The organism is Gemella taiwanensis (genome assembly GCF_054054385.1).
In genome coordinates this window covers 115343-173013 of the sequence record NZ_JBSMTL010000001.1, presented here as the reverse complement: position 1 = coordinate 173013, position 57671 = coordinate 115343, and the positions used below count along the sequence as shown (strand labels likewise).

Annotated in this window: 72 protein-coding genes, 2 tRNA genes, 1 other RNA gene and 4 pseudogenes (2 of these 79 running past the window's edge); 3 read left to right on the top strand and 76 right to left on the bottom strand. The window is 30.7% G+C overall.

The genetic code is table 11. The features are described from left to right. Both ACWOA3_RS00865 and ACWOA3_RS00860 read left to right on the top strand, forming a co-directional pair. Window positions 1–151, top strand: the 3' portion of a protein-coding gene (locus ACWOA3_RS00865; RefSeq protein WP_456883791.1) for a hypothetical protein. It extends 149 nt beyond the left edge of the window; only the last 151 of its 300 coding nucleotides appear in the window; its start codon lies off the left edge, out of view; it ends in the stop codon at window positions 149–151. Beyond that, window positions 144–434 carry a DUF5960 family protein gene (locus ACWOA3_RS00860; RefSeq protein WP_048803475.1) on the top strand — a complete coding sequence of 97 codons (291 nt, stop codon included), beginning with the start codon at window positions 144–146 and terminating at the stop codon, window positions 432–434. The genes ACWOA3_RS00865 and ACWOA3_RS00860 overlap by 8 nt, the downstream gene beginning before the upstream one ends. Before the next feature lie 69 nt (window positions 435–503). Here the strand turns inward: ACWOA3_RS00860 and ACWOA3_RS00855 are convergent, their stop codons facing one another. From ACWOA3_RS00855 to ACWOA3_RS00585, 55 genes and pseudogenes are all read right to left on the bottom strand, one after another. Beyond that, the gene (locus ACWOA3_RS00855; protein ID WP_456883790.1) at window positions 504–2075 is read right to left on the bottom strand and encodes a YSIRK-type signal peptide-containing protein; all 1572 of its coding nucleotides are present in this window, start codon (window positions 2073–2075) and stop codon (window positions 504–506) included. Between the two features lie 195 nt (window positions 2076–2270). Beyond that, complete coding sequence (locus tag ACWOA3_RS00850; protein ID WP_003146552.1) at window positions 2271–2582, bottom strand: hypothetical protein; 312 nt, start codon at window positions 2580–2582, stop codon at window positions 2271–2273. A gap of 237 nt (window positions 2583–2819) precedes the next feature. After that, window positions 2820–3104, bottom strand: a complete 285-nt coding sequence (locus ACWOA3_RS00845; protein ID WP_003146553.1) for a hypothetical protein — start codon at window positions 3102–3104, stop codon at window positions 2820–2822. 81 nt (window positions 3105–3185) lie between these two features. After that, the gene (locus tag ACWOA3_RS00840; RefSeq protein WP_269208036.1) at window positions 3186–3488 is read right to left on the bottom strand and encodes an Imm59 family immunity protein; all 303 of its coding nucleotides are present in this window, start codon (window positions 3486–3488) and stop codon (window positions 3186–3188) included. Window positions 3489–3531: 43 nt separating this feature from the next. Further along, window positions 3532–3786: a hypothetical protein gene (locus ACWOA3_RS00835; protein ID WP_456883789.1), complete on the bottom strand. Its 255-nt coding sequence runs from the start codon at window positions 3784–3786 to the stop codon at window positions 3532–3534. Between the two features lie 12 nt (window positions 3787–3798). Next, window positions 3799–4185 (bottom strand): hypothetical protein, encoded by a 387-nt coding sequence (locus ACWOA3_RS00830; protein WP_442565929.1) that lies wholly within the window; start codon window positions 4183–4185, stop codon window positions 3799–3801. After that, the gene (locus tag ACWOA3_RS00825; protein ID WP_442565930.1) at window positions 4167–4631 is read right to left on the bottom strand and encodes a hypothetical protein; all 465 of its coding nucleotides are present in this window, start codon (window positions 4629–4631) and stop codon (window positions 4167–4169) included. The genes ACWOA3_RS00830 and ACWOA3_RS00825 overlap by 19 nt, the downstream gene beginning before the upstream one ends. Window positions 4632–4633: 2 nt before the next feature. Next, window positions 4634–5098: a hypothetical protein gene (locus tag ACWOA3_RS00820; RefSeq protein WP_003146561.1), complete on the bottom strand. Its 465-nt coding sequence runs from the start codon at window positions 5096–5098 to the stop codon at window positions 4634–4636. 56 nt (window positions 5099–5154) lie between these two features. Next, window positions 5155–5544, bottom strand: coding sequence for a hypothetical protein (locus tag ACWOA3_RS00815; protein ID WP_442565931.1), 390 nt, complete (start codon window positions 5542–5544; stop codon window positions 5155–5157). Then, complete coding sequence (locus ACWOA3_RS00810; protein WP_003146564.1) at window positions 5541–5771, bottom strand: hypothetical protein; 231 nt, start codon at window positions 5769–5771, stop codon at window positions 5541–5543. Before ACWOA3_RS00810 ends, ACWOA3_RS00815 begins: the two co-directional genes overlap by 4 nt. A gap of 40 nt (window positions 5772–5811) precedes the next feature. Further along, window positions 5812–5952 carry a hypothetical protein gene (locus ACWOA3_RS00805; RefSeq protein ID WP_155801192.1) on the bottom strand — a complete coding sequence of 47 codons (141 nt, stop codon included), beginning with the start codon at window positions 5950–5952 and terminating at the stop codon, window positions 5812–5814. A gap of 471 nt (window positions 5953–6423) precedes the next feature. Next, window positions 6424–6879, bottom strand: coding sequence for an SMI1/KNR4 family protein (locus ACWOA3_RS00800; protein ID WP_003146567.1), 456 nt, complete (start codon window positions 6877–6879; stop codon window positions 6424–6426). A 272-nt stretch (window positions 6880–7151) separates the two neighbouring features. After that, window positions 7152–7301, bottom strand: coding sequence for a hypothetical protein (locus ACWOA3_RS00795; RefSeq protein ID WP_442565933.1), 150 nt, complete (start codon window positions 7299–7301; stop codon window positions 7152–7154). A gap of 49 nt (window positions 7302–7350) precedes the next feature. Further along, complete coding sequence (locus ACWOA3_RS00790; RefSeq protein ID WP_003146570.1) at window positions 7351–7749, bottom strand: hypothetical protein; 399 nt, start codon at window positions 7747–7749, stop codon at window positions 7351–7353. A 158-nt stretch (window positions 7750–7907) separates the two neighbouring features. After that, complete coding sequence (locus tag ACWOA3_RS00785) at window positions 7908–8471, bottom strand: suppressor of fused domain protein (RefSeq protein WP_456883788.1); 564 nt, start codon at window positions 8469–8471, stop codon at window positions 7908–7910. Between the two features lie 21 nt (window positions 8472–8492). After that, entirely contained in the window at window positions 8493–8825 is a 333-nt protein-coding gene (locus ACWOA3_RS00780; RefSeq protein WP_196792836.1) for an HNH/ENDO VII family nuclease, read from the bottom strand. Window positions 8826–9070: 245 nt separating this feature from the next. After that, a complete protein-coding gene (locus ACWOA3_RS00775) occupies window positions 9071–9571 on the bottom strand; it encodes an SMI1/KNR4 family protein (protein WP_003146576.1) in 501 nt (166 codons plus the stop codon). Between the two features lie 76 nt (window positions 9572–9647). Further along, a complete protein-coding gene (locus ACWOA3_RS00770) occupies window positions 9648–10112 on the bottom strand; it encodes an SMI1/KNR4 family protein (protein ID WP_294683251.1) in 465 nt (154 codons plus the stop codon). A gap of 157 nt (window positions 10113–10269) precedes the next feature. Next, window positions 10270–10605, bottom strand: coding sequence for a DUF2185 domain-containing protein (locus ACWOA3_RS00765; RefSeq protein ID WP_000868444.1), 336 nt, complete (start codon window positions 10603–10605; stop codon window positions 10270–10272). Continuing rightward, window positions 10592–11134: an ankyrin repeat domain-containing protein gene (locus ACWOA3_RS00760; protein ID WP_003146579.1), complete on the bottom strand. Its 543-nt coding sequence runs from the start codon at window positions 11132–11134 to the stop codon at window positions 10592–10594. The genes ACWOA3_RS00765 and ACWOA3_RS00760 overlap by 14 nt, the downstream gene beginning before the upstream one ends. Window positions 11135–11172: 38 nt before the next feature. After that, window positions 11173–11550, bottom strand: coding sequence for an immunity 22 family protein (locus ACWOA3_RS00755; protein WP_294683248.1), 378 nt, complete (start codon window positions 11548–11550; stop codon window positions 11173–11175). A 204-nt stretch (window positions 11551–11754) separates the two neighbouring features. Then, complete coding sequence (locus ACWOA3_RS00750) at window positions 11755–12111, bottom strand: hypothetical protein (protein WP_254263189.1); 357 nt, start codon at window positions 12109–12111, stop codon at window positions 11755–11757. A 156-nt stretch (window positions 12112–12267) separates the two neighbouring features. Next, complete coding sequence (locus tag ACWOA3_RS00745) at window positions 12268–12711, bottom strand: SMI1/KNR4 family protein (RefSeq protein ID WP_003146584.1); 444 nt, start codon at window positions 12709–12711, stop codon at window positions 12268–12270. 1 nt (window position 12712) lies between these two features. Then, window positions 12713–12820, bottom strand: a pseudogene (locus ACWOA3_RS00740) (HNH endonuclease); the annotation flags it as partial. A gap of 193 nt (window positions 12821–13013) precedes the next feature. Continuing rightward, window positions 13014–13340, bottom strand: coding sequence for an Imm59 family immunity protein (locus tag ACWOA3_RS00735; RefSeq protein ID WP_003146585.1), 327 nt, complete (start codon window positions 13338–13340; stop codon window positions 13014–13016). Between the two features lie 183 nt (window positions 13341–13523). Then, complete coding sequence (locus ACWOA3_RS00730; RefSeq protein WP_269795481.1) at window positions 13524–13976, bottom strand: SMI1/KNR4 family protein; 453 nt, start codon at window positions 13974–13976, stop codon at window positions 13524–13526. Between the two features lie 38 nt (window positions 13977–14014). After that, window positions 14015–14398 carry an Imm48 family immunity protein gene (imm48, locus tag ACWOA3_RS00725; protein WP_456883787.1) on the bottom strand — a complete coding sequence of 128 codons (384 nt, stop codon included), beginning with the start codon at window positions 14396–14398 and terminating at the stop codon, window positions 14015–14017. A 209-nt stretch (window positions 14399–14607) separates the two neighbouring features. Continuing rightward, a complete protein-coding gene (locus ACWOA3_RS00720) occupies window positions 14608–14874 on the bottom strand; it encodes a hypothetical protein (RefSeq protein WP_003146588.1) in 267 nt (88 codons plus the stop codon). Between the two features lie 262 nt (window positions 14875–15136). Continuing rightward, the gene (locus ACWOA3_RS00715; protein ID WP_172497812.1) at window positions 15137–15403 is read right to left on the bottom strand and encodes a disulfide bond formation protein; all 267 of its coding nucleotides are present in this window, start codon (window positions 15401–15403) and stop codon (window positions 15137–15139) included. A 345-nt stretch (window positions 15404–15748) separates the two neighbouring features. Beyond that, entirely contained in the window at window positions 15749–16303 is a 555-nt protein-coding gene (locus ACWOA3_RS00710) for a hypothetical protein (RefSeq protein WP_003146590.1), read from the bottom strand. A gap of 1 nt (window position 16304) precedes the next feature. Further along, window positions 16305–16532 (bottom strand): hypothetical protein, encoded by a 228-nt coding sequence (locus tag ACWOA3_RS00705; RefSeq protein ID WP_003146591.1) that lies wholly within the window; start codon window positions 16530–16532, stop codon window positions 16305–16307. A 378-nt stretch (window positions 16533–16910) separates the two neighbouring features. After that, window positions 16911–18593 (bottom strand): ABC transporter ATP-binding protein, encoded by a 1683-nt coding sequence (locus ACWOA3_RS00700; RefSeq protein ID WP_003146592.1) that lies wholly within the window; start codon window positions 18591–18593, stop codon window positions 16911–16913. Window positions 18594–18614: 21 nt separating this feature from the next. After that, the gene (locus ACWOA3_RS00695; RefSeq protein WP_442565941.1) at window positions 18615–19457 is read right to left on the bottom strand and encodes an ATP-binding cassette domain-containing protein; all 843 of its coding nucleotides are present in this window, start codon (window positions 19455–19457) and stop codon (window positions 18615–18617) included. 46 nt (window positions 19458–19503) lie between these two features. Continuing rightward, entirely contained in the window at window positions 19504–20244 is a 741-nt protein-coding gene (locus ACWOA3_RS00690) for an ABC transporter permease (protein WP_003146594.1), read from the bottom strand. Between the two features lie 279 nt (window positions 20245–20523). Then, on the bottom strand, window positions 20524–21159 hold the full coding sequence (locus ACWOA3_RS00685) for a TetR family transcriptional regulator (protein ID WP_442565942.1): 636 nt from the start codon (window positions 21157–21159) through the stop codon (window positions 20524–20526). Window positions 21160–21460: 301 nt separating this feature from the next. After that, window positions 21461–22225 (bottom strand): class I SAM-dependent methyltransferase, encoded by a 765-nt coding sequence (locus ACWOA3_RS00680; protein ID WP_456883786.1) that lies wholly within the window; start codon window positions 22223–22225, stop codon window positions 21461–21463. A gap of 135 nt (window positions 22226–22360) precedes the next feature. Further along, window positions 22361–22897, bottom strand: a complete 537-nt coding sequence (locus tag ACWOA3_RS00675; RefSeq protein ID WP_456883785.1) for a ClbS/DfsB family four-helix bundle protein — start codon at window positions 22895–22897, stop codon at window positions 22361–22363. Between the two features lie 181 nt (window positions 22898–23078). Beyond that, window positions 23079–23693 carry an SAP domain-containing protein gene (locus ACWOA3_RS00670; protein WP_456883917.1) on the bottom strand — a complete coding sequence of 205 codons (615 nt, stop codon included), beginning with the start codon at window positions 23691–23693 and terminating at the stop codon, window positions 23079–23081. A gap of 545 nt (window positions 23694–24238) precedes the next feature. Further along, window positions 24239–24713, bottom strand: a pseudogene (tnpA, locus tag ACWOA3_RS00665) (IS200/IS605 family transposase). Window positions 24714–25527: 814 nt separating this feature from the next. Next, window positions 25528–26007, bottom strand: coding sequence for a Csac_0668 family 2Fe-2S cluster-binding (seleno)protein (locus tag ACWOA3_RS00660; RefSeq protein ID WP_456883784.1), 480 nt, complete (start codon window positions 26005–26007; stop codon window positions 25528–25530). Between the two features lie 143 nt (window positions 26008–26150). Next, window positions 26151–28232, bottom strand: a pseudogene (locus tag ACWOA3_RS00655) (heavy metal translocating P-type ATPase). A 144-nt stretch (window positions 28233–28376) separates the two neighbouring features. Continuing rightward, window positions 28377–28745 (bottom strand): ArsR/SmtB family transcription factor, encoded by a 369-nt coding sequence (locus tag ACWOA3_RS00650; protein WP_456883783.1) that lies wholly within the window; start codon window positions 28743–28745, stop codon window positions 28377–28379. 133 nt (window positions 28746–28878) lie between these two features. Further along, window positions 28879–29010 (bottom strand): DUF1413 domain-containing protein, encoded by a 132-nt coding sequence (locus tag ACWOA3_RS00645; protein ID WP_438590710.1) that lies wholly within the window; start codon window positions 29008–29010, stop codon window positions 28879–28881. A gap of 262 nt (window positions 29011–29272) precedes the next feature. After that, window positions 29273–29706, bottom strand: a pseudogene (locus ACWOA3_RS00640) (DNA cytosine methyltransferase). Beyond that, window positions 29687–30148 carry a DNA-methyltransferase gene (locus ACWOA3_RS00635; RefSeq protein ID WP_456883782.1) on the bottom strand — a complete coding sequence of 154 codons (462 nt, stop codon included), beginning with the start codon at window positions 30146–30148 and terminating at the stop codon, window positions 29687–29689. The pseudogene ACWOA3_RS00640 and the gene ACWOA3_RS00635 overlap by 20 nt, the downstream one beginning before the upstream one ends. Before the next feature lie 8 nt (window positions 30149–30156). Then, complete coding sequence (locus tag ACWOA3_RS00630; RefSeq protein ID WP_003145474.1) at window positions 30157–30411, bottom strand: class I SAM-dependent methyltransferase; 255 nt, start codon at window positions 30409–30411, stop codon at window positions 30157–30159. Further along, window positions 30404–30610, bottom strand: a complete 207-nt coding sequence (locus ACWOA3_RS00625) for a helix-turn-helix domain-containing protein (protein WP_456883781.1) — start codon at window positions 30608–30610, stop codon at window positions 30404–30406. The genes ACWOA3_RS00630 and ACWOA3_RS00625 overlap by 8 nt, the downstream gene beginning before the upstream one ends. A gap of 761 nt (window positions 30611–31371) precedes the next feature. Next, window positions 31372–32163: a 23S rRNA (uracil(1939)-C(5))-methyltransferase RlmD gene (gene rlmD, locus ACWOA3_RS00620; protein WP_456883916.1), complete on the bottom strand. Its 792-nt coding sequence runs from the start codon at window positions 32161–32163 to the stop codon at window positions 31372–31374. Between the two features lie 74 nt (window positions 32164–32237). Then, entirely contained in the window at window positions 32238–33059 is an 822-nt protein-coding gene (locus ACWOA3_RS00615; RefSeq protein ID WP_456883780.1) for an alpha/beta fold hydrolase, read from the bottom strand. Between the two features lie 58 nt (window positions 33060–33117). After that, entirely contained in the window at window positions 33118–33261 is a 144-nt protein-coding gene (locus tag ACWOA3_RS00610) for a phospholipase D-like domain-containing protein (protein WP_196792831.1), read from the bottom strand. A gap of 302 nt (window positions 33262–33563) precedes the next feature. After that, the gene (rlmD, locus tag ACWOA3_RS00605) at window positions 33564–34904 is read right to left on the bottom strand and encodes a 23S rRNA (uracil(1939)-C(5))-methyltransferase RlmD (RefSeq protein WP_456883779.1); all 1341 of its coding nucleotides are present in this window, start codon (window positions 34902–34904) and stop codon (window positions 33564–33566) included. Window positions 34905–34995: 91 nt separating this feature from the next. Then, window positions 34996–35442, bottom strand: a complete 447-nt coding sequence (locus tag ACWOA3_RS00600; RefSeq protein ID WP_456883778.1) for an ACT domain-containing protein — start codon at window positions 35440–35442, stop codon at window positions 34996–34998. Window positions 35443–35454: 12 nt separating this feature from the next. Beyond that, window positions 35455–36759 carry a GTPase ObgE gene (obgE, locus tag ACWOA3_RS00595; protein ID WP_456883777.1) on the bottom strand — a complete coding sequence of 435 codons (1305 nt, stop codon included), beginning with the start codon at window positions 36757–36759 and terminating at the stop codon, window positions 35455–35457. Between the two features lie 179 nt (window positions 36760–36938). Continuing rightward, window positions 36939–37012 (bottom strand) — tRNA-Asn (locus tag ACWOA3_RS00590). 20 nt (window positions 37013–37032) lie between these two features. Continuing rightward, window positions 37033–37106, bottom strand: a tRNA-Gly gene (locus ACWOA3_RS00585). A 375-nt stretch (window positions 37107–37481) separates the two neighbouring features. Between ACWOA3_RS00585 and ACWOA3_RS00580 the strand changes: the two genes are divergently transcribed. Then, window positions 37482–38012: a hypothetical protein gene (locus ACWOA3_RS00580; RefSeq protein WP_003146621.1), complete on the top strand. Its 531-nt coding sequence runs from the start codon at window positions 37482–37484 to the stop codon at window positions 38010–38012. A gap of 152 nt (window positions 38013–38164) precedes the next feature. On the opposite strand, the gene ACWOA3_RS00575 is transcribed toward ACWOA3_RS00580, so the two are convergent. The 21 genes from ACWOA3_RS00575 to purR all read right to left on the bottom strand — a co-directional run. Next, window positions 38165–38503 carry a nucleotide pyrophosphohydrolase gene (locus ACWOA3_RS00575; protein ID WP_456883776.1) on the bottom strand — a complete coding sequence of 113 codons (339 nt, stop codon included), beginning with the start codon at window positions 38501–38503 and terminating at the stop codon, window positions 38165–38167. Between the two features lie 206 nt (window positions 38504–38709). Continuing rightward, window positions 38710–38859, bottom strand: a complete 150-nt coding sequence (gene rpmG, locus ACWOA3_RS00570; protein ID WP_003145675.1) for a 50S ribosomal protein L33 — start codon at window positions 38857–38859, stop codon at window positions 38710–38712. A 155-nt stretch (window positions 38860–39014) separates the two neighbouring features. After that, window positions 39015–39668: a fructose-6-phosphate aldolase gene (fsa, locus tag ACWOA3_RS00565; RefSeq protein WP_271965411.1), complete on the bottom strand. Its 654-nt coding sequence runs from the start codon at window positions 39666–39668 to the stop codon at window positions 39015–39017. A 587-nt stretch (window positions 39669–40255) separates the two neighbouring features. Continuing rightward, window positions 40256–41098 carry a DegV family protein gene (locus tag ACWOA3_RS00560; protein WP_456883775.1) on the bottom strand — a complete coding sequence of 281 codons (843 nt, stop codon included), beginning with the start codon at window positions 41096–41098 and terminating at the stop codon, window positions 40256–40258. An 18-nt stretch (window positions 41099–41116) separates the two neighbouring features. Next, window positions 41117–41545, bottom strand: a complete 429-nt coding sequence (locus ACWOA3_RS00555) for a DUF1836 domain-containing protein (RefSeq protein ID WP_442565952.1) — start codon at window positions 41543–41545, stop codon at window positions 41117–41119. 128 nt (window positions 41546–41673) lie between these two features. Then, a complete protein-coding gene (locus tag ACWOA3_RS00550) occupies window positions 41674–43035 on the bottom strand; it encodes an MATE family efflux transporter (RefSeq protein WP_456883774.1) in 1362 nt (453 codons plus the stop codon). 87 nt (window positions 43036–43122) lie between these two features. Beyond that, window positions 43123–43387, bottom strand: an RNA gene (gene ffs, locus ACWOA3_RS00545) — signal recognition particle sRNA large type. A gap of 302 nt (window positions 43388–43689) precedes the next feature. Next, complete coding sequence (locus ACWOA3_RS00540; RefSeq protein WP_456883773.1) at window positions 43690–43947, bottom strand: hypothetical protein; 258 nt, start codon at window positions 43945–43947, stop codon at window positions 43690–43692. Window positions 43948–43989: 42 nt separating this feature from the next. Beyond that, entirely contained in the window at window positions 43990–44439 is a 450-nt protein-coding gene (locus ACWOA3_RS00535) for a threonine/serine exporter family protein (protein WP_204641217.1), read from the bottom strand. A 10-nt stretch (window positions 44440–44449) separates the two neighbouring features. Further along, a complete protein-coding gene (locus ACWOA3_RS00530) occupies window positions 44450–45220 on the bottom strand; it encodes a threonine/serine exporter family protein (RefSeq protein WP_442565955.1) in 771 nt (256 codons plus the stop codon). 25 nt (window positions 45221–45245) lie between these two features. Further along, window positions 45246–45926 (bottom strand): tRNA (adenine(22)-N(1))-methyltransferase TrmK, encoded by a 681-nt coding sequence (locus tag ACWOA3_RS00525; RefSeq protein WP_442565956.1) that lies wholly within the window; start codon window positions 45924–45926, stop codon window positions 45246–45248. 15 nt (window positions 45927–45941) lie between these two features. Continuing rightward, window positions 45942–47150, bottom strand: coding sequence for a DNA polymerase IV (locus tag ACWOA3_RS00520; RefSeq protein WP_456883772.1), 1209 nt, complete (start codon window positions 47148–47150; stop codon window positions 45942–45944). 112 nt (window positions 47151–47262) lie between these two features. Beyond that, complete coding sequence (locus ACWOA3_RS00515) at window positions 47263–49122, bottom strand: RNase J family beta-CASP ribonuclease (protein WP_442565958.1); 1860 nt, start codon at window positions 49120–49122, stop codon at window positions 47263–47265. Then, window positions 49115–49891: a ribonuclease HII gene (locus ACWOA3_RS00510; RefSeq protein ID WP_442565959.1), complete on the bottom strand. Its 777-nt coding sequence runs from the start codon at window positions 49889–49891 to the stop codon at window positions 49115–49117. Before ACWOA3_RS00510 ends, ACWOA3_RS00515 begins: the two co-directional genes overlap by 8 nt. Continuing rightward, the gene (ylqF, locus tag ACWOA3_RS00505) at window positions 49881–50759 is read right to left on the bottom strand and encodes a ribosome biogenesis GTPase YlqF (RefSeq protein ID WP_456883771.1); all 879 of its coding nucleotides are present in this window, start codon (window positions 50757–50759) and stop codon (window positions 49881–49883) included. Before ylqF ends, ACWOA3_RS00510 begins: the two co-directional genes overlap by 11 nt. A gap of 226 nt (window positions 50760–50985) precedes the next feature. Further along, complete coding sequence (locus ACWOA3_RS00500) at window positions 50986–51648, bottom strand: methionine ABC transporter permease (RefSeq protein WP_003146643.1); 663 nt, start codon at window positions 51646–51648, stop codon at window positions 50986–50988. After that, window positions 51648–52661, bottom strand: coding sequence for a methionine ABC transporter ATP-binding protein (locus tag ACWOA3_RS00495; protein ID WP_003146644.1), 1014 nt, complete (start codon window positions 52659–52661; stop codon window positions 51648–51650). Before ACWOA3_RS00495 ends, ACWOA3_RS00500 begins: the two co-directional genes overlap by 1 nt. 354 nt (window positions 52662–53015) lie before the next feature. Beyond that, entirely contained in the window at window positions 53016–54008 is a 993-nt protein-coding gene (locus tag ACWOA3_RS00490; RefSeq protein WP_456883770.1) for a DHH family phosphoesterase, read from the bottom strand. A gap of 16 nt (window positions 54009–54024) precedes the next feature. Continuing rightward, on the bottom strand, window positions 54025–55332 hold the full coding sequence (locus ACWOA3_RS00485; RefSeq protein ID WP_442565962.1) for a DRTGG domain-containing protein: 1308 nt from the start codon (window positions 55330–55332) through the stop codon (window positions 54025–54027). A 270-nt stretch (window positions 55333–55602) separates the two neighbouring features. After that, on the bottom strand, window positions 55603–56985 hold the full coding sequence (glmU, locus tag ACWOA3_RS00480) for a bifunctional UDP-N-acetylglucosamine diphosphorylase/glucosamine-1-phosphate N-acetyltransferase GlmU (protein WP_003146649.1): 1383 nt from the start codon (window positions 56983–56985) through the stop codon (window positions 55603–55605). Beyond that, window positions 56978–57671, bottom strand: partial view of a pur operon repressor gene (gene purR / locus ACWOA3_RS00475; RefSeq protein WP_003146651.1) — the 3' portion only. The gene runs 161 nt beyond the window's last position; 694 of the gene's 855 nt are visible here — the last part of the coding sequence; its start codon lies off the right edge, out of view; the stop codon is at window positions 56978–56980. Before purR ends, glmU begins: the two co-directional genes overlap by 8 nt.

Genomic DNA, 57671 nt, shown 5'->3' with positions numbered 1-57671 from the left:
ATATACCCTCAATCAACGTGAACCATATCTAGGAAAAGTTATTGATTGTGGCAAAGATACTATTTATTTTTCTACTAAACAAAACATATTACAAGTTTCAATTAATGATATTCTAAAAGTTTCACTAGCAGAGGAATTAGACTATGAATAAACTTAATCAACACGAAGTCCAATTCGATTATTTTAGCAGTAACTATGATCAATTTGAAAAAGATTTCTATAAATATTCCGCATTAAATGTTCCTCTAACATTTTTAACAGATGATATTTTAAGTTTAATGATAAATAACAATAGCAATTTTTTCAGATTAACCGCTAATAAATCAAAAGATAAAAGAGACCACTACTTCTTTTTTAAAGTTCAAACTCCTTTAGAAAACAAGATGGTGAGAATCTTTCAATATACTGGACATAAATTTATAAACCAAAAATAAACTCGAAACTAGGATAAGCTCCTAATTCGAGTTTATTTTCTATATCTAAGTGTGATAATTTCTTAGATTTTATTGATTTTGTTTCCTTCTAATTGCTATTGCAGCCCCTAGAGCTAATAACGCAAAAGTGACAGTTTGTCCTGTTTCTAAACCAGTTTTCGGTAGTTGTTCATTTTCTTTTGTATTATTTTCTTTTGTATCACTATTAGTTTTATTACTATTCGTTTTATTACTATTATCAGACTCTTCTTTTTTGTTCTCAGGCTTATATTCAGCTTTTACCGGTGTCACTATTTGAACACGACTTTCTAAATCCTTAGCACCTACTCTGATTCTCTCTAGAATAGTAAATTTACTAAAATGATTTATTTTAAATTGTATAGATCCTTCACTAAAACTACTTTCAACTTTTTCTAATTCATTATTTTCCGCAATATGATATACTTCTAGTTCTGCATCATCATTTTTTACAACAGACATTTTAACTGTACGTTCTGCATCACTATCTAGCTTTTTCCCATCTTTTTCAAAATGAATTTCAAATACTTCCACAACTTTATATTCACTACCTAATTTTTCGATAATAGTTTTATTTAGATTTTCATCATTAATTGATCCTACAAAAACATTATCAGCTTTTATTTTATCTTTATCAAATAATACAGCTACATCACGTCCTGAAAGTTTCGCTGATAAAACATTGTTTTCTACCTTAGCAGTATTTGTTGGAGTTTCTTGTTTTTTATCATTAGTTGCTTCTTGTTTACTTGGAATCACTTTTGAAGTTTCTTTACTAGGAGCTTCTTTCTTGTCTCCAGGAAGAGCTTGCTCTTTAGGAGTTTCTTTTTTATCTTCTTTTACTGATTCATTCTTTTCTTTTTTATTCTCAGAAACTTTGTTTTCTTTTGGAGTTTCCTTCTTATCAGTCTCTTTTGTTACTTCTTTGTTTTCCTTTTTTTCCTCAGTAACTTTTCCTTCTTTTTCAACTGAAGGTTCATTCTTAAAAGTATTTTCTAAAATAGACTTCACTTTTTTAAGATTTTCATTATTAGGATTAACTGCTAATAATTCTTTAACTTTAACTAACCAGACAGTTTTTATTTCCTGTTCTTTATTTTTGTCTACTTTAATACCAGCAAATAGATAATTTACAAATTCTTTTTCATCAATAGTATTCCAATCTATCTTATCTTCTAAAATAGATTTAATTAATTTTTCTTCTTTGTGAACTGCTTCATCTGAAACTGGTTTTGATAACACTGTTTCTGTAGATTTTGAAGTTGTTTCAAGAGAAATTTTTTCTATTTTAGATTTCCCTAAAACAGGTTTATCTGTTACATCTACTCTATTATGTTCTATAATTTTTTCTTCATGTTTACAATCTGCGCACCCTGTAGCTGCAGTAGGTTCTATAGGTTTTGGGCTTAATTCAGGTTTAGGAATTATTTTTTCAGGTTCATCTAAAACAGGTTTGTTTCCATGTTCTAAATTAACATCGCGATTAACTTCTGCACTTACAACAACATTGTTTGTTTCTTCGTGTGCATAAGCTGTTCCAACAGAAGCTGCAGTAATACCTATAAGTACACTTGCTATACCTACTGAAACCTTTCTAATCGAATATTTTCTCGTACTAAACATAATTTTCTCCTTATCAACTTACTTAAAAATCACAATTTACTTATTTATCTATCTTTTCTATTATAGTATATCTCAGAAAAATGAGCAAGTACGAACATGCTTTAATAACTTACAATACAAAAATACCAGAATCAAAAAGTTAAATATTCTACTTTTCTTTTTGATCCTGATACATAATAATATCCATATTTTATATTATTTAATTTGATGTTTATTCATTTTCTCTTGGAAAATATCTGTAATAACTTTACGTAGTTCTTCTTTTTCTTTTTCTGGCCACTCGCCTTCTTTTTGAGCTGCAGCATAAAGTTCTGGATACTCAATAGAAATTCTCTTAACTGTACGAGTATTAGCATGTTTTCTTACAAAAAATGGAATTTTCTTCATTAATTCTTCAGGAACTAATGAAAGTATTCTTTCTGCAGTCTCTTTATCACTAATTACTGAAAAAGTAAGACCTTTCTTTATCTGTTCTTGTTCCTGCTCTGTAAAATCTTCTAACTTCATTCTTGTTCTCCTAAATTTGTATATTTCTCATTTAAAGATTATATACTAAGAATTATAAAACAACAAATATATTTTACTGATAGAGATTATCAATATTAAAAAAAAGAAATTCTATTATTAGATTTTACTAAGACGTCCAATTATTGTTACTCTGAAGAATATAAAATATGATATTATTATTTTATATTTCTGAAAAAATAGTTTAAATTCCCTCCGAAATAGAATCCCAATTCATATCTAATATTTCAATATAATTCTTATCTTTCTCAAATAATTAGATGCAATTAATGTATCTTCATATTTCATATTCATCTTAAAATCATGCGATCCATGTTTAATTATTAAAGTGAACAATTTATCCAATACCTCATCATATTTATCTTTGTCTTTTATTATCTCTGGTGACAAAATCCAAATTATATTATTAATATTCTTAATCATATTATAAATATCAATATCAGATAACTTATCTTTACGTCCAGCCTCAGTATTTATGATAATCTTGATATCCTCACTACGCATAAAGGAAGTTGATACTTGTTGATGGGAGAGCTCGATAAAATTCAAATCAAATTTCACTGCGTTGCTTTTCTAAGTTTATCATTATGGTTTGTCCCACAAAGGAGAAGGATATTCTGGTTCCTCGTTAGTCATAACTTGCAACCTGTTATATTTTACAGTTAAATCCAATATCTCAAATAAGCATTGCTCTGCTTCTTCAAAATTTCTAAATGTTCTAATCTTTCCTATAATACTTGCCCTATCTCCTAAAGAATAAACTAAGTATACTTTTTCCCCCTCATCATATTCTATTCGCGTTTGCCAATCTTCTCTCCCTTTATTCCTGCCATTAAATACGGAGACTCTTAGCGTAGTATAATTCAACTCTTCAACTTTCTGTTGAATTATTTTTTTTCATGCATCAATTTATCCATTTATTTTATCTCCTTTAATAGTCCCATTTTTTCGTACCAGCTAACAGATGTTTGTTTAATCTGCGTTCCACCACCTGCTCCAAAAACTTTTGCAATTTCACCTTTTGAAACAACTCTAGTGGCAATTCATACACCACTCGTTGTTCCGCAATACCTCCCTCATCCACGACAAGATAATATTGTTCGCCGTGTTTCCAGATATGCTGACCATAACCTGCTACTTCCTCAAACTTGATAATATCTTCCCAAGTTAATTTACTGTTTACCATATCAAATCCATATTAACTATCACTACTTGCTAGAATTTTTGACCCTTCTGGTAATAATTCTTCTAGCTCTTGACGAGTAAAATGCCTTTGTGCTGCGGCATTATTTTTTAAAACCTCAATGTGTTTTCGCCAAAAAAGCTTATTTGCTTCCTCTTGTGACATATTAGGTGGCCAAGCATCATTTTTTAGCCTAAAATGTAACTCTACTAAATTCTTTTCTCCACTCTCAATCAACTGAAACAACTCTAGTGGCAATTCATACACCACTCGTTGTTCCGCAATACCTCCTTCATCTGCGACAAGATAATACTGGCCATTATGCCTCCAAATCTGTTGACCGTAGCCTTTTATTTCCTCAAACTTGATAACTTCTTCCCATGTTAATTTACTGCGTTCCATGTGACGTCTCCTTCCTTTATACTGATACCGTCCATGACACCCTCCGGCATGTCTCCTGGATAGGTTCTTCCCCCTGGTCGCCACCAACCATTCGCACCGTCTTCCCTACCACTTGGGATTGAGATCCCTTTTTCAGAGACAACTTCCGGTGCTACATCCAAGCGATAAAGTGGATTGTCACCTAAGTACCCTTCGTCAAAGCCCAGTAAGGTTTCATAGAGGCGATTATCACCTTTGGCGACATCTTGAATAACATCCGCATGGTCTTTACTCAACCAAAAACTTGTGCCATCTTTACCTCCAATAATTCCTTCTTGATAATTAGGATCTGGCTTAAATTTTTGAAATCTAGTAGCACCATCCTCTTTATATGAAATTTTGAAGTATTCTTGAAATTCTTCTTGACTGGCAAAATTACCAAGCCATAACGATACTTTTTGTTTCATTTTTAATACCTTCTCAATCCTTCTAGTAAATTTAAAATTCCATTTTTCATTCTTTGACTTGCCCATTCATTTAATCTGTGTGCAAATTCCTCATAATCATATGACAAATCAATAATTTTTAATATCTCATTATGAGCTTTTGTAAAGCCCCGTCCTCCATATACTCCACAAGGATTTATGAACTGCACATCTTCAATTAAACTTCTCATTTCTTTGATATCATCCATGGAAACTCCCCATTTTTTAAATTGAGGAGTCCGAGAAACAAGATTCCATTCATGGTAGCCACCTGGTCTTCTTATTCTATCTTCGATTTTTTTACGTAATTTTGGGATTTCCCATAATTTCTCTAGTTCTTCTGGAGCTAAATTATCAAACCACCCATTAAATTTACCATTTTTAACTGTTGGAATAATATCATCATAGACTCGCTCCATCCTACCAGAACCACTTACTCCTCGCGTCACATCCTCCGCCAGACAAAATCTTTAATGCGTTTAGAAAAATAATAAATATCTATTCTTTAATTTCCAGATTCATCGTCCTCATCGTCTAAAATTATTTCATCTGAACTGACTAACTCCTCTTTGGTAATTTCTCCCATTTTAAATCTGCGTCTTTTGTTTAGATCAAAAATTATTTCATGCAAATCTGCAAAGTAAGAAGAAAAGTTAGCCATCGAAGACAATAACTCGCAATAGAATTGACTGTATTGCTCATCAGCTATACTTTGATCAATTATTTCTTCCTTGAATGCTGAAATACCTGACATAAGCTCTTGAAAGTCATCAGATAGATTATCATCTATCAATTCTTTAAAATCTTTTAATTTCTTATTTTCTTCTAACGAGTATCCTAGCCTCGAATTGAATCGTTTACACACCTCATAAAGTTTATAGATTTCTTCCTTCAATGTAATTTCCTTCCTTTAGCTTTTAATAACTTATCTGTGTTTAAAGTACCATCAAGATTAAGTACAGATTTCAAATTACCACGTTTATCAAAAACTTTAAAATGGTCCATATGTAAACCATCCAAACACAGGTAATCTCCTTTACGTAAATTTTTATCAACCTTCTTCATCACTTCATAAACAATCTGCCCGTCATACTTCTTCTTAGTCTTTCTAGGGCTTCCCACAATCTTTTGTCCAAATTCTGTTTCAAAAAACTTCGACATATTATTGACAACTTGTGTGACTCGCTCCGTCCTTACCAGAACCACCTACTCCTTGTACTAAATCGTCTGCGTGTTCACTTGAGAAGTGCATCACATCACGCAGAGTCTTACTCTCAACGCTGAAGGTAGGCATGGTTCCCATACCTCTCGCAAAGGCAACTGCCTCTATACGAATGCCGACTGGGATTCGGGTATCTAATAATTTCTCCCCAAATTTCCTAATGACATTATTGATCTTAGACAGGATATTGTCAACCTTTGAATCCCATTTTTCGACATTTGTGAGAATTCTTGCCTTAGTACTGTTCTTGGCTATCTGAATCATCTCAGCCGCTTAATCTCCTGCATCATAGGCATCCATATGGATAACTTTATCCTAAAGGGCTTTTCCTGTCTCTTGAGCACGATAAGCTGCCTTATCCGCTTAGCTGGCATTGGGATCCTGGCCACGCTAAGCCGCACCTGAATCCGTCAGAGCAGTGTAAATTCCTACTCCTAACTCCACAAGGCTGGACAGGTTATCTACCGTTCCTTGCAAGTCACACTTTATTCACTCGGGCATTTTCTAACCTAAAAGTATACTACAAAAAGCTATCACGCAGATAATTATTCACTAATTTTCTACCATATTTAAAAACTCACTAAATGAATTTGCCAAAAAATAAGTATTCATATCATCAGTAGACGATGCAAATTCATAGGTATCATCATAATAATAAATTCCAGCATTATCATCCTTGCTCAGCCAGAACACTATGAAGCCATGCTGAATAGTGTCCCCAATAATGATTGAGTTCGGGAACAAATCATCTTGATATTCACTTGTCCACTGTTTAATATCTCCATTTTTTACATTCGTTGAAACACCAAACATTACATCAATATTAATTTCTTCACTAACTTGAGGAATTCTTACTAAATTTTTATATCTATAAGCTGTATTTCTACCACCGTTTTCCTGCAACAAAAAACTCTTATAATCTTCCGGAAGAACCACTTCAAATTCATTTTCTAACATTAAAATTTCCCCGTTATTAGCAAATCCAAATTTATCAAGCTTTATTGTCATTTTTATTTATTACCTTTCATAATTGATATACCACCTCAATGGGCAAATTGTCTGTGTACAGCACTATCAACTGCTTATATCGTTTTCCCATCTTGATGATGATGCCAAGTATTACCTACACCTGCATCTCCTGCCTTGGCAAAATCTTTTAATCTCTCCTCAAATCCACTTTCTATTACAAATTCTTTTTTTACTTGTGGTGGAATACCATTTTTAAAATCAGGAAATCCTTCAATATATTTTATTGTGATACCCTCAGAATTTGTATATGCTCATGTTCCATCTTCAAGTATTTCAACTTTCCCTCCTTTATCCATCCATTTTTGTGGTGCGGTATCCAACTGACTCTGAGCAGTTACGACCATCTTCATATAGGCTTCTTGGGCTTTCTGAAGCTCCGCAATATCTATATAAAATCCCATTAGCCTTCCTCCTAGTGAACATAAAAAGCGAGGAATCAATATCTATTCTTCAATCTCCAAATTCATTTTCTTCGTCATCCAAGACTACTTCCCCTGAATTTTCCCATTCTTCTTTTGTGATTTCGCCACTTTGATACATGAAGTTTTTATTCAATTCAACTAAAATATCATCAAAGTCATCAAAACAATCGATTATCCCCCTAATTCCAGTTAATAAATTATAGAAAGCAATAGTGTAATCTAAATTCTCTGAAGAGGAAATTGTAGTAATGTCTATCTTGTTAAACAATCTTAATCCTTCATAAAAACGATCTTCATATTTTTTTAGAAAGATATTTATAGTATTGTCTATATCTCTGATGCTTTCTTCTCTAAGTAGCACACCTTTATTATTCTCATTAAGAATAGTCAATCGTTTCATTACATCTTTTAACTCTGAACTAATCATTTTAATCTCCTCCCAGAAGCTAAATTAAATTTTTTACTATTAGAAGTTCCATCAAGATTAAGAACATCCTTTACTTTACCTCTTTTATTGAATACCTCAAAATGATCTTTATACCGACCATCTAAGTACAAATTATCTCCTTTTTTTCAAAATATCATCTAAACCACAGGACTACGATTTAAATCATAAATATCTATTTGTTTTTTTTCAAATAACATTTCTAATTTTTGATACCCATTCTCAACAAAAAAATGGTACTCCGACTCAGAAATCGGAACTGCAAACAACCAAGTTACATATTCATGATCAAATTCCAAATCGTGCAACTCCCATAAAAATGGGATAGTCAATAACATGTGGTTCATATTAAAATCTAGATAATAATTATCTATTGCATTTAGAAATACAGTCCCTGGTATACAAGGAGATAATCCATCCATCACTTTAAAAGCACAGTCACTTATTATATTTGGAAACAAATCATTCCTACTATCTGTTGAACCAATAATTTCTGCTCTTAAAGATTTATCATCTATCTTTTTGTTCAAAGTGTACTCTGATAACCCAACAGTTGAGTAAGAAGATACGTGTTCAATTGGAGAATCATCACCACAAAATATGTCAATTTCTTTTCCAGATTCATCTTTAAATGCATATACTCTTGGAGTACCGCCAACATCATCTAAAAGCTTTCTAGCTATCTCTTTTTTATCATATTCCATAGTAAGTTCCTTTCTTCAAAATCATGAACCAAAATAAAAATCCATCTTATCTTCACCAATATGACTTCTATTAGATTCTGGTAGCTCTGGTCTATAGCTATTGGGATTATTATATTCATCTAAAAATTGTTTACGAGTTATTTTTCTATCAGCCGCACTTTGTTGGTGTTTTCTAAATCCATGTCCCAGTTTATGTCCCATATCCCAAGGCTCCTCAATATCCATTACCTTTTTAGTAATAGGATCTTTGACAACACCTTGTTCATCCTTAGTTTTATCCCAGACAGTTTCCTTTGCATTCTTCCTATAACCTGATGGACGCTTGTAAAGTTTTTTCTCTAAACAGGAGTGTATCTTTCACTCCTTGACGGTAAAATCATCTAACGCTTTATAGGATATCAAAGATAAAGTGTAGAATCTAACTTTTATTTCATCTCTATGAAGGTAGATGTAAGATTTCAATTTATTAAATAGCTCATTATAAAAAGTTTTTTCAATAAATAACTCAAGGAATTTATCACCCATAAATAGGACTCCTGCATTATATTTTGTGCATTACTCTTAACATATACTCAAAAGCATGATTCCGTAACCAAATACTAGCTATTTGCAATATCATCTTTAGAATATAGCATTCCTAAAAAGTCTTCAAATGTATCCGTGATAAAAGTTGTGGATGGATTAAGTTCATAAGAAGATTCATGATGCCATATGCACACACTAGGATTCTCCCTTCTCTGACTATAATCTAAGCAAACAAAGTCTCCGCCAAATAAAGCCGCTACAGGTAGTAATTCTACTCCTAAAATATCTTCAGAATACAGTAAGCGTTCATCTAATTGCGTTAGAATTACATCTATATCATACATACCCAAAGTATGATTTTGAGTATCATGTAAAATACATAAAAAACGTTCTATTATACGTTCCTGATCTTGAGGTAACTTTCCACTAAAGATATTCTTCTTAGGAATCAACCCACTATATTGTTTAAAAAATTCCTTAGCAGATGCTGGGAGTGAAACCCTCCATATCTTTTCTTCTTCATTCAGTAACTGTTCGTCAGGTAATGGTGTTATTATCGTATTTTTATATTCCATTATTAAACATTAAATCCTTCCTATTTATCTTATAGCGTCGGCCCAATGACCTAAAGCATGATTCCGTAACCAAATACTAGCTATTTGCAATATCATCTTCAGAATATAGCATTCCTAAAAAATCTTCAAATGTTTCTGAAATAAACTCTACACTAGGATGCCATTCGTATGAATCCTCGCGCTTCCAATAACATACCTTAGGGTTCTGGGGCCCTTCTCTATAATCTAAACATATAAAATCACCACCGAACACTGTTGCTACTGGTAATAGTTCTACACCAACAGAATCTAGATCCACACTTAAAATTTCTAGTATTGGACTCCATATAGCATCAATATCGTACATTCCTAGGGAATTCTCTTCAAAATCATCTAAAATACAAAGGAATCTTTCTATAACATACTCTTTATCATCACTGATTTTAAAAAGATTCTTTTTAGGAATTATCCCATTATATCTGATTATGAATTCCTTAAAGGAACTCGGTAAATCAATGCACCATTCTTCCTCTTTTTCCTTAACTAATTCAATACTAGGCAAAGGGAGGATTACCGTTCTAATATCTTCCACTTTCTAATTCTTTCCTTTCTTTTTATATTTAGAATGAATACCACATTCACTATATATATTAGCAGCGCTATACAAGAACTACATACACCTCATAAAAAATCAATCATGATAATACTACTATATATAACTAATCTAAAATTTCAGATATTTTCACCTCTTTTTCCTCATTTAAATCATAGAAACCAACATGAACCCCCTCCTCGTATAGCCACGCTAAATTCGTCCCATACTTCGCTTCAAAAATTTCTTCCATCACGGGTGCAATAGAAAACATGGTTTTTGCTGATACAATTTCAAAATTTTGGGGATTATTTACGTATTCCTCATCATCGGAACTAGAATAAATAGTCCATCCATTTAATTGTAACAGTCGAGATTTTTCTCTGTAAGTATACGCAATAGGTAATCCATTTTTTACATTCCTTGATAGAACAAATCCTCCATAATTATCACTTACTTTCATTTTCATACTTCTCCAAAATATTTAAAAAATCATTTCTCCAAGATAACTCTTTAGCGTAGTCTAACGCAGATTTACCCGCATCATTTTTTAGAGTATAATCTGCATTATGTTTTAACAATAATTCATAAATAGGATATGCATCTTGCGTTGTTAATTTTAAAACAGTTAAAGAATAAATTAGTGCTACTGATCCATATTTATCAATTGCATTAATATTTATACCCGCTTCAATTAACTTAGCTATTACATTTACTGCGTAATCTACATTCGGTCTCCAATTTGCTTTAAATTGAAAAAAATTATGTAGTGCTGTTCTACCATCTCTATCCTGATAGTTTATATCTATACCTCTATCAAGCAAGAAGTTAATTATCTTAATTCGGTCTTCAATTTTATCACTATTAGTGAGGACAACCGATAAAAGATTCAATTGTTCCTTATTTACCTGATTTATACTACCGATATATAAATCTTTCAGTAATTTAAAATCGCCTACCTGTGCAGCTTCAAATATTGCTTTTGATTCCATATCACCCATCTCCTTACTCATACTTTTAAATTATTGTTTTATCTATAATCTACACTTGTAATGAAATTTAAATAATCTGAGGATTTTACAGAGCCATCATAAGCATAGTTATAGATTAGTACAACTGCATTGCCTTTATTTATAGTCAGACTCTCTAATGCGTTCAATTTACACAACAACTGTTCCTCATAGGAAGCAGTGCGCAAAATAATAGATATATCGTTTGTTTCATTTGGCAAAACTGCTTTTTCAATTAAATCTTCATCTATATCATTAATGTCTATCTTAAAATCGTTGAAAAAATCAGAAACAACGATCTCTCCCTCATCATCATAAGTTAGATCAATATAATTTTCTAACTCAGTTAAATTTTTGAAATTACCTATCCAAATAGATACCGTATTGTCTGTTTCCATTTTATTAAATCCTTTCTATTAGCTATGGAATTCTTAGCCCCTTAGGTAATACTTGAACTCCTCCCTCAAGACGATAGTTAGCCCAGATATTTCATCTTCTCACAAACATATCATAATCTTTCGATGAATCAATAATTTCCAGCAATTCATTATGTGCTTTTGTAGAACCTAAACCACCATGGACTCCTTCAGTGTTAATAAACTTTACATCTGAAATTGCAGTACGTAACTCGCTATTTTTTCGAAAGTTATATCCCAATACTTGAATTGCGGAGTCCTTGAAACTAAATGCCACTCATGCATTCCACCAGGATATCTTAATTGACGTTCAATTTTCTTACGTAGTTCCTTTTTCTCCCAAATAAAGTCTAACTCTTCTACCGTTAGAGAATTGAAAAATTTTTCAAAATATCCACTTTTAACTGTTAGAATATTCTTAGTTGTTATATTTTTTATATCATCATAGAAGCGCTCTACTTTCCCAGAACCACCTACTCCTCGTACTACATCATCCGCATGTTTACTAGAAAAGTGCATTACCTCACGCAGAGTTTTTGCCAACAAGATTCTGAAAATCCGTGATTGTCTTAGAAAACTCAGAACCTAGAAATTCTGAGCTATTCTTTAAGCCAACAATCACGGGGGTATGAACATCATTGATTTCATATGTATAATTTAATATAACTCAGAAAAATATGATTGTAAAAATTACTTCAATTATTCAATCACAGTCAATTGATTTATGAACTCCTCAAAAGAGTTAGCTATAAAATAAGTATTTCCATCATCATCCGAACCCTCTAAGTTATAAGCATGATCATAATAGTACACCCCTTTATCTTCTCCTTTACAAACTAAAATAAAGAACCCCATCAGTACATCATCTCCAATAATAAGAGTGTTTTCAGGTAAATCTTCTTTGTATTCTTGAGTCCATTCAAGAATGTTGCAATTCTCGGTTTCTGTATCAATTCCATATAGAATATCTATGGCTATTACTTCTTGATTCAAAGGAAGTGTTATACCAAGCTCACCTTCTGCGCACATCCCATTATTCGATAGAATAAAATCCTTATAATCTAAGGGGAATGAGATATTTAAAGTATTTTCAGCTCGAGTAATTTGCTCCTCATTTATTTTTTTTAAACCTTCTAAAATCATCTTATTTTCCTTTCTTTAGGGAAACTCCTCCGCGATGGGTAAACTTTGCGCGAATGCTCTTATTCACTTCTTGTAATGTCTTTAAGTCCTCATGATGATGCCATGTATTACTTCATAGTTTTTTTCAATCTGAAGCTCCGTAATATCTACATAAAAGCCCAGTAGCCTTCCTCCGTGTTTACATACGGCTCATAATACCGAACAAAATCCTCACTGCGCATAAAGGAAGTCGATACTTGTTGCTGGGAGTGCTCGATAAAATTCAAATCAAATTTCACTGCGTTGCTTTTCTAAATTTATCATTATGGTTTATCCCAAAGAGGTGAGGAATACATATAGCTTCCTCTGTTAGATATCTCCCTTCGACCCTCACGTACTATAAAGTCCAATACATTAAAGAATTTTTTTTCAGCCTCAGAAAAATTATCAAATTCAAATGTTCTTCCAATTTTATAACCCCTCTCATCTCTGCTATTCACCATGAATAAATCATCTTTGTAAAATATATGTACAGCAAATGGTGTTCTATTTGTTTCATCGAAAAGAACATACCGTAAAGATATATAATTTTTTTCTTTTATAATACATTCTATTTCTTGTTTGAATTTTTCAATTTGTTCCGAATCCATTTTATCACCTCTTTTAATAAAACTAAATCTTCATAATACTTCAAAGAATTCCCTAGTTGTATCTGAGTTCCTCCACCTGCTCCAAAGACTTTTGCAATTTCTCCTTGTTGAATATTACTTAAACCTCACATTGGCTGATTCAAGGAATTTATCACTCATAAATAGGATTCCTCTTTTGTATTTCTATGGTTCAGAAATATATAACTTTTCTATAAAATTAGTAAAATTATCTGCTAAAAAGTATACATTTGAATCTACCGACGACTGGTCAAATATAAATGTGTGGTCCCAAAAATAAATTCCTCTATCCTCTCCACTCACAATCATAACAAATAACCCTCCTCCATATTCCGTTCCAAAGACAAATGAATCGTATGGAAGTTCAATTTGATATTCTGAGTTCCAATCCGTTAGACTAAAGTTTTTATTCTCTGAAATACCTAACATTGTCCCCAAAATCACTTTTTCATTTAAATCATCAATAAAAAACGATAAGTACTGCTCTTTAGGAATACCCACATTAACTTCTAATAGAAATTCCTTATAGTCTTCTGGAAGTATTACATTTATTTTTTTTTCTATCTCTGATAGTTCTGAATTTGAGATAGGTCTCTCTAATGATTTAAAATAATACATTCTTTCCTCCATTATTTTCTTCTTAAAGCAAATCTACCTTATTTTATGGATGCCGTTATATTATCAAAATCCTCTTTTAGTTGCTCGTATTTCTCATTACTATAGAGATAAAACGCCTCTACTCCTCTATGTATTATTGCATATACAGTTGGATGGAAATTCTTATCTGTGGCATCGATAACAAATTGCGTCATTTGAGTAGCTGCCTCTGGACTATAGCCCAACGCTTCTATTCCAACACGAATCATTGTAACTTGAACATCGATTGGAGAAATGGACTCTTGAATTGCTTTAGCATTTAAAACACCAAATATATAGGAAGCTAAAATTTGCCTATTCATTTCGTCCTTTAGATCAATTTTAACCAATTGGATAATATCATTTGCTATTCTTAATGACTCGCTTACATATTGCTTTTCCATTTATTTCTCCTTCTGAAATTATTTTCATTTTAAATACACACCTTACTACTTACTGCAGATAAAAATTTTCTGTTCCATCCTGAATATGGAGAATGCGGAACGTCTGCTCATCAATCCATCTTACTGGAACAAAAAGTGAACTTTTCTCCAAATTTGAAAGAAGCTGTTCCCTATTTTTTTCTGTTCTATTTGATGAAAAATGTTGTAAACTATCTTTGACGTTCATTCTTTTTTAATTCCTTATCTAAATCTTGAAGTAGGTAGATGATTTCTAAATTATAATTAGCAGTTGCATCTATCAACATACGTGCATGCTCCTTAAGATGAACATTCGATGGGATAGTTTCTGTTTCCTTTATTGATCTAATAATGGTATAAAGAGTGTTAATTGCTCCTTTTTCCTGTATTTCTGAAGGATACTGTTTATCCATTATTTCTAAAATTTTATTGGCTATCTCTATTGATTTCATACTCATAATCTACTCCTTAATTAGGGACAGTCCTTACATTCACAACCCAATCCTGCGACCATCCCTGTGGTAATAATATTTGGTCAGCTTAAATACACACCTTACTACTTACTGCAGATAAAAATTTTCTGTTTCATCCTGAATATGGAGAATGCGGAACATCTACTTATTTACCCATCTTATAGGGACGAACAGCGTCCATTTCTCAATATCTGGAAGAAGATTCGACCTATTCTCTTCTGTTCGATTCAATGAAAAATGTTGTAAACTATCTTTTATGTTCATTTTTTTTCAATTCCTTATCTAAATCTTGAAGTAAGTAAATAATCTCACTTTGATAATGCGTTGTCTCATCTGCAAACATTCTAACTAGACTTTTAAAATTTATGTTTTTTGCTACTTCTCCACTTTCTACAATTTCATTTGCTAATTGATAAATACTTTGAATTGAGCCTGTAACACTTTTTTGTTTGGGGTAATCTTCTTCAATAATAAAAACAATTTTTTCAGCAATTCGCTTTAAACTACTTGTCATATCTCTTTTCTCCTTCAATTATTGATAATCCATCAATTAGGAACTATTCTAAAGTCCGTAATCCATTCTAATAGCCAGTCTTGCGGTAATAATATTTGGTCAGCACCACCTTTCAGTACAGTCCATGATGAAGAAATCTTCTGCATGATAGGAAGAGCTACTAATACTACACTGAGAACCCAACCATTTATTTTGTAAGGAATTTCTTTTTACTGAGATACTTTAAGACTTCCTTCATTCAAATCGTAATAAACTGGATTCTTTTTATAGTAGCCAAAGAGAACTATTTTTTATAATCGTACATGTCTTTTACTCAATTGAACAACACTTCCAATAGTCAAGTACTTACTCATTCTCTAACTCCTTTATCAATTGATTTAAAATAATATATCGTTCTTTCGTTTTTGTATTTAAGAATAAACAAAAAGGAAAAAGTAAACCGACGGAAACAAATAAGAATAAAAAGATCGATGTCAGTAAATATAGAATAGCAGAAATTGTAACTATTAGAAATAAAGATATGATAGTTATAATCGCAATCTTAGAATTTCTTTTTTCTTGATGAAGAAATATACCATATGATTCTCTCGACAGGTATAAATCTGATAATTCTATCCCTCTATACAGCTCTTTAACATAGATTCGCGAAACAGAAAAAACTGCAATTGTCCCAAATATCAGTATTAAAATATTAAATAATAAAATATTTATAAATAGATATTGATTTAACCATCTAACTATTGGCAACATAAACAGTATAATCATCACTAAGAAAGATTGACTATAGCTGCTTTCTTTTTTATCTATTCTGAGTAGTAATTTTTGTCTGCTTTTATCATAAAAAACAGATTGCTTTTGATAGATTCCTACAGGAATAATTTCATAATTATCTTTCATCATTTCACCCAAATACTCTTCCCAAACAACTCATCATTCCTGTAGAAGCATCGCCGATATTTTTTCCTACAATTAATGATGAACTTTTTGATATATACTTTTCCGTTATATTTAACTTATTCCCTTCATCTTCATCGCCTGACATTTCTGACCACTCACCTTCTTTTTGAGCTACAGCATAAAGTTTCTGGATACTCAATAAAAATTCTCTTAACTGTGCGAGTATTAGCATGTTTTCTTACAAAAAATGGAATTTTCTTCAGTAATTCTTCAGGAACTAATGAAAATATTCTTTCTGCAACCTCTTTATCACTGATTACTGAAAAAGTAAGACCTTTCTTTATCTATCCTTGTTCCTGTTCTGTAAAATCTTCTAACTTTATTCTTGTTCTCCTAAACATGTATATTTCTTATTTAAAGATTATATATTAAGAATTAGAAAACAACAAATATATTTTACTGATATAGATTATCAATATTATAAGTGAATATACAGAATCATACAGATTTCTCAAATATATGAACTATACTCTTAAAACATTAAGCAATTCATAATCGACTCATTAATTTTGATTTACATTTTATAATATTATATTTTTTACTATTAAAGTTACACACTCAACCCAAACAACTTATAAAATTCACCTTTTCTATCGATCAAATCACGAAAAGGACCGTCTTCTACAATGATACCATCTTTCATAAAAATAATTCTATCATATTTTTTCAAAATAGCTTCATTCAACTTGTGTGTGACAACAAGAGCTGTCAAATCTCGAATTTTCAAGATTGAATTTTCAATTTCAGCAGTAACTTGATTATCCAAAGATGAGGTAGCCTCATCCAATAATAAGATTGGGGTTTTACGAATTAAGGCACGTGCAATACTAAGTCTTTGTTTTTCTCCACCAGATAGATTTGATCCATTCTCTCCGCATAAAGTTTGTAGACCTAATTCATTTTCTAAAATATAATTTTCTAACCCAGACTGCTGCACAGCTTGCTTTATATCATCTTCTGTGAAAGGTTGATTAAGGGTAATATTTGCACTTAAGGTATCATCAAAAATATAAACATCTTGCTGAACAACAGTCATTAAATTATATAGGCTCTCTGATGAAATATCTTGCAAATTTTGATTATCAATTGAAATATGCCCACTTGTCACATCATAAAAATTCAGTAATAAATTGAGTAAAGTTGATTTCCCACTCCCTGACATACCTACTATTGCAATTTTTTCACCCTTTTTGATATTCAAAGATAAATTATTAAAAATTTTTTCTTCAGAATTAGGATAAGAAAAATCAATATTTGAAAAAGAAATAACATCATTGAAATATTCTTTCCTTTTACCAGTTTGAAGTTCGGTTATATCCTTCATTTCAAACGAACCAAATGTCGCCTGTCCTTCACGGAATTTACTTATTCCCATACCAATTTCATTTAGTGGCATTACTACAAAATTGACTAATTGAACAATAGCTGTTACACTTCCAATTGTGGTATGACCATCGAAGACGAGATACATTCCTCCACCAAAGGCTACTAAAAAAACAATCATCCCTGAAAGCTGAGAAATAATATTAGATAGAATATCAAATTTACCTTTCATAAAATATATCTCATCCAATTTTTCACTTTCAAGGCTGTAGTCTTGACGAACATCCTCTTTCACGTTAAAACTTTTAATAACCAGAAAGCCTGATAGAATATCTTTAACCTTAGCTAAATACTTTTGATCCGCAATAATAATACTATTTTGTAAAGAAGCTGTTTTTTGCCCAATAACTCCTGAAATTATCATTGGAAAAATGCTGGCAATGATAACCAATAAAGTTAAAAACCAATTGCCTATAAACATGGCTATTAATGAGAAAATCATCAAAGAAAAGTTTTTTGAGATATTAAAATACTGGTATAAATAGTCCTGCTCGATTTTCTTCATATTTTCAGTCAATATAGAAATATATTTCCCTGATTTTCCCTTAGAAAATTCTCTATAATTCTTATCTAAAATTGATTGAAACACCTTGTTTTTATATCTTGACATAATTTTTCTAACAAGTTTATTTCTCAATCGAAGAGATATAAAATTAAGACCAGCATAGATGAAAATAACAGCAGCCCCCACTAGTATTGCTTGGGTTAAAGCTTCTCTATTCTGGGACATTCCACTATCGATAATACATTTAATAGAATAAGCAAAAGCAATATTAGTTAAAGGAACTAGCATATTAAAAATCATAAAAGTATAAAAAAATTTTTTATGCTTCTTTATCAATTGTTTCATTCTTAATCTACCTCCTAATTCTTAAATTTTATTTATAAAATGCGACATAAAATATTCTTCTAAGTCAATATTCTCCCTCATAATTTCTTTCATAGAGATTTGTTCAATCATTTCTCCATTTTTTATAACACCTATCTTATCTGCTATTTGTGAAATTTCAGATAAGATATGACTTGAGATTAATATTGTAATTCCATGTTCCTTAGAAAGCGACAGCAAAAGATTTCGAATTTCTTGAATTCCTATTGGATCTAAACCATTGATTGGTTCATCTAAAATTAATAATCTAGGTTTTGTTAAAAAAGCTCTAGCTAAACCAAGTCTCTGTCTCATACCTAACGAAAATTCTTTTACTTTTTTAGTCGTATTTTTTAATCCTACCATACTTAAGCTACTCATTATATCTAATTCAGTAATATTTTTCTCCATATACTGAGCATGAATTTTCAAGACTTCTTTTGCAGTACAGTTTTCATAAAAAATTGGTGTTTCAATAATACTACCAATCTGACTTAGAATTTCCTCTCTGTGTTCTTGTAAACTTTTCCCGAAAATTTCAATACTACCAGATGTAATAGTTGATAAGGTCAACATACATTTCATTAAAGTTGTTTTCCCGGCACCATTGGGACCTAAAAAACCATATATTTCTCCTTCAGCAATTTGAAGGTTAATACCACTCAAGATTTCTTCCTTATCAATAGTTTTAAAAAGTTCTTTAATTTCAACAACATTTCTCATTTCTATACCTCTCTTTCTATATCCAACTTCCAATCCAGGATTCTTTTCTTCAGGAGCATAAATACCAACTTGTATAGTATCTTCTTTTAAAGTAATTATCAAAAAATTGCTTATTTTAGTCATTTTATTTTATTCCTGAAAAAATTCATTCCACTAAATTAATCTATAACTATTTGATATTAATATCTTTTCTTGAAATATTATAAATTGAAACTGAAGCAATAATTATACTTATGAAACTAGCAAAGATTAAGAACAATGGGTTGCCAACAAAATTATTAGTTAAACTCCCTGGGGTTGCATTAGTTAGTAATGCTGCTAAACCAAGTCCTGAAAGCATTGTTATAGGTGTTGAATACTTAATCATACCTATAACAAAAGGTAATACCCCAATTAGTACTGTCCCAAACGAAATTCCAACTAAATTAATTAATTGATTAACTACTGGGATATAGTTTGATTCAGTTAAAACCGCAACTAAATTAATTAATAATTGAATAATTACATGTGCAGTAAAATGAGCAATAAATGATATTAAAATTACCGATATAACTTTTCCCCATAGTAATTTTATTTTAGAAATAGGATAAGAAAACAACTGAAAAATTGTTCTTTGTTTAAATTCATCAATAAAAATCGTAGACAATAAATATGCTTCAAAAATTAAAAATGCTGCTTTTGTAAATAAAGATGAAAACAATGATGTTGCAATTGCCCAATTTCCCCATTTATCAGCAATTCTAAAATCATTAGAACTCTGCCCTACAAATTCTCCTAATTTATTATCCGTACCTAGCCCCATGATAATAATTCCTGTAACACCTGATACTATCAATATAGTAACAAACCAAGCCAACAATAATTTAGATTTAGAAACCTTATTGATTTCAATCTTAATAAGCGACAACATAGATTTTTTCCTCCTAAAAGTAAATATATTTCATATTATTTAAACTGTTCTTAACACATATTTAAAATAATCATTTTAATAAAATAACAATATTATACATACCTCCAGTATGTATAAGTTTAAAAAAATATAAACATACTACCGGTATGTAAATAAGATTTTTAATAACATACCTAAGTATGTTATTTTTAAAATATCAAATACTTAAAATATATTTATAGAACAATAACTGATTAAATCGATAAAAAGTTATTACTAACAAGCATATAATAAGTCTATCTATTTAACACCTTTTAAGTGATCAAATAATTGGAAAATTACCCCCATCATTTCATCAGAAATCAAGTTTACACCTAGTCCATCAAAAGAAAGTTTAATGAATTTCATTTTTCTCTTCAGTTCCTCTACTGAATAAACAGAAATTTGGAATCCAATCCAAATATTCAAAGTTAAAACAATCAAATCAGCCAGTTCTTCTGGATATTCTGTTTTAATTGATTCATCTTTAACACCTTCGTAAACTCTTTCTCTAATTTCTGGTAAAAAATCAGAAAATAAACTTAAATACTGTTCTCCTAACAAACGTGGACTTCTTAACTTTATCGAAGCTGAATATACAAGCCTTTGTTGTTCAAAATTAGAGAAAGCATCCATCAAAGAATTTTGTATTTTTTCTAATCCAGTATCTCCCCTCCAATTATAATTTAGAATTTCTTGATTATTTTCTCTAATAATTGATTGTAATATCTCCTGTTTCGATTCAAAATGATGATAAATAACACCTTTCGTCAATCCACCTAATCCATTTATTATATCTTGTATTGAGGTATTATCAAATCCCTTTTTTAAAAATAAATCTTTAGAAACTTCTAGTATTTTTTTTCTAGTTTCATGTGGATTTCTATTCCTCGCCATAATATCTCCTTCCTATCATACCAATGGTATGTAATTTCATTATAATCCACTAAACTAATAATGTCAAGTTTCTTATTGTTCCTCCTACTTTGTTTTTTAAAGTTTACTCTTAATATTAGTTCAAGTTATTATACAAAGTAATCTTATACTCTCTCCTCTTTCGTACATCACAATGTATTTACTGTTTAATGAATTCCTTGTAGCATTTTATTTGATTATTTGAGTTAGACAGACTAAGATTTAGATTTTAACCCTTACGAAAAATAAAATGAGCTATTCTTGTGAAGTAACTTTTATAATATTATAACTTAATACAAAGTGTAGCTATATAGTCGTTTCCATAACGTGATAGTCTATGTCTTTTGTCACACGACTCATAAAAATCTATCATAGCAAGACCATTTTTAAGTTGTCCTCGGATCTGAGTTTCTAAGGTATGGCTAAATTCATATCCATATTCTGGATTTATAGTTATCTTGCCTTCCTCTTCAAGCTCTTTCGAATTAAAAGGTATTGAGAATTTTAAAAGTAATTCTTCATCGGGTTTGTCCCATACAATGTCAGCATCATACATATATATCCAAGGATTCATAAATCCGACCATTAACAATCCACCCTTTTTCAATACTCGAGAGGCTTCTTTATATATATTTTCTAAATCTTCTACATATACATTTGAAACTGGATTAAAAATAATATCAAATGTTTCATTTTCAAATGGAAATGGTTTTGTCATATCGCTTTGAACTGTGTTGATTTTTAATCCTTCTCTTTTAGCAACCATTTCATCTCTTTGCAATTGTGATTTAGAAAAATCCATTATAGTTACATCATAACCTTTTATAGCAAAAACTGGGCCTTGCTGACCACCACCACAAGCTAAACCTAATATCTTTTTTCCATTTGCTTTTTCAAACCATTCTTTTGGAACTTTTTTCCCAACAGTTAATGCAACAGAAATCGGATTATTTCTAGCTTCTTCTAATTGTTCATGTGTCAACGGCTCAGTATAGTCATTTTTTACATTATTCCATCTATCTTCATTTAACTTTATATAACTATTCATCTTATAATCTCCTCGTAATTTTTCAAATGTGAGCTATCTTTAAAAAGTATTCAATATATTTTTATTTGCGGTACTCCTCTAAAAGGAAGTTTACGTTAATTCATCTTTACTTCCTTGTATTTTTCCATTTATGGCTTACTTGCAATTTTTTTGATGGGCCTTTATTTTTTTTATAGCCCAATCATAATGGCTAGAAGTAGCACTGACAAAATAAGATCCCAATGTACTCCCGCCAACCCATTTATAAACTTTTTTTGAAAATAATTCTTCATTTGTAAAGTTTTCGGCTAGTTTCAAAATATCTTTATGAGATTTTTGTAAAGCTTTTGTTGCATCTTCCAGAGACGTATTCTGATGCTTTTTCCAAAATTCTACATTCATATCGCCGTAAGTTCTCCAGTTATATGGTTCAGGAATAAATGATTTCTCTTCTCCCTCTTGATTGAAACGCACCCAATTCAAAACAAGTTTATGCCATTCATATAGATGAATTAAGATATCTCTTAAGTTTTTATCTCTTTTCCAATGAGCTTCTTTTTTCTTTTTATCTTTTGAAAAATCAAAAGGTGTATTTAACTCTTCACTCGTCATCTTTGAAATATGTAAGTTTAACTTTTCATAACTTTCCTCGGCAACTATCATTAAATCATTTTTTGTCGTTGGTTTTGGCACAATTAATCCCTCCCTTTACAAAATACTATATTATTTATCTTTTATAATTTTCTTCTATTAATCACCTTTCACAAGTAACGCCACACACTCCATATGAAAAGTATATCCAATCATCCTACCTGCATCCATAAACCTTTTAACGACAACCTTATACTATCATTAAAAAGTATCCGATATATTTTTATTTGCGGTACTCCTCTAATTTGAATCCATATTCATTTAGAAGTTGTTTTGAATAAATTTTTTCATTTTTTGAGTTTCTAACTTCTTTCCAAAGGATAGCTGCAACTTTTAACTTGTTAGAATAATTATTGCTGTGTTCATCTTCACAAAAATCTTTTAGAAATTGATTCCACTGACAAGTCGAATTATCATACTTTGCATAATCTGACTCTCCATAATATATTTTTATCATATCTTGAATTGTAAATTCTTTATCATTATCACTTTTTACTTTTCTCCAAGCCGTTGCCATATCAGCATTAAATTTAAACGGGCTGACTCCTGTTACAGCTGAAAAATAATCTCTAAATTTTTGGTTAAAAGAAAAACCACATTCTAGCAATGGTGTATTTAAAGATATTACCTCGGCATGTTTTTTGTTTACTTTTCTTGTAGACTTTTCTATTCTATTTCCCTTGAAATATTGTTCAATAATATAGTTCAATTCTTTCTTTGTACATCTATACTCTAGTCCAAGAGACTTACATATTTGTGAAAGTTCTTCTCGATACCAATAGTACTTGTTAAATTCCTCAAATGATTCTATATCTTTAAAACTAGGTCTAATTTCTATCACACACTCACCTCCAAAACTTAAATTATATATTCCCCTCTTAATCAACTTAATTTATTTTATTATACAATACTCCTTAGATTTCGTAAATTAAAATAAAGACTTACTCCAAGTTACCAATATCCTTTAACGATAGCCTTAGAATAAGCCTTTATTTTCTACACTTCATTTATTCACTAGTTACAACTTTTGACATTAATACTACACACTCATCGATTCACTGTTACCTCATCACTAGCGCTCTGCGATAACTATCTCATAAAGTATTCGTAATTAATGGCTTCAGCCTACACCCTTGTCATTAAAACGACTGCTTCAACATGGCTCGGTTCTCCAACGAGTAACGCATTTCATATCCACTGTACACAGGAATGGTAGAACGCCTATTTTCACCTTAAAATGGGTATGTCAAAACGATACCAATAATGCCCCCTGAAAAGGGGTGGTTTTCTCTTCGGGTATAACCCTTTGTTACTAACACGCACCTCAAGGCGCTGGCTTTCACATTCGTTCAAGCCCTATTGTATTTTAACCCCCGCTACCCGTTAAACGAGTTTATCTATTTTTTTATTTCCAAATGGATTTGTATATACTTTCGTTATCAGTTTGTCTATTGTAATCTCATGCGATTATCGTTCTCTGATATATTTTCTTATTGTACTTTCATTTAATACTACAGTACTTACATAGTATCCTTCTACTCAAAACTTTCTATTCCAATACTTATATTCCAGGTTTTATGAATATCAAATATCATCAGTGAATTTTTTCCTTTCAAATCCCCATAAAACTTGATACACTATATTTTGGCGGTATTGATAGTAGCAAATGTATATGATCTGGCATTATGTGTCCTTCTATTATTTCCACTCCTTTATACTTACATAACCTTTTTATTATATCTACTATATCTCGTTTGTATTGATTAAATTCTATTTTTCGTATATACTTAGGTGTAAATACAATATGGTATTTACATAACCACTTTGTATTCGATAAACTATTATGTTTATTTGTCATAATTAAAATCATCCTTTCTTTATTTTAGAGCTTGAACTACTCTTATTTTATCAAGAAAGGATGATTTTTCAATTGTTTAACTTTTGTCTCGCACCCGCATAGCGGGTGGTTTTTTGTTTCGGAGACTTCGCCTCCTCAACTGGCTAAAGCCCTTAATTAAAATCTGGAGCATGGTTTTTTCCATGCCCCGGATTTATTATACAGCCAATAAAAAAAAGGGGCTGATCCAAAAGTCCTAAAATTTAACAAAGTTCATATGAAAACTCATAGGTGCAGTGGTTTATTGATATCTAAATTCGCTTTATAAAAGCTTTTTAGATATCTAATAAACTGTGCGGGGGTGACTCTAAAAAAATCGATTTCTCTGAAATCACGATTTTTGAGTCACTCCCTCTTAAGATAAATATTTATTGTTGTATTCATTTTTTCGATACGCAAACGACATCTACAAATACATTTACATCTATGTGCCTTTTTAGGACTTTTTTAACGTCAAAATCGCCTTTATCTACAAATACAAAATGCTTGTAAAATAGCTTAAAATCAGGATTTTCACCCTCTTGTTCGCTGTAGCAATACCACGCACTCAGCGGTTCTCTGTTACTGTATTACTACTCCTCTACGACAGCTATCACATAAAGCATTCGTAATTAACGGCTTCGGTCTACTCTCTTGTCATTAAAACAACTGCTTCAACCCCTATGGTTAAGGGGAACATATCCACACTCGTAGTCGGAAACATATCCAACATTGGCTCTCGTTTGTGGGAAGATATCAACGGTTTTGTCTGTTCGTGAGAACATATCAACTCAAATCATTTCATGATTAATCCCTTATCAATGGCTTCCTGAATAATCTTATGACAACATACCCCCAAAGGATTGTTTTCCTTACAAAGCGAATTTTTCATTGCTCCAGTTATGGCATTTACTTCTTTAACGGTTTTCGCACCATGCTTTACAACTTCTTCAATTACCTGATCTTCTGTGACTTTGCTGCAATAACAAGCATACTTAGGATCTGCATCTTTCTTAAACCAGATAGGAACCCTAACTTGGTCTTTTAAGAATTTTATTTCTTTATCTAAGTTATAGTAAATAACGTCGCAGTCCTCATTCATGCATATCTTATATTGATCTCCATCAACGGCATTACGATAATCATCTGTCACCAAGTGTTCAACGGTTATCCTACTAACTGTTACTCCTTCATTATTACAGACAGAGCAACTCTCCTTTGTTCTATTTAAATTTTGTGTGATACATTCACAGCAACATTCATCAATAACTTTCAATTACATAACCTCCATATCTTTAAAACCATTTAATTCAAGGTAAATCCCAACCAATTTTCATTTATAGTTTTTAAATTAAAAAATACCCCTTGATTGTATCGTCAATTATCGGTATCATTCAAGGGGTGAATAGGAAAAATAGTTTATAGATTCTTTACATTCAAAGCTCTAAAAGCATTTAATACTGCGATGATAGTTACACCTACATCTGCAAATATAGCTGCCCACATAGTAGTTATTCCAAAAGCACTCAAAATAAGAACAATTATTTTTATTCCAATTGCAAATACTATGTTTTGATGTGCAATTTTTAGTGTCTTTTTAGAAATCTTCATTGTAGTAGCAATTTTCGATGGTTCATCAGTCATAATTACAACATCAGCAGCTTCAATGGCCGCATCAGAACCTAAACCACCCATTGCTATTCCAATGTCTGCACGAGCTAATACAGGTGCATCATTGATTCCGTCACCAACAAAGGCAAGTTTACCTTTTTTAGATTTTTGCGAAAATAATTCTTCTAGTTTTTCAACTTTGTCTGCTGGCAACAGTTCTGCATAAACCTTATCAAGACCAAGATCTTTAGCAACTTTTGAACCAATACTTTTATTATCACCTGTCAACATAACTGTTTGTTTAATATTAGCTGCCTTAAGTTCCTTGATTGCTTGTGATGAATCTTCCTTTACCTCATCGGCAATTACAATGTAACCTATATATTTGTTATTAACAGCAACATGTACAATAGTACCGATCAGCTCTCCCTTGAAATAAGGGATATCCATCATTTTCATAAGTTTGATATTTCCTGCCATAACCTTTTTGCCATCTACTGTTGCAATAACACCATGACCTGATATCTCTTCTACATCTGAAATACGTCCATTGTCTATTTCTTTGCTATATGCACGTTTCAGTGAAAGTGAAATCGGATGATTGGAATAGCTTTCCGCATGTGCAGTTAATTCTAGTAGCTCTTCTTTGGAAACTCCCTCTGGATGAATTTCCTGTACATTAAATACACCTTTCGTTAGTGTTCCAGTTTTATCAAAAACAACAATTTCAGTTTCTGCTAATGCCTCTAAATAATTACTACCCTTGACTAAAACACCTTTTTTTGAGGCTCCACCTATTCCACCGAAGAAACTCAAAGGAATTGAAATAACTAAAGCACACGGACAGGATACCACAAGGAATGCTAGTGCTCTATATATCCAATCACTAAAAGTCGCCCCGTCTATAACAAGAGGTGGTATAATAGCTAGAAAAACTGCAATTATAACCACAACCGGTGTATAATATCTCGCAAACTTCGTAATAAATTGTTCTGAATTGGATTTTTTACTACTTGCATTTTCAACTAAATCAAGAATTTTACTTACAGTAGATTCTCCAAATTCCTTGGTAACCTCTGCTGTAATAACCCCATTAATGTTGATGCACCCACTTAGGATATCACTTCCAACTTCTACTTCACGAGGAACAGATTCGCCTGTTAGTGCCGATGTATCAATCATTGAACTTCCCTCAATTACCTTGCCATCAAGAGGAATTTTTTCTCCTGCTTTAATTACAATAATATCTCCAATTTGTACTTCATCTGGGTCAACTTTGACAAGTTCATCACCTTTTTTAACATTTGCATAATCTGGTCGAATATCCATAAGGCTTGCAATTGACTTTCTCGACTTGCCAACTGCATAGCTTTGAAACAGTTCTCCAACTTGATAAAACAGCATAACTGCAACACCTTCAGGATACTCACCAATAAAAAATGCACCAATTGTTGCAATACTCATTAAAAAATTTTCATCGAAAACTTGACCTTTAAAAATATTTTTTACAGCTCTTTTTACAACATCTCCACCTACAATAATGTAACTTATTATAAAGAGAGCAATCTGTAACCATTCGTTATTTAAACTAAGCAATACTGCTGTAGCTAACACGGCTGCACCAATAATTATTCGCCATAGTCGTTTTGTCACACTAAATAGCCTCCTTTAAGCCTTTTTCATAGTTGTATCGGGTTCGATTTTTTTAACTATTTTTTCGGCCTCTGCTATTATTGTTGACATTTTTTCATCCTCACCATCAATAACGAGTTTTGTGGTCATAAAGTTAACAGTAGCTTCTTTCACTCCATCAAGCTCATTAATAGCCTTTTCCATTTTTGCCGCGCAATTTGCACAATCTAAACCTTCAAGTATAAATTTCTTTTTCATTATTAAATCCTCCTAAATATTATTTATAATTTTATTTTGAATACTACAAGTCTTTTTCAAATTTTCTTGAAGCATTGCTCATTTGAAATGAAGACTTAAATATATGCCCAAATATCTTCAAAAATATTCTATTCTACCGCATTACTACTTCTCGTTGATATGAATTAGACCTTGGTCAAATATTTCTCTTACATGATCATCAACTAATGAATAATATACTACTTTGCCTTCTTTTCTGTTTTTCACTAAATTAGCTTGTTTTAAGACTCTCAGCTGATGGAAAATTGCTGATTGTGTCATGTTAAGTAATACAGCGATATCACAAACACACATTTCAGCTTCATGTAAAGCCCATAATATCCTGATTCGTGTTGAATCTCCAAATACTTTAAATAATTCTGCTAGATCATAAAGGCTTTCTTCTTGAGGCATTTTATCTCCAACTTGATTTACAATATCCTCATGAATTACATTGCAGTCACATCTTTCAATTGAATTAAATTTTTTAGTCATATTATTACCTCTTTTTAAATCATTTCATCTGATTACTTGAATAACTATTCATACGTTGTATATTTATTATATTATTATTTTTCTCTTGTGTCAATAGTTATATGAGCATTTATTCAAGTGTTTTTTATATTATTTAAAATATCTCAAAAACATCTACTAAGACATTAGTACAGTCCTTTCTCGGTATCCTGTTCCATACATATCCTTTAAACAATTCCTTAAAAATAAAGACTTCTCCTTCGTACAAGTTTTCGGTTTCTTTAATAGCTTCATCTAACAGCTTATTACATCACTCATGTGGTCAACTCCTTATCAATAACCTTATAAACAACATTTTTGATAATATCACATGTATAAATCATGTAAAAGTCAATGCAAAAACCGCCAATCAAGAGAACCTAACTCTTAATTGACGGTTTATATTAGTATTAAATCATACTTCCATTTCAATTCCAGATTTAAAGCATATTACAAAGTGGTCATCATAAACACTAACATTCTGGATAATCTTCCTTACTAGGGTATCATCATAACGTGTAACCATTACTGGAACATAAGCTATAAATTTCGTCTTTAAAATGTCCGTTATTTGCAGTTAATATGTTGGGTAAATTTTCTAGCACAAAATACTTCGGTCTAACAACACTAACTACCTCAAAAAAATATTTAAATAAATAATTACGTGGATCATCCATTATTTTTCTTTTCCCTTTTTGAGAAAATCCTTGACAAGGTGGTCCCCCAACAATTACGTCTATATTTTTATACTCATTAAAAACATCATCAATATCTAATTTTGAAATATCTTCATTAATCATTTTCACTTTAGGATGATTTTTTTATAAGAATTAGCTATAGAATAGTCAACTTCATTTGCTAAAACAATTTCAAATCCTGAGTCGAAAAATCCTTTAGATAGACCACCAACTCCAGAAAACAAATCAATAACTTGTCTTTTCATCTTCTATCCTCATATTCGCTAATTTAGCATATTTTTCTTCTAATTCAACATCGATAAAATTTCTATTTAATCTATAGCTTGCAATTGCAGAAGAACCGCTTCCTAGAAATGGATCTACTACTAAATCGCCCTCATTTGAAAGCAATCTCATAAAATGTTCGAATAATATAATTGGCTTTTGTGTTGGATGTTTACCTAATTCCTTTTCCCTAGCAGTCGTGACAGATGTTTCAATATAGTCTAGAACCAATTTACCTTTATTATTGAATGTTCCTGTTTTTGTTTTATAAGTAAAATATATCCAGCACTCATTTGAATTAACAAAATGTAAATTCATATTTCTAGGCATTGGATTTGTTTTGTGCCAAATTCCAGTGGTTTTATAATAAAAACCAAATTCATTTGCTATTTCAACAAGAGTTTCAACCCTTAATATTGACATAAAAACTATCATGGAAGCACCATTCTTAAGTATCCTACTTGATTCTTTAAAAACAATCTCATATGGTCTTTCCAATCATTAAAATCTAAATCATCCCAACCAGCAGCACCAAAAAAATTAGAACGCATTTTTTGTAGATTTGTATCTCTCCCGTTCATGAAATTCGCAATATTATATGGAGGATCTGTAATAATTAAATCAACCGTAGATGAGTCTAACTTCCTCAATTCTTCTATGCATTCTCCATTTATTATTTCAATCATTTTTAATACACTCCATAATTTCTAATATGTCGCAATTCAATGCATCACAAATTCTGAGCAAAATATCGGTAGTTACATTCTCACCATTCTTTAATTTATAAAATGTACTCCTACTTACATTTGCTTTTTCCATAAGCTCATTATGTTGTATATCTAAATCAATAAGTTTTTTAAATAACCTTTTATAACTTAATTCCATATAACCTCCAAGATTATTTTTTCGATAGCTAATCTCGTACATATATACATTAAAAAAATACTTATGTTTGTTATTACATACAAATTTATTATAACATTAACTATAGGTTATTTTTAATCAATTGATACATCACTTTAAAAAAGCAAAAAAATAAAGGCAATCCGGAGACTACCGATATTTATCTCTCTCCACCTTTGCTATGGTCTTTCTTATTAGACTTAGTTTTGTCATCTATCTTAAAGCTTTTTATTTGACCTAATATAGAATTTTTTCCTCATCATCATACCCTCCAACTTTTGAGTATAAAAATAGACAATAGAGTTTTTAATTTCTATCGTCTAAGATTATCTAATATTTATTTTTCTTTAAATTGATTTTTATTGTATAGTTTAATAATTCTATTAATCCAATTATAAAAATTAAACTGGAATTCATAACAAATCCCAGTTTCATAATTAGCGTGTTCTTTTAATATAATTTTGTTTTAATTTCCCCCCTCTGCCCGTTCGTTTCTCTTATCTTTAAATAACTGATATATTTCATCTTAATAATATATTATAACACTTAGAGATATATACCTGCTATTTTACTAATCATTCAACTTACACTTCTAAAAATATGTTAACTTACTCTTAAACTAGCAATAAAAGAAGCTAACGCCCAAAATAAGCAGAACACCATAATGATATACAACAACGCCGTTCCAATACCAAGTAGGAATGTAATAAATGCAGAAAGTCATATGCTGTCATTCTTTTCTATTAAATCATTTTGAAGTGTCTCAAAGCATCCATGATGGCTTCTTCTTTTTCAGGTGTACACTGTGGAATAATTTGCTTCTCCTTTTTTGACTTGTTGTAATGTTCTGGTAATTCTATTCCACATTTCCTTTTTATCTGTGCAATATATAATGTTGAAACTTTTAATTGTAATTTATTCCAAACATATTCTTTGATTTGAGCATATGTTGCTTTACTCTCCGTACTTGTCAAATCCATCTCATCCAACTTAATTTCAACACTTATGTGCTTATCGACATCAAGTTTGGACAAAAGTGCTACCGTCTCTACATGATACGTTCCTGGGAACATATCTACAGGTTGCACTGCACCTAGTTTATAACCTAGTCCTCTCATAATTTCCATATCACGTGCTAGAGTTGCTGGATTACAGCTCACATAAACTATCTTTTCTATTCCCATTGAAGCTAAGTCTCTTAAGAAACTTTCTTCGCATCCTTTACGTGGTGAATCGACTATTACTGCATCGATTTGAACATCTTTTGAAATTAGATCCTTAATGACATCTTCGCTTTTACCTAGTAAAAATTCTGCATTAGTTATATTATTATTTTTAGCATTTTCTCGAGCATCTAAAACAGCCGCTTCTACTATTTCAATACCATATACTTTCTTAATTTTCTTCGCTGCGAATAAACTTATTGTTTCAATACCACAGTAAGCATCGATTATCGTATCAGTTTCTTTTAACTCAGCAAGTTCTAACGCTTTACTATATAATACTTCTGTTTTAACTGGATTTACTTGATAGATGGAAACATGTCTATAAACCGTTTAACGATAGAATAAGGTTATCGTTAAACGGTATTAACTCGACAGCCTAGTATTTATATGTCACACTTTTTCACAAATTCATGAATCAATTTATTTACAACATGTGGTCTATCAGTGTTCGAATTATGACCAGCATTATCAATCCACTCAACAGGCTTCCCAGATTTTTTCTCATATAATTTCAAATATCGGATACAGGAACCTGCCCGATCTTCTTTACCGCATATCACCATATGTGGACATTTTATTTCATAAGTCAGATTTTTTTCTACTGCTTTTGCCAAGATTTTATATCCATGCCCTACTAGATGAGAATATCTTTTTTTGTTCCCATCATATACCATCATCATATCCAACATTAATTTTCTTCCGTATTCAGTTGTTGATACGCCTTTCGGCCCCAGTCTCAAAAGTGTTTTCCATGGATAAATTCCATATATTACTTCTACTTTTTTTAATAACCATAATTCTATTACGGTATAATACTGCCTTTGAAGAGGAGCTGAATCAATAGTAACAATACCATTTAGTTTTTCAGAAAATAGTTCTGCATAAATCTGACCTAGATAACCTCCCATTGATTGTCCAATTAAGATTGGTTGATCAATTCCTTCTTTTATTAATATTTCATACAACCATTTTGCTTCATCAAACAAATCAAAATCAAGGTCAAAAGGATATGATGAAGCATGTCCAGGTGCATCCCAAACCAATACTCTGAACTTATCCTTAAAATATTCTATCTGTTTGTCAAACAATCTATGATCAGCAGTAAGTCCTGGCAAAAATATAAGAGCGATTCTTGATTGTTTATTAATTTCATTTATCCAATAATGAATCACTCCTGATGAAGTTTCTAGTGTTTTTTCCAGCATTATTGTCCCTCCACAACACTAATTTGTCATTGTTTAAAATAAATCCCATTATATAATTTCATAAACTCTTTGCAAACTTTGCTACAAGTTCATGATTAAGTGCAGTAGCTAAGATCTCTTCACTATCATTAGCTGTTGATGTCCAATTATATGATACGTGCATTAAATAGTCCATATCTATGATACAAAACTTATCATACACACGGTTATATCCTCTACTTCTCCATCTCAGAATAACAACAATATCTAATTCAACAACTCAACTCTCACACTTTTTAGCCTTTTTTCCTTTGAATAAGTTATCGAATAGCGTTTATCCTCCCCTTTAACAAATTAGTTCGATTGTCCAGAAATTTCGGTATTACTGGGCTTAAACAGCTATCAGTTCCTAATCCTTGATATCAATACAACACACTCGGAGGTTCAAACTTTCTTTTCATATCAAAGGTTTCTCTCCTCATTCTACGAGCACTATCCGAGATTATAAAATATTCTTCTACTTCTCTAATTATTTCGTTCAAGAAGTGTTACTGCTTCAACATGGTACGTTCCTGGGAACATATCTACAGGTTGCACTGCACCTAGTTTATAACCTAGCCCTCTCATAATTTCCATATCTCTAGCTAATGTTGCTGGATTACAACTAACATAGACTATTTTTTCTATATCCATAGCTGCAAGATCACGTAGGAAACTTTCCTCACAACCTTTACGTGGTGGATCCACGATAACTGCATCTAATTTCACGTTTTGTGATATTAATTTTTTAATTACATCTTCACTCTTACCTAGTAAAAACTCTGCATTAGTTATATTATTATTTTTAGCATTTTCTCGAGCATCTAAAACAGCCGCTTCTACTATTTCAATACCATATACTTTCTTAACTTTCTTCGCTGCGAATAAACTTATAGTTCCAATACCACAGTAAGCATCAATTATCGTATCAGTTTCTTTTAACTCAGCAAGTTCTAATGCTTTACTATACAATACCTCTGTTTGAATTGGATTTACCTGATAAAATGAACGAAGTGAAATCTTAAATACTATTCCGTCTAACGTGTCAGTTATATAGTCTTTACCAAAAAGTTTTTCAGTTTTATCACCAAAGATTACATTTGTTTTCTTGTCATTAATATTTAACATAATACTAACGATTCTATCGTCCAATTTAGATATTTTTTCAACAAATTCATCTAGTTTATTAAACTTCTCCTTCGCTACAATACCTACCATGATTTCACTTTTCAGGGTATTTGTTCTGAACATAATATGTCTAATAGCACCTGAGTGGTTATTTTCATCATAGATAGATAAGTTAAGTTCTGAAATTAGACTACGTAACTTGTTCATTAATACATTGTGTTCATCATATTGAATAAAACATTTCTCTATATTAACAACATCATGGCTTCGTGGTTTATAATATCCCATCTTAACTTCACCATTAACTTTTTGTACTGGAATCACAGATTTATTACGATAATGGTATCCATCTTCCATTCCTAGCGTATCTAATACTTCGATAGAATCTTTTCCAAGAGCTTTATCCATAACATTTTGAACTTTTTTCTTCTTAAACTTCAATTGCTCTTCATAGTTCATATGAACTAAATTTGCTCCAGAAGTCTTCGGAATACCATCTACTCTATTTTTAGAACTTTCAATAATATTAAGAACTTTTCCATAACCAAGATTTTTCTTTAATTTAATTATCTTAAACTTGATTACTTCACCTTCTATAACATCTTCAATAAAAATCGGAAAATTATCAATTTTTACTACACCAAGACCATCGTGGGTATAATCTATAACTTTCCCTTCGAATATATCATTTTTCTGCATAATTCACCTTTCTAAAATAAAAAGGAGAACAGACATAGGAAACTGACTTCCCTACTCTGTTCTCCTACATTTAATATTTATTAAACTATCTTTACATGCTTAAACCAATTACTTTAATTGAATTAACAAACTCAAGATCTTTAATTCGTTTATTTAATTTTTCAATATTTATATCACCTGAACTTAGCTCTAAAGAAATAATTATCGTAGCTTTTGCATTAATCGGCACGGTTTGGTGAATAGTAAGTACACTACACTTTTCTTCATTAACAACCGCTAAAATTCTGCCTAATATTCCAGGAATATCATCAACATCAATAGATAGTGATAGAATAGATTGTCTTTTCACATCTTGAATCGGGAAAATTGTATCTTTATATTTATAGAATGCACTTCTACTTAAATCAAATCTTTTAGAAGCTTCTAAAATTGATAATTTCGAATCTTCTTCTAAAGCTTTCTTCATCGCCAATGTCTTCTTTACAGCTTCTGGCAATACATCTTCTCTAATTATATAATAAACTTTTTCTTTATCCACAGTGGTTATCTCCTACTCTACGAATTCAAACTCACCTTTAAGGATCTTAACAGTATCACCGTTTTTACATCCTCTATCACGTAAAGCATCGTCTACTCCCATAGAACGCATTTGTTGAGCAAAACGTCTAACAGAAGCATCACGGTTGAAATCAGTCATTAAGAATGCACGTTCGATACCAGGTCCGCTTACTACATAAGCACCTGTGTCATCACGAGTAATCTTGAATGTTTCATCCTTAGGTTTATGTTTATAAAGAACTCTGTTTTCCATACTTTCTTCTTCCGTATCAAGTTCATATAACGTATTTGGATCTGTGTTATCTAGAATATCACTTATTTTATAAAGTAAGTTATCAATATTACTACGTGTGAAGGCAGAAATTTCAACGATATCCACATCTTCACCGTCATTTTCTAATTGTTTTTTAAATTCTTTAAGATTTTCACTCGCAACTGGAATATCCATCTTGTTAGCTACTACTACTTGAGGTCTTTCTAAAAGTCTCATGTTATATTCCGCTAATTCTTGGTTAATAATTTTATAATCTTCATATGGATCACGACCATCAGTTGCCGACATATCTACTACGTGAACAATAACTTTCGTTCTTTCGATGTGACGTAAGAATTGGTGACCAAGACCTACACCTTGACTAGCTCCTTCGATTAATCCTGGAAGGTCAGCCATAACAAAACTTCTGTGGTCTTTTGTTTCTACTACACCAAGATTTGGCGCTAATGTTGTAAAGTGATAATCAGCAATTTTTGGTTTTGCTTTTGATGTTATTGATAATAATGTTGATTTACCAACTGAAGGGAAGCCTACAAGACCTACATCTGCCATAAGTTTTAATTCTAAAGTCAGATTTCTTTCTTCTCCTGGTTCACCATTTTCAGCGATCTCTGGTGCTGGGTTTGATGGAGTTGCGAAACGACAGTTTCCACGTCCTCCACGACCTCCACGAGCTACTACTACTTCTTGCTCATGTTCTACTAAATCTGCTAATACCTCTCCAGTATCAGTATCACGAATTACAGTCCCAGGTGGTACTTTTAAGTATAAATCTTTAGATTTTCTACCATGCATACCTTTACTCATTCCATTCTCACCATTAGGTGCTACGAATTTCTTCTGATAACGATAATCCATGAAAGTTCTTAAACTTTCATCAACTATAAATACAACGTTTGCTCCACGTCCACCGTCACCACCTGCTGGGCCACCTTTTGGAACATACTTTTCTCTTCTAAATGCTACTAATCCATTCCCACCATCACCTGATCGGACGAATATTTTTACCTCATCTAAAAACATAAAAATCTCCTATACAATTCTCTTTATTTTCTTAAACTTCAACTTTTAAACTATATAAAATTCAACTTGATAAAAGTTCATATACCATGAACTATTATAACATAATTTTTCCTTTGATAATAATATTTAGCGAGATTTTAAACAAAAAAATATACGGCTGCATACACAGCCGTACTTTACTCCACAGGCAGGACTCGAACCTGCGACCCTCTGATTAACAGTCAGATGCTACTACCAACTGAGCTACTGTGGAAAAATCTCTAAATAAAAAAATGGAGCGGGTGATGAGAATCGAACTCACAACATCAGTTTGGAAGACTGAGGTTTTACCACTAAACTACACCCGCATGAATATTTGTTATTAACTTATGTATTAATTATATAATAGATATTATTGTTTGTCAACAACTTTTTTAATTTTTTTTTATTTTTTTAAAAATTCTTAATTTTGTTAGCTTTACTAAAGAATTATTTTGAAAATAAGCAATATCTATAGAAAAATTAACAATATTTCAATTGGTAATATATAGTATAATGTTTTTTCTTTAATTTGTAAAGGTATTTTTGTAGTAAACTATAAAATTTATCCCTACTTTGTAATTCTTAAAAAAACTATTCAAGGTATATTGACTGGCCTATTTTGGTATTATATAATTTTTTGTATGAAGGTAATTCAAAATATTTTATAAAAATTAAACATTATATATTAGGAGAAGGAAAATATGAAATCTAAATTACTATTTACAGTCCTGTTATCATCTTCTGTAATTCTAAGTGGGTGTTCATTGTTTAAAAGCGATCTAATTAGCCAAAATAAAGCAACAACATCAAAAAATGAAAACTCAAAAGATAAAGTATACGGTCTTAATGAAGAATGGATTGTAGATGGTCAATGGAGATTAAAAATAACAGAGGTTAAAACTACTCAAGATAGAACTAAACATATCAAAGAAAAAATAGCACAAGTAGTTATCATAAAATATACTTATGAGAACTTAGGTTTTAAAAATGAATATCAAGACCTATTTTTAACACCTAGAACAGTTGTTGATGGAGCGGAAAAGGAAGCTAGAATTTATCCAGTTAATTCTTCAAAATATCCAGAACCTACTCCAATTGGTGCAATCTCAGAATCTGCTATGGGATACGGTTTAAGTACGGAAAGTGACAAAATTAAAATTTCTTTTAGCCAATTCAATCAAGATGGTAAAACAATGGAAACAGCCACTTTTGAAGTTCCAGTAACTAAATAATACATAGAATAAAAAGGTTTGATATACAGAAAATTATAATGTATATCAAGCCTTTTCTTATTAATATGATTAATCCATACTTAGAATAATGCTTCCCTATCCTACTTGAATTTATTATAAATCAAAACTCTATATAAAATTAAATTACACAGTTATTCCCCTTTTAATTCTGTATATTTTTTATTTGATCCAAAACTTTCTTTAATAGGATACTTACTAGAATTAATAATTAACTTATCTGTAATAATTTTTTCTACATCAAGATTTAAGTTGTCTGCAAGTATAAAAGCATAAATAAAAACATCTGCTAATTCTTCTTTAATTTGTGGTAATTTTTCTGATACAGTTACCTCTGATGTTTTCCATTGAAATAATTCCAATAATTCACTAGCTTCTAGAGATATTGATATAGCCAAATCTTTTTCATTATGGAATTGTCTCCAGTTTCTCTCATCTCTAAATTTATTTATTTTCTCTATAGTTTCTTTCATTATCCTTCACCTCAAATACATTATAACACTGTATTTAGATAATTTCATTATCCTTATTTGCAATATGTGGGTCAAGTGTGGGTCAATATATGCCATTCAAGTATACTTTTATACTATCAGAGGAAAGTCAAAACATTGTCAAAACATTGTCAAAAGACAAAACAAAAAGCCTTAAACGTTGATACTTTAAGGCTTCTCTAACTTTATTATTTAGTTTCTCTGTGTAAAGTCACTTTTTTTAATCTTGGACAGTATTTTTTAAGTTCAATACGGTCTGGATTATTTCTTTTGTTCTTTTTAGTAATGTAGTTTCTGTCACCACATTCTGTACAAGCTAATGTTACATTTACGCGCATTAATATAACCTCCTATAAAATTTAATCTTAACAACTTTTTCATACAACAAAATATATTATAACATTACTTTATAAATATTTCTAGTATAAAGTGTAAATTTTTTAAATTTTTTTAAAGAAATATAACTTTATATTACGTAAACTACTTCTATCGATTACTCACCGAATACTTTATAGTAATCTTGTTTGAATTTTTCTATTCCAATATCAGTTAATGGATGTTTAACCATTTGTTTAATTACAGAATAAGGAACAGTAGCAATATCGCATCCTAATTTAGCACATTCAGTAACATGAATTGGATTTCTTACACTTGCTGCGATAATTTGTGTATCAATATCATTATTAGCAAAAATTTCCACTATCTCTTCTATTAATAATAATCCATTATGAGAAATATCATCTAATCTACCTAAAAATGGAGAAACATATGTTGCACCAGCTCTAGCTGCTAATAACGCTTGAGTTGGACTAAAGATTAGAGTAACATTTGTTTTAATTCCCTCTTTTTTTAATACATTTACAGCTTTTAATCCATCTTCAGTCATAGGAATCTTAACAACCATATTAGGATGAATTTTTGCAATTTCTCTTGCCTCTTCTAGCATATCCTTCCAATTAGTAGTAGTAGCTTTTACTTCTCCACTAATAGGACCGTCTACTATTGAAGTAATTTCCTTAATAACTTCTTTAAAATCGCGTCCTTCTTTTGCGATTAATGACGGATTTGTAGTAACTCCACTAACTACTCCTAATTCATTAGCATTTCTAATATCTTCGACATTTGCTGTATCTATAAAAAATTTCATTATATTATCCCCTCTCATTTTTATAGTAACCTCATAATATCACATCCAGAAAGTGTTTTCAATTTTATAGCTTCAATTATAACTATTTCTTTATTGTTTTTCAATCCAATATATGATAGAATAACACTATAATTAGGAGGCAGATGATGAAGAAATTTTTAGAAAAAGTACCATATTTAATTTTTTCTTTCTTTTTATTTATAATACTCCCTCTGTGTTCTTATTTTATATCGAATAGATCTGGGATGATAATTTTATTATTGATTATCCTATACCCTGTTATTAGTTTTCTAATTTCGTTTCTATATGCATATAATAAAGAAGACTTTAGCTATATTTTCTCATTTATTATAGGAATTTTTTATATAATATCATGTTTAATCATTTTAAACTTTGATATTCTTATCTATGGTTTAGGGTATATATTCTTCAGCCTTTGTGGTCAAGGGACTGGTTTTTTAATTGGGAAGTTTCGAAAACGTAAAAAAAGAGCTAAACAGAGTTAGTTAAATTTATCAAAAAGAGAAGACGTGTTTTTTATAATACACTTCTTCTCTTTTATTATTTATACTATTCTAAAATACGGATTATATTTCATATCCTAAAAGAATTCCGCCTTCTTCACCATAAAAGCTACAAATTCCAGATGTAGGAACTATAATAAATTCTACATTCGAAAATTTCTCTTTTAATTTTTCTTCTATTTTTTTGCAAATATTTTCATTATTTCTATGTGTAATTACGGCTCTTCCACCTTTATATCCAGCTTTAATCATCTCTTCAACTACAGTAGATATCGCCTTTTTCTCACCACGTACTTTATGAAGTAAATGTAGAGTTCCTTCTTTACTCGCTTCTCCTACCATACGCATATTTAATAACCCTACTACAGCAGCTGCCAATTTTGATAAACGTCCATTTTTAACAAGATTATCCACTTTTTCTAAAGAAAAAATTAATTTAGTATTTTCTTGGTATTTTGTCATTTCTGAAACAACTTCATCAAAAGATAATCCTTCTTTAATTAATTCATTTATCTTAAGAAGAAATAAATCAATTTGACCACCTGCAGAAAGTGTATTGATTATATGAATGTTAGCATTCTCATTTTCTTCTCTCAACATCTTTTCACCGATTACTGCACTATTGTAACTTCCTGACATTCCACCAGTAAGAGTTAGAACTATAACATTATCAGCACCTTTATACGCAGCTAGATATGCCTCTGGACTAGGACAAGCTGATCTTGCCGTCTCTGAACTAGCATACATTTCCCTCATCATTTCGTCAATATTTAAATCTAACGTATCTACATAAACTTTATCTTCTATTTGTAATGAAAATGGCACTCTCTCATAAGCAACATTCTCAGCTTTATTAGGAATTTCTCTAAAATCGCAAGCAGTATCAACTACAATTTTCCACTCCATAATTTACCTCCAAGTATTTTATTTTAACTTTTCTACTAGATCATGCGTTTTTTTATATAATCTCACAGTATCACAGGCTGCCACTATTACTTCTGCTAGCCCCTCTCTCTTCTCGCCATTCATACACATAACAAAATTATCATACATCTCTTCAGAAGTCCCTTCAGAAGTCAGGCTATTTATCGTCTTACTAATCTCTTGTATTGAGAATACATTTTTTAAACATGTAATTACTATTAACCTTGCTAATTGTTTTCGATTATATTTTTTCTTAACTGGTTTATCTAAGTGACCATTTTTTACATAATTATTTATCATCGCTGAAGTTAAACCTTTATCATCATCGACAATTGAGGAGCTATCTAATCGATTAACGTATAATAGTACTTGATCTAAGTACAAATCAATATTTGGTAACTCAGACCATTTTGGATATACTTTGTTCAAATTCTTTCCTCCTTCTTATCTAGTTCTGATAATCACATTATATAGTTTTTTAAAATTAGAGTCAAGTGGTTATACAGGTAAAATAAAAAAGATTTTGTAGTATTTGCATTTACTACAAAATCTTTTTATTATTTAGCTAATTTCATTTTTTTCTTAATTCCTTTTCTCATATATAGATAGTAGAATAAGACACCTAAAGCATATACTGCAAGTCCTATTATCCAACCTATCCATAAACCTTCTATACCAATACCTTGTTTAAAAACAAAATAATATGCCGTAGGAATACCTACTAGATAATAACCGATAAACATTACCACACAAATCGGTACAACTTTTTTGTATCCACGAAGCACTCCTGCTAGTGCTGATGCAAATGAATCACAAATAGCAAAACCAATTGCGAATAATAATAGCTCAGCTGTTAAAGTTATTACTCCGCTATCACTAGTATATAAATATGGAATCTTCGTATCAAATAATAGTACGATTAAGCCTGCTATACTAGAGAATATCATTCCTATTATTACCATTAGTTTTGTATACTCTGTTGCCATTTTATAGTCTTTTGCTCCTACATGAAATGCTATTATAATTGTTGCAGCATTTGCAACACTAACTGGTAAAGTATATAAAAATCCAGAGAAATTTAACGCAGCTTGGTGGGAAGCAATAACTGTCGTATCAAAACGTGATACCATTAAAGATAACGTTGAAAAAACAACCGTCTCAAGTGCTGTAGCTAGTGCTATTGGAACTCCTAGTTTAAAAATTTCTCCCCATTTTTCAAATCTAACTTTTTCTTTTTCGAATATTTTATACTTATTAATTTTAGGGTTTGTTAGTACTATAAATAATGCAATGAAAAACAATACTGTATATGTTACTGAAACAGCAACTGCATTTCCAGCTCCACCAAGCTCTGGCATACCAAACTTCCCAAAAATAAAACTATACGCGAAAAATACATTTATAGGTACAGACACTATCATCATTATCATCGATAATCTTGTCAATCCTAAACTATCTATAAACGAACGTAAAACTACATACAAGAAGATTGATAGCACTCCAAAACTTTCATAAAACAGATAGTTCTTAGTTATTTTTGCAATATTACTATCCATACCTAATCGGTCTACTATTGGTGTTGCTAAAGTATTTAACCCAACAATTAAGACAATACTAATAATTATAGCTATGTACAGAAATTGTCTAACTACTGTAGGTATCTCTTCTTCTTTATTTTTTCCAATCAATTGTGAAACTATCGGAATTAACGCTAAAACGATCGCATTTAAAGTATACATAATTGGATTCCAAATATTAACACCCATACTCACACCGGCTAAGTCTGTAGGACTATAGTGTCCTGCCATAAAAGTCCCAATCATTCCTGACGAATATGAAATTACTTGATAAACTAAAACTGGTAGTAATAAATTAACAAAAATTTTTGCTCTTTCAGAAAAGTTTTTTCCTTGATACATATGTCCTCTCCTTTATATATTTTTTTCTTTTCACACACAAAAAAAATCCAAAAGCTAATTTACTTTTAGATATCATCGATTTATACTATATGCAACCGAGACTTGAATAGATTAAAAAACCGTTAGTCTAATCGCCAACTCAACCTCGACAAAAACTCACACCCACAATAGACTTACTTAATGCTGCTTCCTTCCGGACCTGACATGGTTCATAAGTATTGCGTCGTAAGGTGCCTTAGTCTCAACATTACGTGTTAAACTCGACATTCCCTATTCTACCCGCATCTCGGTATTCGGTCTTGCTAAAGCGGATTGCAAGTACAGGGCACCGCTAACTCCCCACCTAGCATTTTTTAATTATATCAAATTTAAATGTAAAAAGCAAGGGATTAATAAAAATTCTAAAATAAACTCCAAATTAGTAATTCATCTAGTAGCGGGAGTGACTCAAAAATCGCGATTTCGAAGAAATCGATTTTGTCGAGTCACCCCCGCACAGTTTATCAGATATCTAAAAAGCTTTTATAAAACGAATTTAGATATCAATAAACCACTGCGTCCAGGAGTTCTCATATAAACTTTGTTAAATTTTAGGACTTTTGAGTCACTCCCATCTACTTCAAAAATACTATTTTGGAGTTTTTCTAACATTTATTATTTTAACTTAGTTAATTCACTTAATTCTAAGATACATTCACTTTCACTAATAACTAAACAAGGAATACCAATCTTCATATTTCCTCTTATTCCATCAAACTGTGTGTAAGTGTCTCTTACGAATAAGAATTCTTTAAAGTTTTTTAATGAAGACATAACTTCTACTTCTTTATAAGTAATTCCTAATTCTGCTAGTCTTTCTTTAAATGGTGCAGTATCTGGACAAGTTTCTGCAAAGTATAAAATATATTCCATAATAATCTCCTTTTATAAAATCTTTCTTTTATTATATCACTTTTAACGTTTTCTTTGTATTTTCACCCTCTGAATTGAAGAAGAAAATACAGATGCTAGTAGTATCCCCATTGCTATTGCCCCAGCCTGAAGGAGTGTTTCCATCCCTACTTTTGAAGCTACACCATAATTCTTTGTTACTATATTTTGCATTGTATTATACATACCATATCCTGGCACCAATGGCACCATCCCTGTATAAATAAATATAGTAGCCGGTAGCTTTAAAAGCTTAGATGCATTTGTTGATAATATACCAACACAAACAGCACCTAAAAAACTACTCACAACAACGTCTGCTAATAACAAGTTAACTACCACTTGAATTAACCAACCGATAGCTCCAATCAGTCCACAAGTAAACAATGATTTTCTCGGCGCATTAAAGAAAATTGCAAATGCTACACTAACTACAAATCCTGCAATAAATTGTATAAATACATTATTCTCCATAAATTTCTCCTTACACCAATTTCAATCCCATAACTACGCCAAGTGCAATAGCTGTTGATACAAAGATTGCTGCCTGTATTCCAATCATCCCTGATAAATAATCACCAGCCATAAAATCACGTACAGCATTCGTAACCTGCACTCCAGGAACAAGCGGCATTAACCCCGCAATAATAATACTAAAAGGATTATATATTAAGAAAAACTTGTTTAACACCATTACCATAATGGTAGCTATAAATGCTCCTAAAAAATTACTCACAAAAGATGTAAGTTTATATTTCGCAGTTAAAGTCAAGAACATAGCTTCAATCGCCATAACAATGAATGCGTATAAGCTATCCTTAAACGTTCCTCCAAACATTATCGCAAAAAAGGGACCTGATAAGGTTAAAGCAATAATCACAGAAGTATTTGAATATCTTTTTTTAGCCTTTATTTCTTTCATTTTTTTGAAGGCATAATCTAGAGTACACCCCCCCATTACCATTCTTCTTGAGATATCATTTAATAGAGCAATTTTTTCTAAATCACGATCCCCTAATACAACTCTTCTCATCGCAGTATAAGTATTATCATCATAAACAAAAGAGACAATTACAAAGTTATATGTCACTAGAATATTTGCAGCTTTTATATTGTCAAACGATCTATAAATTCTATTTACAGTATCTTCAACCCTATATACTTCAGCTCCATACGCCAACATGCTTTTAGCTATTTTCATACTAAAATTCAATAACATTTTAGCTTCTTTTTCATCATGTAAAGACTGTAACATACCTTCCCTCCTCTTAAATAAATTATTATGAAATAATTTCTAATATTTTTTTATATTTATTTTTAAATTCTTCAACTTTATTTTCTTGAACTTCTGTTGCTTTTTCAAGTTGATTTAAAATATACTCAATTTTAGACAGCTCTAATTTTTGTTTTTTTACAAATAGCTCATTCTTTTCTACTAACAAATATTTTCCAAAGTTTATTTCATCTTCTGATAAATTCATAACTCCTGGTTTTGCTACTATAATTTCATAAATATGACCATCTTCTTCGATAATATTTTCTGCAGTTATTTCATATCCTAATTCTTGTAATTTTTCTCTAACGAAATTTTCACCAACATTAGGTTGTAATACTAGATTTGGTTTATTTGCTAATTTGTCCTTTCCTTTTTCTAAAATATCAGCAATTAGCTTACCACCCATACCACATATTGTAATTACTTCTATATTATCACTTAATTCAATAGCATCTAGACCTGCAGCTTTACGACAATCAATAACCCCTACAAGGTTTTCTTCTTGAACATTTTTTATTGATACTTTGTGCGGTCCTTCAACTATTTCTCCGGCTACTGCAAAATCAATTTTATTATTTTTTGCTAAATAAATAGGTAGATATGCATGATCACTACCAATATCTGCTAATCTTCTATTCTCAACATATTCAGCTACTAATTTTAATCTTCTATTAATTGCTAACATCATTTCTCCTTTTTATTAATCGAGAAAATCTTTACTAAAACTCGTAGTAATAACAGTTTTCTCTTTTTTTCCTATATTTTCAAAGTCAGTTATTATATTGTCGCCAAATTCAGCTTTTAACTTTTTAGAAATCTTTCTTAGTCTTTCTTCTTCTTTGTAATCTTTTTTATCAAAAATATCTAGTTGCACCTTAAGTTCTTTTGACTTTTTAATATCATTTAGTGAAACCCCTAGTAATCTAACGCCACGTGAAAAATCATAGTGTTCCAGTAAAAGCTCCCATGCATAATTAAAAATTTCATTTGTACCAGATATAAATTCTGGAATCTTTTTAGATCTAGTAATGGTTTTAAAATCACTAAATCTTACCATGATTGAAATATTGTTTCCTACATAATTACGTGATTGAACTCTTGAACTTACTTTCTCACTTAATTTCTTAACTTCTCTTAAAATATCATCTTCATCTATTAAATCATTTGTAAATGTTTTCGAATTCCCAATTGATTTTCTATCAGCTGTATATTTTAGTTCATCACTACCTTCCCCATTAGCCCTATTCTTTAGTCTTAAACCTTGAACACCTAATAGACTATGTAGAATTACTTCATTTGCTTCAGCAACATCACCAATAGTATTAATTCCAATATTTTTAAGTTTTTTTGTAGATGCTTTCCCACAACCGTGCATTTCACCAATATCCAAATTCCAAAGGATATCCTTATAATTTTTTTTATTTATAATAGAAAATCCTAAAGGTTTTTTCAAATTTGAACCCATCTTCGCAAAAAATTTATTAAAAGATACTCCTACCGATGAAGGCATACCTAATTGTTTATATATTCTTCTTTGTATTATGGCTATTACCTTTATCGGTTCATGAAAATCACTTAAATCTATATATGCTTCATCAACCGAGACTATCTCAATCTTATCTGTATATTCTCGTACTAAATCAAAAATCCTCTTTGATTCTTGCTGATACTTCGGCATATCAGGTCGAAGTATTTTTATGTTAGGGTAAATCTTTCTGGCGTCTCCTACACGCATAGTTGTCTTTATCCCTAATTTCCTCGCTTCATAATTAGAGGTTACAATTATTCCATGTCTAGTTTTCACTTCTCCTGCTATTGCTAAAGGTTTCCCTTTCAATTCAGGATTATATTTTTCTTCTACACTTGCATAAAAGCAATTCATATCAATATGAGCAATAACTTTAGACATTTTTTCACCCCTTTTAATAGACTAAAAACGGGAACAATAGGGTTTCTGTCAATTTAATTTCAAAATATTAATTGATCCCACCCTATTTTAATTTCCCGTTATGTTTTCATTATTAAACTAATGAAAAGTTAATTATTATTATTGGTTTTCTCTTAGTATTGTCATATAGTAAACTAGATAACATACTTCTTATCTCAGCCTTAACAGCTGCACATTCTCTGATACTCTTAATTGGATTATTTTCTAAGTACTCGATTACTTTTTCTTCCGCTTCTTTAATCAGTTCCATACTTTTCTTAACATAGACAAAACCTTTTGTTTGAATAACTGGTTTTCCTACTAAAGTTTTCTCTTTTTTACTAATTGCATATGAAGCTACGAAAATTCCATCGTTAGAAAGTAATTTTCTATCTTTTAGAACACTATCTTCTACATCACCAATTCCGCGACCATCGACTAATATGTTCCCTACTGGAATATTATTTTGTAAAGTTTTAGACTTACTTCCACTGATTTCCAAAGTTGTCCCTTTAGATAAGATGTGAATATTCTCTCCAGCTACACCAGTTTCTGCAGCAATTTCTGCATGTTTGCGAAGGTTTCTAAATTCCCCTTGAACTGGAATAAAGTGTTTAGGCATAAGCATGTTTAACATCATTTTTAGTTCTTCTTTTGTTGCATGACTTGCAGCGTGAAGACGTTTAGAAGCTGTAACAACATTTGCTCCAAGTTTAACTAATAAGTTTAGTGTTTGGAATAACATTACTTCCATATTTGGAGACGGTGTCGCAGCAACCATAATCGTATCTCCAGATTCGATCTGAATTCCATTAACTTTTTTCTCAGCAATATTTTTCATCGCTTCGATCGGCTCCCCTTGATCTCCAGATGAAAGAATACATACTTCATTTTGTGGATATTCTTTTAATTCTTCAATTGAAATTAAGTTACTATCTTCAATTTGTAAGTAATTCATATTTCTTGCAGTATTGATAGATGCTTCAATTGCTTGACCTAAAAGTAAAATTTTTCTATTTTGAGCCAGTGCTGCTCTAACAATATGAGAGATTGTTAAAAAGTTAGAAGCATAGCATGTTACAATAATACGTTTATTAGCTTGATAAAATGCATTATCAATTTGCTCAGCAGCTTCATTTTCAGGAACATTATATCCTTTAACGTTAGCATTACTTGAATCACTTAGTAGTGCAAGAACACCCTTTTGACCTAGTGTACTAATTTTCACAATATCAGATTTATATTCTTTACTTACTGATTGGTCAAATTTAAACTCACCAGTATAAACGATATTTCCTTGACTAGTTTCAATACAAATACCTAAAGAATCCGGCATTGAATATGTTGTCTTGAAGAATGTAACACTAGCATTATTAAAATCATATTTATTATTATCTTTTACATAGTAAAACTTAATTCTTCTTTTTATTCCTAATTGTTTAAGGTGATTTTTTAATAAATCAATTGTTAACTTAGAACCATAAACAGGACATTTTAGTTTATCAATAATATAAGGAACAGCCCCCATTGAACTTACATGTCCATTTGATAAAAATATCCCTTTAATTTTTTGTTTATTTCTAACTAAGTAACTAATATCAGGTATAACAGCATCAATACCGATCATTTCTGTTTCAGGGAACATTAAACCTGCATCAAGAACATAAATTTCATCACCGATTTCTACCATATACATATTTTTAGCTACTTCTTCTACCCCTCCTAATGGAGTGATACGAATTTTAGCTAACTTTTTAGATTTATTTTGTTGAGATTTAGCTTTATTTACATTATTAATTTTCTGTACTACTTGTTTTGAGTTATTTTGTTGCTCTTTAGCCACAACTTTTTTTGAATTTTTAGGTCTAGTATTATTTTTCTTAGACGCTTGATTATTTTTCGGGCTATTGTTCTTTTGTAAATTTTTAGCAATAATTATTCCGTTATTACTCATTTTTTCCTCCTTGTAACATTGATTTTATTGGTTCGAAGTCTCTTCTATGAATTGGTGTAACACCATACTCTTTTAGTCCTTCTAAATGTTTCTTAGTTCCGTATCCTGCATTATTTTCAAAATCGTAGTTTGGATACTTTTTTGCATATTCTTTCATTAAATTATCACGATAAACTTTCGCCATTACTGATGCTGCTGCAATAGATACACTCTTCTCATCACCTTTTACCATACTAAAATTAGGTATAGGATAATTTTCAAACGGCATAGCATCTATAAGTAGAAAATCCGGTTTAACTTCTAACTTTTCAACAGCTCTTTGCATCGCTATACGCGCAGCGTTGTAAATATTATATTTTTCAATTTCAATATTATCAACTTCACAAATAGCATAAGCAACAGCTTCGTTTTTTATCTGTTCATATAGTTCTTCACGTTTCTTTGCAGATAATTTCTTTGAATCATTTAATCCTTCGAAATAGCTGTCTTTTTTTAGAATTACCGCAGCAGCAACTACTGGTCCAGCAAGCGGTCCTCTACCTACTTCATCTATTCCACAAATATACTTACATCCATTATTATAACATTTATTTTCGTAAAATGATTTTTTTTCATACTCTTTTTTATAAAAAAGTTTTTTCTCTTGCTTCTTAGCATAACTTAGTAGTAGTTTTTGAACTCCTGATCTTTCATCTTTTTTTAGTTCATTTAATATTTCCTCGGAAATGACTTCTTGGTTTAAGAGTTCCTTTACCTCACTAATTTTCATTTTGTTCCTCATTTTCTAATAAAACATTATAATTATCTAACGTAATAAGTCCAAATTTTTGTGTTCTAAAATCTTGAATTAATAGTTTAATTGTTGAATCGTAATCATAATCTCCACCAATTTTTTTAAATCTTTTTTCGGCTACTTTTTCCATAATAAATACATTTTCATCATCACTATTAACATTTATCTTATACAAATTATTTAGATTCTCTAAATAATTTTCCTTTAAAAGCTCAATTAAATATAAACTAACATCATCAAGTGGAGTAATATCATCCTTTATAGAACCAATTAAACTTAATTTTTTACCAATTTCTTGATTGTCAAACTTTGGCATAAGTATTCCTGGAGTATCTAATAGTTCTATATCTTTATTTAATTTTAACCATTGTTGTTTTTTAGTAACACCAGGTTTATTTGCAGTGTTAGCTACATTTTTCTTAATCAGTTTATTTATAAACGTCGATTTACCAACGTTAGGTACACCTATTACCATTGATCTAATTGCTCTTGGTTTAATTCCTTTTGCAACTTGGCGAGCTATTTTTTCTGCTAATTCTTCTTTTGCTTTATCGATTACTTTGTTTAAGTTATTACTATTTTTTGCATCAGTATATACCACAGTATACCCTTTATTCTCAAAATAATTTTTCCATTTTGCTGTTTCAGCTCTGTCACATAAGTCAATTTTATTAAATATAATTATCTTCTTTTTATCTTTAACAACTTCATCTAGGTACATATTATGTGAAGAAAGCGGACAGCGTGCATCTACTAACTCAAAAACTATATCTACTAGTTTCAGTTTCTCTTTCACTTCTCTTGTTGCCTTGGCCATATGACCCGGGAACCATTGAATAACCATAAATTTAACTCCTTATCTTTTTATTTTTTTAAATTTCTATTGTTTTATACAGTCTTTACTATTTTACCACATTTTCAAGTTTTTTTAACCTATTTTAGTGTCAATTATTCGTAAAACATTAATATTTTATAATTTCCATATCTATCAATTAAAAAATCGTTCATTTCCACACACAACCTCATATAAATAAAAAAACAAGACAGCTACGCTACCTTGTTCTTTTTATTTATCTTTTATCTACTTTCTTAACAATAGTATCACCAAGAATTTGAAGTGCAAATACTATTATTAATATTAACACTGTCGCAACAAATGTTAAAGTACTGTTATTTCGTTGGAAACCATCTAAGTAAGCTAAGTTACCTAGTCCTCCGGCACCGATAACTCCTGCCATCGCCGTTGATCCAACTAATGCTATCGCCGTAACAGTTAATCCTGAAATTATTGCTGGTAAACTCTCAGGAATTAAAACTTTCAAAATAATAGTAGTTTTTTTAGCTCCCATTGCACGAGCTGCTTCAATTACACCTTTATCCACTTCACGTAATCCGATTTCTACTAAACGAGCGTAGAATGGTGCAGCTGAAATAATAAGTGCTGGAATTGCTGCTTGAACACCGATAATTGTACCGATTAAAGCCTTAGTGAATGGAATTAATAATACAATTAAAATAATAAACGGAATCGCTCTAAAGATATTAACAATTGCTGTAACAACTGTGTAAAATCCACGTCCAAATGTACTCTTACTATTAGATGTTAAGTATAACAGTAATCCTAAAAATAAACCGATGATGAACACTGCGATTAGTGACTCAAAAGTCATAATAAGTGTTTCAATTGTTTTGTCTTGTACTTTATCCCAATTAACTCTTGAAAAATCAAACATTATAACACCTCCGTTAAAATACCTAGTTCATTTAATCTAGCTATTACTTTATCTGTATTTTCTTTCGAACCAATTAATTGAACAAACAGCGTACCTATATTCGCATTTGCTGTCTTATCAATGTGACCATTAATAATATTAAAATCAAAATCAATTTCTTTTATTAACGTACTAAGAATAGGTTTTTTCGAAGTATTATTGTCAAAAGTAAATTTAATAATAATACCATCCGTAAATACTTTCTTCCATTCTTCAATATTTTCTCTCTCTTCAAATTCCGAAGCAAATGAAGTTTGAGCTAAGAATTTCTTCGTAACTTCTTGTGTTGGGTGATAGAACACTTCAGAAACAAGACCATTTTCAGCAATTGTACCACCATCTATAACAGCAACTTTTGTACAAATAGTTTTAATTACATTCATTTCATGAGTAATTAGGACAACAGTTATATTAGTTTTGTTGTGAATTTCTTTAATAAGATTTAATACTTCAGCAGTTGTCTCAGGGTCAAGCGCACTTGTCGCTTCGTCACAAAGTAAAATCGAAGGATTACCTGCTAATGCACGTGCAATACCTACCCTTTGTTTTTGACCACCTGATAATTGAGAAGGATAAGCATTTAATCTATCTTCCAACCCAACTAACTTAGCCAATTCCTCTACTCTTTCTTTAATTTCAGTTTTTGATTTCCCTAAAATTTCTAATGGGAATGCTATATTTTCAGCAACAGTTCTACTCCATAATAGATTAAAGTGTTGGAAAATCATTCCAATTCTTTGACGTTTCAATCTACGCTGTTCTTCAGTTATTTTATTGAAGTCATCACCATCAATAATTACCTCTCCATCTGTTGCCACTTCAAGTCCGTTTAACAGCCTTACTAACGTACTTTTTCCAGCACCAGAATAACCAATTATACCGTAAATATCACCTTTTTCAACTTTTAAATTAATATCTTTTAGCGCATGAACTTTATTGTTATAAATCTTATTTACTTTTTTTAATTCAATCATGTCTAGCTCCTTTCTCTTTTTAAAAAATAAAAAACACCCTTACTCCATCTAGGAATAAGGGCGTTATACGCGGTACCACCTTATATTTCACTTGTAATAACTACTAACATAGTCTATCCTATAACGTGGATCGCCGAACAAAGTTTACAATTACGTTTACCTTATTAACCACTCGAACCATTTTCATATATTTCATATTATACCTTTTCAGCTTACGGTACTCTCTTTAAATATTACATATATTACTTATACGAGTATTGGTTTTTATTAATTTCTATTAAGTATACCATTATACTTTTATAGTGTCAAGTATAATTTTTGAAATTATCCTTTGAAAATTCTGAAAATATTCCACTAATTTTCCAATTTAATATTATTCTCAACAAGGTAATCTCTAACTACTCTTGCCATATCATCTAATAGATCATCTAATTCTTCCCAGTTTTTGACTGTTGCACCACTTGCTAATGGATGACCACCACCGGCATATTTTTCTGCTAGTGTATTTATAACTGGACCTTTAGAACGAAGTCGAACACGTACTTTATTTCCTTCATCTATTGCAAAGCACCACGCATATAGACCTTTTAAGCTTCTAAGTAAGTTTACTCCTGTTGAAACTTCTCCTGGATCAACACCGTATTTATCCATATCTTCTTTTGTAATTTTTAAATACGCAACTCCATCTTGATAAACATCATAATTTTCAAAAATGAACGCTCTAAATCTCATAATATTCTCACTGATAATTTCCATTTTATCTAATAATGCACTCATATTGAAATCATACTTTATAAGTTCTGATGCAACTTTTAGAGTATTATTTGAAGTATTTGGGAATAGAAATCTACCAGTATCTCCCACAATACCAAGATAAAGTAGTTTTGCCGCTTCATCATTCAATTTCACATTGTATTTTTCGTTTAAATATGTATAAAAATTATATATTAATTCACTACAAGATGAAACCTCTGTATCAACTAAATTAATACTTCCATAATTATCTAATGGTGGGTGATGATCAATTTTAATTAAAAAGTTATTTTTAGTAAATAGTTTCCCATCAATTCTAGGAAAATTAGCCGTATCTGTTACAATAACTAAAGCATCTTTATAGTCTTCTTCTGTTACTTCTAAATTTTTGAACAAGAAGTCCAATGAAGGAGAATCCTTACCTACAGTTATTAGAGTTTTTTCTGGAAAGTTTTCCTTAATAATTTGATACATTGCCCCTTGAGAACCATATGCATCTGGATCTGGTCTTTCATGTCTATGAATTATAATTTTATCATTTTCTTTAATTTTTTGAAAAATTTCCTCATATAAATTTTCGTAGTTTGTATTCATCTAATTTCTTCTTTCTCTAATTTCTCTGGAATACTTGACAAGTTACCATTGCTTTTGCAACTAATTCTGTCTTATCATAAACTTCAACATCAAATTTAGCAGTTTTACGTCCTATATCTAAAATATTTACTTTTGTTGTTATTGTTCTATCTAATGGTACAGATTTTAAGAAATAAAGAGTAGTATTTTGCATAAGCACTTCACTTCTATTGTAGTTATAACTTGTAATATGAATAGATTCATCAATAATACTTAATAGAGCTGAGCTAGAGAATGTACCAAATTGATCTAACATTTGAGGAATAACTTTAACCTGTAACCCATCAGCTCTTGGGACAATACCTTTTCGCATAATTTCATCAAATGTATCATTATTATGACCTTCTTGGAATCTATTATTCGTTAATAATGAGTTAATAACTATTTTTCTAGTAACTACACCAAGTAATGTATTTTTCGAGTCTATTACAGGCATTAATTCATATCCTTCAGATAGCATAGTATTAGCTACTGAAGATATAGGTGTTTCTAAAGTCGTAGTTGCTACTTTTCTTTCCATCACTTCTTTTATAAGTGCATCTTTTTCTTGTAAGAAAACGTCACGAGCTGTAACAATACCAACTAATTTACCATATTCATTAATTACTGGATATCTAGTGTGACCTACTTCTAATTGTAAATCATACCAATCTTTTACAGTATCATTTAGATTTATTGTATATAATCTATCTACTTTCATATAAATACTTTCTACAGTAATTATATCCCTCTTAATAATTTGGTCATTAGTTACACGATTTATTAAGTGAGTTACTGAAAAAGTATCATGTGGCGTAATAATTAAAGGTAAATTTTTACTATCCGCAAGTGCTTTTATAGAGTCATTCGGTACATATCCACCTGTTACTAAAATAGCACAACCTTTCTCCAATGACATTTCAATAATTTTTGGACGATTCCCTATTATTAACAATGTTCCTTTTCGTATGTGTTGTCCTACTTGTTCAGAATCCATTGCCCCAATCGCAAAATCTTGCACTATTTCATGAACTCCTCCGCGTCCTGCGATTAATTGTCCACTTACTATATTAACAATCTCTGAATAAGATAATTTTTCTACATTATCACGTTCTTTTTTCTGAATTCTAACTGTACCAACACGTTCTATCGATGATACAAAACCACGATTTTCAGATTCTTTTATTGCACGATATGCTGTTCCTTCACTAACTTTCAGTTCTTTAGCTACTTGACGTACAGAAATCTTGCTACCAATCGGTAAGCTCTTTATATATTCTAATATTTTTTGGTGTTTTGATTTCATAATGATTCCTCCTTATATTTTTATTATAATACAAATAATTTATTTGTAACACATTCTATACATATGTAATTATATACTTTTTATAGAACTATTTCAAGATGAAAGAGGACGAAAAATAACTAATTTTACTTATTTCTCATCCTCTTTTATATTATTTATGTATATTTTCAACTTTGAAAAATAAATTGAATATTTTTGAAAAATTTAGTGATACAGTCTATTTTCAATATTTTTACTATAACACGATTATAATTGTATCATATTAATATTTTACGATTTTCTACCCGCAGGCATTTTTTTAGCATAACCTTCTTTGTTCTCTTGTTTCACTCGAGCAATTACTAAAGCATCCGAAGGTGCATTCTCTGTAACAGTAGTTCCTGCAGCAACCACAGCACCATCACCTATTTCTAAAGGAGCTATTAAGTTTGAGTTACACCCTATAAATGCATCGCTTCCTATTTTTGTTCTATATTTATTTTTACCATCGTAGTTTACAGTAATTGTTCCACAACCAATGTTTGTATTACTTCCTACTTCAGTATCACCTAAGTAACTTAAATGAGCTGTTTTAGATCCATCACCATAAGTAGTATTTTTTAATTCTACAAAGTTACCAACTCTTACATGTTGACCTAATTCACAATTATTTCTAATGTGAGAATATGGACCAACGCTAGTATAATCACCAATTTTCGAATCGCTAATAGTTGAAGATAAAACTTTTACTCCATTTCCAATCTGTGCGTTTTCTAAGTATGAATTAGGTTTAATTTGACAATCTTCTCCAATTACAGTATTAGATTTAATTGTAACGTTTGGATAAATTGTTGTATCACGACCAATTACAGCATTAGGTGCAATATAAGTGTTTGTAGGATCTACTAGAGTAACTCCTGCTAGCATATGTTTAGTATTAATTCTATTTCTCATAACATTTTCAGCATAAGCTAACGCTACTCTATCGTTTACACCAAATGTTTCATCAAAATCATCACATAAATATGTTTCAATAATTTCTTTTTGTTCACGGATTAATGCTAGTACATCTGGAAGATAATACTCACCTTGATTATTATCATTCTTAACTTTTTCTAACATTTCAAATAATAATTTATTATCAAAGCAATAAATTCCTGAGTTAATTTCTTTTATTTTTTTCTCTTGTTCTGTTGCATCTTTTTCTTCAACAATTTTCACTAACTTTCCATTCACATCACGAATAATACGACCATAAGCAAATGGATCATCAGCTATTGCTGTTAATACAGTTGCTTTTGCATTTGTATTCTCATGGTGATCTAGCATACTATTAATAGTCTCTGGACGAATTAAAGGAGTATCTCCATACATTACAATAGTCGTACCCTCTTTATCTTTTAATTCATCTTTGGCTACTTTTACAGCATGAGCTGTTCCTAATTGTTCTGCTTGTAAAACAAATTTTGTTCTATCTCCTAGCACCTCTTTAACTCGTTCTGCACCATGACCAACTACAGTTATTACCTCTTGCATTTCTAAATCATTAAGGCTATCTAATACAAGTTCTACCATCGTTCTATCACAAACTTTATGCAATACTTTATATAGTTTTGATTGCATTCTAGTTCCTTTTCCAGCTGCAAGAATTACTGCATATCTATTATTACTCATTTTCAACATCCTCTTTTTCTACTTGTCTTAATTTTTCAATAACATTCCCTAATTTTACATCGAAAGTTCCGTTAAATTCGTCAATATTTTCAATTTTTGAAAGGTATAAGTAATCATCTTCATGTTCTCTTGGCGAATCAAAACACTGTGTGATTATTACTTTACCAACAACATTAACATCAAACTCATTCATAAGACTCTCCATACCCGTAAGGACTCCTCCTCCTCGCATGAAGTCATCAACTAATAGCACTTTTGAACCAGTATTTAGACTTCGTTTAGATAAAATCATTGTTTCTATTTTCTTGGTAGATCCTGAAACATAATTTATCGCAACAGTAGTTCCTTCTGTAACCTTATTATCTCTTCTTATAATAATTACAGGTTTATTTAATATTGAAGCTATGGCATAAGCTACTGGAATACCTTTTGTCGCAACAGTTACCACTGCATCCACTTCTTTATTTTTATAGACAGTAGCAACTACTCGGCCTAACTTATTCATCAGACTAGGATCACCTATTATGTCTGACATAAAAATATAACCACCTGCTAACAAACGATTTCCATCATTAATTTTATCAAGAAAACTACTAAGAATTTCTTTAGCATCTTCTTCTACTAAAGTCGGTGTAAAGATAACACCTCCACTTACTCCTGCTAAAGTTTTAACTTCTCCAATGTTT

Excerpts from the sequence above, each read along its gene's own strand:
- ACWOA3_RS00560 (WP_456883775.1), bottom strand. The coding sequence starts at position 41,098 with ATGGAGTGGAAAATTGTAGTTGATACTGCTTGCGATTTTAGAGAAATT.
- ACWOA3_RS00705 (WP_003146591.1), bottom strand. The coding sequence starts at position 16,532 with ATGCTAATACTCGCACAGTTAAGAGAATTTTTATTGAGTATCCAGAAA.
- ACWOA3_RS00515 (WP_442565958.1), bottom strand. The coding sequence starts at position 49,122 with ATGAGTAATAACGGAATAATTATTGCTAAAAATTTACAAAAGAACAAT.
- ACWOA3_RS00575 (WP_456883776.1), bottom strand. The coding sequence starts at position 38,503 with ATGAAAGAAACTATAGAGAAAATAAATAAATTTAGAGATGAGAGAAAC.
- fsa (WP_271965411.1), bottom strand. The coding sequence starts at position 39,668 with ATGAAATTTTTTATAGATACAGCAAATGTCGAAGATATTAGAAATGCT.
- ACWOA3_RS00795 (WP_442565933.1), bottom strand. The coding sequence starts at position 7,301 with ATGGGATTTTATATAGATATTGCGGAGCTTCAGAAAGCCCAAGAAGCC.
- ACWOA3_RS00520 (WP_456883772.1), bottom strand. The coding sequence starts at position 47,150 with ATGTCTAAAGTTATTGCTCATATTGATATGAATTGCTTTTATGCAAGT.
- ACWOA3_RS00700 (WP_003146592.1), bottom strand. The coding sequence starts at position 18,593 with ATGAAACAATTGATAAAGAAGCATAAAAAATTTTTTTATACTTTTATG.
- ACWOA3_RS00685 (WP_442565942.1), bottom strand. The coding sequence starts at position 21,159 with ATGGCGAGGAATAGAAATCCACATGAAACTAGAAAAAAAATACTAGAA.
- ACWOA3_RS00650 (WP_456883783.1), bottom strand. The coding sequence starts at position 28,745 with ATGACTAAAAAATTTAATTCAATTGAAAGATGTGACTGCAATGTAATT.
- rpmG (WP_003145675.1), bottom strand. The coding sequence starts at position 38,859 with ATGCGCGTAAATGTAACATTAGCTTGTACAGAATGTGGTGACAGAAAC.
- glmU (WP_003146649.1), bottom strand. The coding sequence starts at position 56,985 with ATGAGTAATAATAGATATGCAGTAATTCTTGCAGCTGGAAAAGGAACT.
- ACWOA3_RS00860 (WP_048803475.1), top strand. The coding sequence starts at position 144 with ATGAATAAACTTAATCAACACGAAGTCCAATTCGATTATTTTAGCAGT.
- ACWOA3_RS00490 (WP_456883770.1), bottom strand. The coding sequence starts at position 54,008 with ATGAATACAAACTACGAAAATTTATATGAGGAAATTTTTCAAAAAATT.
- ACWOA3_RS00630 (WP_003145474.1), bottom strand. The coding sequence starts at position 30,411 with ATGATTGAAATAATAAATGGAGAATGCATAGAAGAATTGAGGAAGTTA.
- ACWOA3_RS00530 (WP_442565955.1), bottom strand. The coding sequence starts at position 45,220 with ATGTTACAGTCTTTACATGATGAAAAAGAAGCTAAAATGTTATTGAAT.
- ACWOA3_RS00735 (WP_003146585.1), bottom strand. The coding sequence starts at position 13,340 with ATGGATTCGGAACAAATTGAAAAATTCAAACAAGAAATAGAATGTATT.
- rlmD (WP_456883779.1), bottom strand. The coding sequence starts at position 34,904 with ATGCAGAAAAATGATATATTCGAAGGGAAAGTTATAGATTATACCCAC.
- ACWOA3_RS00825 (WP_442565930.1), bottom strand. The coding sequence starts at position 4,631 with ATGAAACAAAAAGTATCGTTATGGCTTGGTAATTTTGCCAGTCAAGAA.
- ACWOA3_RS00485 (WP_442565962.1), bottom strand. The coding sequence starts at position 55,332 with ATGAAATCAAAACACCAAAAAATATTAGAATATATAAAGAGCTTACCG.
- ACWOA3_RS00580 (WP_003146621.1), top strand. The coding sequence starts at position 37,482 with ATGAAATCTAAATTACTATTTACAGTCCTGTTATCATCTTCTGTAATT.
- ACWOA3_RS00535 (WP_204641217.1), bottom strand. The coding sequence starts at position 44,439 with ATGGAGAATAATGTATTTATACAATTTATTGCAGGATTTGTAGTTAGT.
- ACWOA3_RS00500 (WP_003146643.1), bottom strand. The coding sequence starts at position 51,648 with ATGTTTGATTTTTCAAGAGTTAATTGGGATAAAGTACAAGACAAAACA.
- ACWOA3_RS00635 (WP_456883782.1), bottom strand. The coding sequence starts at position 30,148 with ATGTCAATATTAAGGGTTGAAACTCTTGTTGAAATAGCAAATGAATTT.
- ACWOA3_RS00805 (WP_155801192.1), bottom strand. The coding sequence starts at position 5,952 with ATGGGAACCATGCCTACCTTCAGCGTTGAGAGTAAGACTCTGCGTGAT.
- ACWOA3_RS00550 (WP_456883774.1), bottom strand. The coding sequence starts at position 43,035 with ATGTATCAAGGAAAAAACTTTTCTGAAAGAGCAAAAATTTTTGTTAAT.
- ACWOA3_RS00690 (WP_003146594.1), bottom strand. The coding sequence starts at position 20,244 with ATGTTGTCGCTTATTAAGATTGAAATCAATAAGGTTTCTAAATCTAAA.
- obgE (WP_456883777.1), bottom strand. The coding sequence starts at position 36,759 with ATGTTTTTAGATGAGGTAAAAATATTCGTCCGATCAGGTGATGGTGGG.
- ACWOA3_RS00850 (WP_003146552.1), bottom strand. The coding sequence starts at position 2,582 with ATGAAGTTAGAAGATTTTACAGAGCAGGAACAAGAACAGATAAAGAAA.
- ACWOA3_RS00785 (WP_456883788.1), bottom strand. The coding sequence starts at position 8,471 with ATGGAATATGATAAAAAAGAGATAGCTAGAAAGCTTTTAGATGATGTT.
- ACWOA3_RS00715 (WP_172497812.1), bottom strand. The coding sequence starts at position 15,403 with ATGACAAGTAGTTTAAAGCGAATTGCTGAAAAAATTGTTTTTATTATT.
- ACWOA3_RS00720 (WP_003146588.1), bottom strand. The coding sequence starts at position 14,874 with ATGAGTATGAAATCAATAGAGATAGCCAATAAAATTTTAGAAATAATG.
- ACWOA3_RS00835 (WP_456883789.1), bottom strand. The coding sequence starts at position 3,786 with ATGGTAAACAGTAAATTAACTTGGGAAGATATTATCAAGTTTGAGGAA.
- ACWOA3_RS00680 (WP_456883786.1), bottom strand. The coding sequence starts at position 22,225 with ATGAATAGTTATATAAAGTTAAATGAAGATAGATGGAATAATGTAAAA.
- ACWOA3_RS00730 (WP_269795481.1), bottom strand. The coding sequence starts at position 13,976 with ATGTATTATTTTAAATCATTAGAGAGACCTATCTCAAATTCAGAACTA.
- ACWOA3_RS00830 (WP_442565929.1), bottom strand. The coding sequence starts at position 4,185 with ATGGAACGCAGTAAATTAACATGGGAAGAAGTTATCAAGTTTGAGGAA.
- ACWOA3_RS00695 (WP_442565941.1), bottom strand. The coding sequence starts at position 19,457 with ATGACTAAAATAAGCAATTTTTTGATAATTACTTTAAAAGAAGATACT.
- ACWOA3_RS00790 (WP_003146570.1), bottom strand. The coding sequence starts at position 7,749 with ATGATTAGTTCAGAGTTAAAAGATGTAATGAAACGATTGACTATTCTT.
- ACWOA3_RS00745 (WP_003146584.1), bottom strand. The coding sequence starts at position 12,711 with ATGATTTTAGAAGGTTTAAAAAAAATAAATGAGGAGCAAATTACTCGA.
- ACWOA3_RS00540 (WP_456883773.1), bottom strand. The coding sequence starts at position 43,947 with ATGGAATATATTTTATACTTTGCAGAAACTTGTCCAGATACTGCACCA.
- ACWOA3_RS00755 (WP_294683248.1), bottom strand. The coding sequence starts at position 11,550 with ATGGAAACAGACAATACGGTATCTATTTGGATAGGTAATTTCAAAAAT.
- ACWOA3_RS00510 (WP_442565959.1), bottom strand. The coding sequence starts at position 49,891 with ATGAAAATTAGTGAGGTAAAGGAACTCTTAAACCAAGAAGTCATTTCC.
- ACWOA3_RS00845 (WP_003146553.1), bottom strand. The coding sequence starts at position 3,104 with ATGCGTAGTGAGGATATCAAGATTATCATAAATACTGAGGCTGGACGT.
- ACWOA3_RS00710 (WP_003146590.1), bottom strand. The coding sequence starts at position 16,303 with ATGATGAAAGATAATTATGAAATTATTCCTGTAGGAATCTATCAAAAG.
- ylqF (WP_456883771.1), bottom strand. The coding sequence starts at position 50,759 with ATGGTTATTCAATGGTTCCCGGGTCATATGGCCAAGGCAACAAGAGAA.
- ACWOA3_RS00775 (WP_003146576.1), bottom strand. The coding sequence starts at position 9,571 with ATGGAATATAAAAATACGATAATAACACCATTACCTGACGAACAGTTA.
- ACWOA3_RS00625 (WP_456883781.1), bottom strand. The coding sequence starts at position 30,610 with ATGGAATTAAGTTATAAAAGGTTATTTAAAAAACTTATTGATTTAGAT.
- ACWOA3_RS00525 (WP_442565956.1), bottom strand. The coding sequence starts at position 45,926 with ATGTTAGCAATTAATAGAAGATTAAAATTAGTAGCTGAATATGTTGAG.
- ACWOA3_RS00855 (WP_456883790.1), bottom strand. The coding sequence starts at position 2,075 with ATGTTTAGTACGAGAAAATATTCGATTAGAAAGGTTTCAGTAGGTATA.
- ACWOA3_RS00800 (WP_003146567.1), bottom strand. The coding sequence starts at position 6,879 with ATGACAATAAAGCTTGATAAATTTGGATTTGCTAATAACGGGGAAATT.
- ACWOA3_RS00495 (WP_003146644.1), bottom strand. The coding sequence starts at position 52,661 with ATGATTGAATTAAAAAAAGTAAATAAGATTTATAACAATAAAGTTCAT.
- imm48 (WP_456883787.1), bottom strand. The coding sequence starts at position 14,398 with ATGGAAAAGCAATATGTAAGCGAGTCATTAAGAATAGCAAATGATATT.
- ACWOA3_RS00615 (WP_456883780.1), bottom strand. The coding sequence starts at position 33,059 with ATGCTGGAAAAAACACTAGAAACTTCATCAGGAGTGATTCATTATTGG.
- ACWOA3_RS00760 (WP_003146579.1), bottom strand. The coding sequence starts at position 11,134 with ATGGAATCAAAAGCAATATTTGAAGCTGCACAGGTAGGCGATTTTAAA.
- ACWOA3_RS00765 (WP_000868444.1), bottom strand. The coding sequence starts at position 10,605 with ATGAAAGTAAGTGATAATTATGGAGGATTTGTTCTATCAAGGAATGTA.